This window comes from Dyadobacter sp. HNCC25DJ183 (assembly GCF_056895175.1).
The window spans coordinates 115343-165926 of record NZ_JBXHAP010000011.1; the positions used below are offsets into that span (position 1 = coordinate 115343).

Below are 50584 nucleotides of genomic sequence, written 5' to 3' on the forward strand. Positions count from 1 at the left end.
GGCAACTATACTGCTGATTTTCTGAAGGAAAAACTTTGAACTTCGACAAAAGTCACTTATATTTAAGACATAGGTCACTTTAAAGCCGAAAGTATGTCAGCACCACTTCGCATGTTCCATGAAGATTTTGTTCCCTACGGATCAAAGCATTCTTCTGATTTCAGCCTGATCCGGATTTCCCGCGAGGGCGTGTTGCGGTCGGAGGCTGACGAAGTTTCTGATCTGGTGGGGCTAACAGACAATGAGATTGCATTCGTCCTGGGAATGACGCCTCGTAACCTGCACCGCATTCAGTCGGATAAGAAGCTGGGTACTGACGCCTCGGAAAGGTTGCTGCTGCTGCGGAATGTGCTGGTTCATGCGCTTGATACTTTTGAAGGAAAAGCCGGCACCGTTCGTAACTGGCTGCGCACACCACTTTCGGAGCTTGACGATCAATCCCCATTACAGTTAATGGACACGATAACAGGCTTTGGGCTGGTGGATGATGTACTGGGCCGGCTTGATTATGGTTTACCTGCATAATCCCGGTTATGGCTGTTGTTTACAGGATAATCAGGGAAAAATTCAAGGACAGCGCGCTTTCTGTTGAGGGCAGCAGGCTTTTCGGCGCGCGCTGGAACCCGAAAGGGATTGGCGTTCTGTACGCTACTTCAACACCCGAACTTGGCCTGGTAGAAACCCTCGCGCACGCTCCCGGCGTGCGTTACGAAGATCTCCCGAAATACTGGCTTTCAACAATTCAAATGCCCGACCAGATCAGGTATTATACCAGAAGTGAAATGCCGGATTTCTGGCAGGACCGGAATTACGATCGTACACAATACTGGCTCAAAGACTGGCTGACCAATCCTGACATCCTGGCTGTGGGGCTTCCGTCTGTGATTGTTCCCTTTTCATTCAACATTATCATTCATCCTCAGCACCCTGATTTCGAAGCAGTTTCGCTCATTTCGCAGGAAAGGATTCCTATTGACAGGCGGCTTTGGAAAGCCTGATTATCGAATTCGGGAATGGCCTGTTACCTTTCAACCGGTGTAATTAACAGTATAGAAAAAAGTCAAAAGCCTTATTGAACCAAAAAACAGCTGTAAACGATGAAATTATACAAAACACAAAACGGCATTATTCTCGAAAAGGATGATACATTTTATCGCTTGCACGAAACTGACTGGGACCTGGCTGTTAACCGCGACGATTTGTACGAGTGGCTCGAAATTCAAACCGAACAATTAATTCCGATCATATTTACTGACGATCTGCCCATGCCGGAAGTGCTGGCACCGATTGGTTCACAGGAGGTCTGGGCTTCGGGAGTTACCTATTTCAGAAGCCGCACAGCCCGAATGGAAGAATCGGAAAAGGCAGGCGGAGGTAGTTTTTATGACCGCGTGTATGAAGCCGAAAGGCCGGAGCTTTTCTTTAAATCCACCGCCTGGCGTGTAATTGGAAATCACGGTACGGTAAGGATCCGCAGAGATTCTTCCTGGGATGTTCCTGAGCCTGAGCTCACGCTTTTTGCGTCTTCTTCGGGTACACTTGTTGGTTACACGATCGGGAATGATATGAGTTCAAGAAGTATAGAGGGTGAAAATCCATTGTATCTGCCACAGGCAAAGTCTTACACGGGCAGCGCCGCGCTTGGTCCCTGCCTGTATGTACCCGAGTATCCATTAACAGACGACACAGTGATTGATTTATCGATCATACGCGACGGCGAAGAGGTGTTCAATGGAGAAGTTACCCTGGCACAAATGAAGAGAAAACCGGAAGAGTTACTGAAATACCTTTTCCTGGAAATGTCTTTCCCGCAAGGCGCTTATCTGATGACCGGAACCGGCATTATTCCTCCTTCTGACTTTACGTTGCAAAAAGAGGATGTGGTACACATCAGCATTGAGCCCATTGGAACACTGACCAATGTGGTAGGATAAAAAAGAAAGAGCGGCCTATTTGGCCGCTCTTTTGCATTAATGATAGAAGTATGATTGTCTACGAATTTCCTAATGGAGTGGAACCTACAAATGCATAAACCATGCAGCGAAAAGCTCCGATTATTTTAGTCACAATTGACTCGTCTGCACTATCCTCTTTCTCGTTTTTGAAAAAAGAACTTGGGCCTTCTTCGAGGATCCGCTCGTTTAATGTAGCAGATGCATTGCTGCTAACAATACTGGTGTTAAACAATGCGGCACTCTTTGCCTGAGCAACCGGCTTTGTAGTCCTGGCAATAGATTTATGCTTTTTAACCACTGCCTTTTCAATTACAACTTCTTTCCCCGCCTGCAGCTTTTTGTGCGCGACAAACATATTGTGAACATAACCTGTTGCTCCGGCGCGGAAGCTAAACAGTACCAGGAATATGAGGAGTAATTTGATCGTTCTCATGGCATTTTTGTTTTCAGTCATTCAAAAAATCCGAACAGAATTCATTGTAACTAATTGACCTTACAAATATATATGTTTCAATAGGTATCTTGCAATACATAGTACCTTGTTTTTAACAATTTTTTTGAAAAAACTTTTTTGGTACCTGAAAAATGTGCTGCGATGCTTAACAGATGTAAAGGTAATTTGAAAGGTTGCACCAGTGGAAATAAAAAAGACGAAACGTGGATTTAAGTACCTGAACCGTAATACTTACCGGATAAAACAGAAGCGCCGGCATTGGTGAATGCCGGCGCTTCTTCAATTATAAACCTGATGTATTACTTCTCGCGGAAGAAAATCGTGATCGGCACGCCCGAAAAATCGAAATTTTCACGCATCCTGTTTTCAAGATATCGCAGGTAAGGCTCCTTAACGTGTTTGGGATTGCTGCTGAAAAACACGAATGTGGGCGAAGGTGTCGGCAACTGGATCATATACTTGATATTGATATACTTTCCTCTGTGTGCCGGCGGCGGATATTTCTCGATCTCAGCCTGCATTACTTCATTCAGTTTTGAGGTTGTGATCTTTTTGGTTTTGTTTTTATAAACCTCCATTGCCTTCTCCATCACCTGGTGAATGCGTTGTTTTTCAACAACGGAAGCAAAGATGATCGGCATGTAGTTCATCGGTGCCAGCTTTTCCAGCAACGCTTTCTTATAGGCGTCAGCTGTTTTGGAATCTTTTTCAACCAGGTCCCATTTGTTGACCATGATCACAATTCCCTTTTTGGCTTTGTCGGCTTGTCCGATGATATTCATATCCTGACCTTCCAGGCCCAATGTCGCATCAAGCAACACGATACAAACATCCGATTCTTCCATTGCCTTCACGGAACGCAGCGTCGAATAGAATTCAATGTCTTCTTTCACGCGTGACTTTCTTCGGATACCTGCGGTGTCCGTCAGGATGAATTCCATTCCGAATGCATTGTAATGCGTATGGATCGCGTCGCGGGTTGTACCAGCGATATCGGTAACAATACTCCTGTCAGTTCCTGTCAGTACATTCAAAAACGAAGACTTTCCTACATTAGGACGACCCATGATCGCAATGCGGGGAATCCCTTCTTCCGGGTTTTCTATTCCCTGTGTTTCGAAATGCGTAATTACCTTATCGAGCAATTCACCTGTTCCGAAGCCGGTCTGCGCGGAAATAGCGAAAATCTCGTCTCCCAAACCCAACTCGTAAAATTCAGCAGCAGATTGGTAACGTTCCTGCGTTTCCGCTTTGTTAGCTACCAGGTAAACGGGCTTGTTGAACCGCCTAAGTACGTTTGCAAAGTCTTTGTCAAGATCTGTCAGGCCCGTCATGGTATCAACCATAAACAGTACTACACTTGATTCTTCAATTGCCAGCTCCACCTGGTCGCGGATCGCACCTTCAAATATATCTTCTGAACCAACTACATATCCGCCGGTATCGATTACTGTAAAATACTGATCTGTCCACTCTCCATAACCATAATGCCGGTCGCGTGTTACGCCGCTCTGGTTGTCCATAATTGCCTTGCGGCTCTCTGTAAGGCGGTTGAATAATGTAGACTTACCTACATTCGGTCGCCCTACTATCGAAATAATATTTGCCATTTTACTTGTTTGATCTGGTCCAAACGGCATTGTTCATACCGTTTTTCATTCATTTATTTATTAATCTTCATAACCGAACTGGCGGAGCTTATTTTCCTTGCTTCTCCAATCGGGTTCTACTTTTACGTGTTGTTCAAGAAAGACTTTTTTGCCAAAAAACTCTTCCAGATCCTTCCTGGCCTGAGTACCTACTCTTTTCAGCATTTCACCTTTTTCACCAATTAAAATCCCTTTCTGGCTTTTGCGCTCGACCAGAATTTCGGCACGTATTACGATGATATCGTCTTTTTCCTTGAATTCTGTGATTACTACTTCGGAGCTGTATGGAATTTCCTGGCGATAATTCAGAAATATTTTCTCGCGGATCATTTCGGAAGCAAAGAAACGCTCGGGCTTGTCTGTTAGTTCGTCTTCTTCGAAATAGGGCGGATGAAAGGGCAGGCGTGTAATTACGGCATCGAACAATGTTCCTATGTTAGCATTTTCCAAAGCCGAGATCGGGATGATAGCCGCAGGGTGGATCTCATTTTCCCATTCCGCCATTCTTGCATTCACCTGTTCCTGATCCGACAGGTCAATTTTATTCAAAACGAGGATCACAGGCGAGTCGGTGCGGTTCAGAAGCGGCAGTACCTCGTGTTCGGCCACCTTCTCTCCTACTTCCACCACAAACAAAACCACATCGGCATCTTCCAGAGATCCTTTTACAAAAGTCATCATTGAATCATGCAGCTTATAGGCAGGCTTGATCACGCCCGGCGTATCGGAATACACGAGTTGGAACGGAATATTTTCGTGTGTTCCATTAAGTATCCCTAATATACGGTGTCTGGTTGTTTGCGCTTTGGAGGTAATAATTGACATTTTCTCACCCACCAATACATTCATCAGCGTGGATTTACCAACATTCGGTTTACCGATAATGCTGACAAAGCCCGCACGATGGTTTCGCAGGGGAGCTTCTTTTTCTTCTTCTTCCATAAATTTTTTGGTATTCACTATTTAAAAAGGAATGCAGCCGCCCGAGTTTTCGAAATCGCTGATAATTAGGGTGCTGCCTCCAATTATTATGCAAACCTACGGTTTTCCGGGCAGCAAACCGCGCGTTAGGGCGTAGTATTACGTGGTAAGTCTGTAAAAGTTGTCTTAATTTTTTTTGCAAAAAACTGGCATATTCAAAATAATGCCGTATATTTGCACTCCAATTCAACGCCGCGGGATGGAGCAGTTGGTAGCTCGTTGGGCTCATAACCCAAAGGTCGCTGGTTCGAGTCCAGCTCCCGCTACATCGAAGGCCACTAATCACAAGTTAGTGGCCTTTTTTATTGCCCGGAAAATAGCCCGACTGAGCAGTTTGCGATTCTTCCCAAGAAAAATCTTATGTTTGAACCTCCGGTTTGACATCCATCAGAAATGTTTATCTATGACTAATTCTACGTGGCTTAAAAGCGCTGACAATCGTGTGAAGCTGCTGATTTTCGCGTTTACAATTCTCCTCCTTCCATTCGTAGCATTATCCTTTTTCACTTTCCCCACAACAGACGATTATTGTCATACGCTGACAGTGAATGACATGGGTTACTGGGCTTACCAAAAGCATTACTGGCTTACCTGGTCGGGGCGTTACATCGGAACGCTCATTTCAGCCACACAGCCGCTTACATATGGTTCCTATTTTGGCTACAAACTCGCCCCTGCCATTCTGCTTCTGATCTATGTGCATGCATTTATCACCTTTGCCAAAGCATTATCGGCCAATAAATTGCCAACCTGGCAGACTGCCCTGCTCGCATTTTTAATGCTGTTTGTTTTTATCGCAGAAATGCCTTCCGTTGCGGGTTACATTTACTGGTATACCGGCTACTATTACACGGTTGCCGATATTAGTACGCTTTACCTTTTGGCATACTTCTTCCGGCATTACCCGGCCATTACTGCGCAAAATATCATAGTGCTGTCGCTAGGTCTTATTTTACTGATCGGAATGAATGAATACACACTAGTGTGGTTGGTGATTCTGTGCGGCTCTTTATTCTTTTTCAAGAGTATTATTGATAAAAAATTACATTTCAAATTTCTGGTACTCTCTCTGGTCGCACTGATTTTTGGCGTATTGTCTGTGACAGCACCCGGAAATGCAGCCAGGGCAGAGTCGGGACTTTATCCCACTCCATTGAAGTACAATTTGCTTTTTTCCCTGAAAAGCAGTTTCACCTGGGAATTTCATAATCTGTCGAAAATGGCGCCTGCTTTGTGTGTGCTTACACTTGTCCTGATCCCGATTGCCTGCATACTGTATACTTCGAGAAAGCCCGGGGAATTCAGCTTTTTCTTTGTACATCCCGCATTCTCATTGCTGGTTTTTGCAATAGCGCTTTACCTGAGCTACTTTCCTTCTTACTGGTCTATCGCTGAGCCTCCTAACCTTCGCGGACAATGTGTGATCAACTTTTGGACGCTGATTGGATGGACATTCAATGTATTTGTAATCATATTCTGGTTATTGGAAAAAGAGCGCATCAGGCCTATTTTGAGCCTGGGTGTGTTGAGCTGGGTGGTCGCTTTTTACTTTTTCAGCTTATACCTGAGCAATTTTAATTACCGGTCTGCCTGGTCGGACTTGCTGACTGGCCGTGCCGCCCGTTACAACAAAGAAATGATCGCCCGTACCGAGCTGGTATTGAGCACAAAAGAGCAGCAGGTAACAGTTCCAAAATTGAAGAACATGCCCTACACAATCCTCAATGTAACGCCAGACTGGGATCCAGCCTGGGCATCAGTAGAAGTTAACAATGGCTGTGCAGAATGGTATTTTAAGAAAAAGTTTTTCTATAAATAATTTTTTTTCTACCTTTGCAAGCCAAAATTAGGGATAGACAGACATTTATATCGCAATAATTTGATACTGAGATGAAACGTACCTTTCAACCATCGAATCGCAAGAGGAGAAATAAGCACGGATTCCGTGAAAGAATGTCCACGGCAAACGGGCGTAAAGTGATTGCTGGCCGTCGTAAAAAAGGCCGTTGGAAACTGACTGTTTCTGACGAAAAACGCCACAAGCAATAATCAAGGTTTGATTGGTCTGAGTTTAGGGCGATAATCCAGGATGTAAATCCGGGAAGCAAAGTCTTTCATAGTCTGATAAATTTGACCATCATCAAGTTTATCAGACATTTTTTTATTAGAAGACTTGAAACAAACATTTGGTAAAAATGAGCGTTTATGCAGCCCCCGTATAATCGGCAGGCTTTTCAAAAAGGGTAGTTCGGAGGTCCACACGTTCTACCTTTTTCCTTTTAGGGTGCTGTATATTAATGCCCCCCTGTCCCCCCCGCAAGTACTCTTTTCTGTCTCGAAAAGAAATTTCAAGAAGGCTGTCGACAGAAATCTGATCCGGCGGCGCTGCCGAGAAGCTTATCGGCTTAACAAGCATTCACTGGTTACATTAACCACTGAATCAAGACCTTCCTACATCGCTTTTTTATATCTTGCAAAAGAAATAGTGTCCTACGACGTTATTGAATCGGCTATGAAGCAATCGCTCACCAAACTGGAAAAGTTGCCGGCCTCATCCAAAAGTCCATCCTAATTCCTGAACATAGATGAAAAAGTATTTCCGCTCCATGTTGCTGGCTTTGCCCGTAGTTGGCGGTCTCGCATTTGTATCTTTCCGGCAAGACGACCGCCTGTTCGAAATAGCGCGCAACCTTGACATTTATGCAACTCTTTTCAAGGAACTTAATGCATATTATGTTGACGAAATCAATCCTAATCAGTTGATCAAGACCAGCATAGACAATATGCTCCGCTCGCTGGATCCTTACACCGTGTATTATGCGGAAGATGATATCGAGGATTACATGACAATGACCACCGGCAAATACAATGGTATCGGTGCGATTGTGAATTCGGAGGATGGAAAGCATACTGTGATGATGGTATATGAAGATACCCCCGCGCAAAAAGCCGGACTTCAACTAGGTGACGAAATCACCAAGATCAATGGCATTGATCTGTCAACGAGAGAGGATTTCGATACCGGAAAGTTGCTGAAAGGACAGTCGCAAACTAATGTGACGCTGACCGTAAAACGGTATGGTATCACCAAACCTTTGGAAATCAGCCTGAACCGCGACATTGTAAAAGTTACCAATGTACCTTATTACGGAATGCTGAATGAGAATGTAGGCTACATCGACCTGAAAGATTTTACTGCAACTGCTTCCCGCGAGGTGCGCAATGCATTTCAGGAACTCAAAGGAAAAGGCATGAAGTACGTCGTGCTCGATCTGCGCGACAATCCGGGTGGTTTGCTGAATATGGCGATTGAGATCTCCAATATTTTCATCGCAAAAGGCGAAGAAATCGTTTCGACAAAAGGAAAGGTAAACGATTGGAATAAAACTTACACTGCATACAATCCCGCACTTGACACGGATATTCCGGTCGTAGTTTTAACAAACAACCGAAGTGCCTCCGCTGCTGAAATCGTTTCGGGGGTAATTCAGGATTACGACAGAGGCGTTTTGATCGGACAAAGGACTTATGGAAAAGGGCTGGTACAAACCACGCGCGATCTTTCCTTTAATACCAAAATGAAAATAACGACTGCCAAATATTACATTCCGAGCGGCAGGTGCATTCAGGCTATTGATTATAGTCACCGGAATGACGACGGCAGTGTAGGCAAGATCCCGGATTCGTTGATGACCGAGTTTAAAACCAAAAACGGCAGGGCTGTTTTTGACGGTGGCGGTATTTTGCCTGATATCCTGACAGAGAAGGAAACCTATTCACCACTGGCTACTTCACTGGGTCGCAACCGGTTGTTCTTTGATTACGCAGTAAAATATCATTTTGAGCATCCTACCATTAAGCCGGCCAAAGAATTCCAGCTTTCTGATGCGGATTATGCGGCCTTCGTAAAATGGCTGGGCGACAAAGAATATGATTACACCACTCAAGTGGAACGCGAGCTAAGTGAACTGGAAGCTTCGGCTAAAAAGGAAAAATCGCTTGAAGTGATTGAGGATCAGTTAAAAGCATTGAAGTCGAAGCTTGGACACAGTAAAGACAACGATCTGCAGATATTCAAGCCGGAAATCAAGAGAATTCTGGAAGAAGAGATTATCAAGCATTATTACCTTGAAAAAGGAACTCGGGAAGCTTCTTTCAATAATGATACTGAGGTAAAAGCCGCACTGGCCCTCTTCAAAGAGCCTGCACGGTACAACGAAATTCTTAAAAAGAAATAGTCACTTTCAGCCCGTCACACCGACGGGCTTATCGTTTATGCTTATCCTAGCTATTGATACTTCTACGCGCGGCTGTTCCGTGTCACTTACCAATGAAACCGGAATTGTTTCAGTTTACGAGCTTTTTACTGATAAATCCTCTTCGGGCATGCTCACTACACTCATCGCCAGCTGTGTTGAAAATGCAGGGTATATGTTAAGTGACCTGAATGCAGTGGCAGTTGCAATGGGGCCAGGCTCTTACACTGGTCTTCGCGTGGGCGTTTCAACAGCAAAGGGGCTTTGTTATGCACTGGAAAAACCCTTGCTAGCTATTAACACGCTTGAAGCAATGGCATTGCAGCTTGCTCCATTTTATCCCGGTCATTTACTTTGCCCGATGATCGATGCACGGAGAATGGAAGTTTACGCAGCCGTTTTCGATGCGCAAAATGCAACTGTACTTCCAACACAAGCCACTATCCTGACAGAAAACTCCTTCGAAGATCTTTTGCGAACAAATAAAATGGTCTTCTTCGGCGACGGTTCAGCCAAGTTCAAATCGCTTGTTGCTGACCAGCCAAATGCATTGTTTCCTTCCGCAGATATTTATCCTTCTTCCAAAACCGTAGCATTGCTGGCTGTGGATGCTTACAATGCAGGGAAGTTTGAAGATGTGGCCGCATTCGAGCCTTATTACCTAAAAGACTTCATGTCACCTGCCCCAAGAAAATCCAAAACGCTCGCTTAACCGCTTTTTACAATACGCTTAAACGAACTCAAACTTTTTCGTGTTGGTTTTTTATCAAAATACAAACCGAAATGGAAGCCGAAGAGATCGTAAACCGCGTAGCAACAAGTGGGATTGTTTCACTGGACCTGGAAGAATTACACCAGCCGGGAGAACGTATCCTGTATGATATCAAAGATAATTTGTGGCAGGGAATGATTTTGCGGGAAAAGGATTTCCGTGAGTTCCTGAAAGCACATGACTGGTCTCAGTATGCAGGCAAGCACGTAGCAATTATCTGTTCGGAAGACGCGATTGTACCTACCTGGGCATATATGCTGCTCGCTGTCCATCTTGAACCGCACGCTCAAACCATCGTTTTCGGAGACCTGGCTGCGTTGGAGGCTACGCTTTTCAATAATGCCATTCAAAAGATTGACATTGATTCTTTTACAGGCAAAAGAGTAGTGGTAAAAGGATGCAGCAAAGTAGAAGTGCTGGTAAGTGCCTACGTGGAAATCAGCCGACTTCTAAAACCTGTGGTACAAAGTCTGATGTTTGGCGAACCTTGCAGTACCGTCCCGCTTTATAAAAAACCCAAATCTTCCGTTTCGACTTCCACCGACTGATCCGCGTCTTCTTTCAATAACCGGAATGTCATTCTATGGTAAGCGCAAGGCCCGTGTAAGCCGATCGCCTTTCGGTGGTGAATGGTAGGGTAACCTACGTTATGTTCCCAGCCGTAGAATGGAAATTGTGCAGCCAGATTTTCCATTAATGCATCCCTGTAATTCTTGGCCAGGATTGAAGCCGCTGCAATGGATAGATAATGCGCGTCACCCTTGATAATGCAGGTGTGCGGGATCATCGGATAAGGTGTAAACCTGTTCCCGTCGACCAGCAAATGTTCCGGCTTCATCGTCAGCTTATCAACCGCACGGTGCATTGCCAGGAAGCTAGCTTTCAGGATATTGATCTTATCAATTTCAAGATTGTCTACTTCAGCCACCGCCCAGGCCAGCGCTTCTCTCACTATTTCCTTTTCAAGTTCCAGCCGCTGTATTTTGGTCAACTGCTTTGAATCGTTGAGAAATGAATGTTTGTAGTCCCGCGGCAGGATAACCGCAGCCGCAACCACCGGTCCGGCCAGGCAGCCTCTTCCCACCTCATCCAGGCCGGCTTCGATCGCTTCTATATTGTAAAAAGGCTTAAGCATTAATCTTCGAGGATATTGGCCATGAATGTGCTTTTGGTACCGATAGCTACAAGCAGGAAAAGCACTGCCCAATAAAGATATATTCTGTAAAAATCCTTGACATCCCGCGACAGCATATCACGCGATTTGACTTTTTCGAGCTGGTCTATCTGTTTAAACACCGTTTCCAGTCCCGAATTGTCCGTAGCACGAAAATACTTCCCGTTACCCAAACCTGCAATATTTTGAAGCTGTCCTTCATCTATTAATGCAGTGCTCGCGGTGCTGTCCGAGCGCGGTGCCTTTTTCAGCCGGCCTACTGAAATAGTGTACACTTTTACGCCAAATGCACTGGCAAGCTGGGCAGAAGTGGTCGGATCGAGGTTTCCGGAGGTATTATCGCCGTCACTGATCAGGATCGCTACCTTACTTTCACCTGGCATTTCCCGCATCCTGTTTACTGCCACCGCCAAAGCACTGCCGATCGCGGTTCCGGCTGTGGGGATCATATTGGGACTTATTTCATCCAGAAAACCATAGAGAAGTTCATAGTCGGTCGTGAGCGGACAAAGGGAAACAGCCTCTCCCGCAAATATGATGAGCCCAATCCGGTCCTGTAACCTGCCTTTGATGAAGTTGCGCGCTACCTTCTTGGCTGCTTCCAGACGGTTTGGATTAAGATCTTTTTCCATCATTGAATCGGAAATATCCAGCAGGAGCATGATATCAATTCCTTCTGAATACTGATCTGTACGCTCCGTAACAACCTGCGGGCGCGCGAGGGCTACGAAAATGAAAGCAACTGCGAGCCCCACGCAAAGTGGCTGCACGAAGCGCAGCAATGTGAGCAAATTAGCGGGGCCGCTTACCGGTGTGTAGGTGATCGTAAGCCGCTGCTTGTGATTTCGATGCAATGCATTCCGTAGCCAGAAAAGGATCGGAATGAATGGGATCAGATACAAAAAGTAAGGATACACCCACTCGTACGACTTGAACATGTCGTAAGTAAACCAGCGAAGCGATAACCATGCATCCATTTTTTGATCAGCTGACGGGACTATCCAGTATAAATTTCCTTTTACTACGATAAAGACGCGTCGCACCTGTTTTTAAAACTTCCAGGTATACCTCCATATTTTTGGACTTACCCTGGCCCCCATACACAATTCCGTCCATGTTCCTCAATGCGTCGGCAAGTGCATCATCGGGCATATTATCCATTATTTCGCGGGTTGTATAAGTTGCAAAAGGCTTTTTCTCCAATCTTTCAAGATAGTTTTTCCAAACGATTATCGCTTTCTCCGCATCCTTGATATTGTTTTTTTCCCGAGCATTGCGCATTAGCCTGTTGAATGACCTTACGTATTCCAAATGCCGCCTCTGCAACTTGATCAGCTGCCACTGCTTGTAAATATCCTGTCCAAAAACCCAGTAAATGCTACCCGAGACGCCAATAACCAGCGCGACAGTACCAATCAGAATGGAGAAGTTGAACTGGCTGCTCAATGGGAGCAGGTCGGTTTCCGGCCTTAGAAGCGGCTTTTCAGTCGATTTAACCAAATTGCTGCTGATCAGGAATACGGAATCAGGAGTTGTGAAAACAGAAGTGCAGTCTTTGCTCCCGAACACAAAAACCGGAAGGCGGAGTGTTTGCTTAGGTGTTACGTCGAAAGATATCAGCTGGTAAACCGAGCTGTCGAGGGTTCCTTTTTCGTCTGTGTTGGATACGAAAATCTTCTTCGATATGATTTCAAATGGTGAGAAGTTGTACGATGAATCAGGGAAGAAAATTTCGGTACCTGGCTTGTGACGCACACTTAGCGCAAAATAAACGGGCTTTCCTACTTCAATGCTGTCTGTCAGGAAAACGCCGGAAGGTTTTATTTTCTGCGCCGATGCGTTGGCATATAAAAAGAGGATCAGCAATAAACTGCTGCTCATCTTTTTTAAAAAAAATAAAGAAAACACTCTTCCCATTCGATTACTGCGACGCACTGCTTTTGGTATAACGCCTTACTTTAAACATATGGATAAGCGCAGGTACATAATCTTCCTGTGTGTTAATGGAGATATAGTCGGCGCGGTTCTGGTGACACAGTCTCCTCAACTCCGAACTTCTCTGATCAAAGCGGCTTGACATATCTTCCCGGTATTGTTTCGAAGATGTGTTTACCCAAACTGTACTTTGCGTTTCTGCATCATACAATGGAATAATGCCTAACCCGGGCAGGTTGATTTCACGTGAATCGTATAAATGGATTACGATCAGATCGTGCTTTCGGGCAAGTGCTTTGAGGTTATGGTGGTAATTGCTGTCGATAAAATCGGAAATCAGAAAGATCAGGCTGCGCCTTTTAAGAACATTCAGTGCAACCAGGATCGCTTCACCAATGTTGGTCCTGGTAGATTCAGGCACCAGTTTGTACAGCTCGGAGATCACCGTGTACCCGTGCTTCATTCCATCGGAAGGGCGGATATACCTTTCGTTACGATCAGAAAAACAGAGCAGGCCCACGCGCGTCGCTTCCTGTATCGCCGACAATACCAAAACCCCGCATATCTCCTTTGCAATATCTATTTTAAGCCTCTTTGCCTCTCCCACGTGCTGCGACGCACTTACGTCGAGCATGAAAAAGGCTGTTTGCTCTTTATCTTCCTTAAATATCTTGATAAATGTTCCGTGGCCTTTTGCCGATGTGTTCCAATCGATCGCCCGCACGTCGTCGCCGTACTGGTACAACCGCAGGTCATCGAATTCCAGACCGGAACCTTTAAAAACGGAGTGAAAGTTGCCGTGACGCTCGCTGGTTACAGCTTTGCGCATGCGGATTTCATATTTCCGCAGCTTTCCCAAAAACTGTTCAAACATAAGTTTTGCAAAAAAATTATCACCTTTGTCACCAGTTCTATCTAAACAAAGATAGGAATTTTGATAGTGATGCTGCTTTTAGCCATGAATATACCAATGCGGTTCGCTTCTTTCATATTGTTTGTCCTAATGCTGTGCGGCTGCTCCGAGGAGGAGAAACCACCGCAAAATACATTGTCGGAAGAAAAGATGGCCGCTATCCTCACCGACATTCACGTAGCCGAGTCGCGGGTGAACCGCCTCAACCTCCGCTCGCTGGATTCTTCCCTGATGATCTTTAACCACTTAAAGGCCGATATATGGAAGAGACACAAGGTGGATACGCTGACATATTCCAAGAGTTATACTTACTATATGTCCCACCCGCAGCTCATGACACGCATTTACGAAAAAGTGAACAAGAAAATTGAGATTAGGGAGAAAAATAACAATATTAAGCTCTGAGTCTTTATTCTTCTGTGAATCACCCATTTAACTAAACACAACTCTATCCTGTGAATAATTGTATTGTAGTAATCCCAACCTACAACGAGATTGAAAATGTTGAAGCAATCATCCGGAAAGTATTCAGCTTCGGGCATCCTTTTGACCTGCTGATCATTGACGACGGTTCACCGGACGGTACTGCTGATGTGGTTAAGAAATTAATGAATGAATTTGCGGGCCTGCATATGGTAGAGCGCAAAGGCAAGCTTGGATTGGGAACTGCATACATTCACGGCTTTAAATGGGCACTCGAAAAAGGGTACGAATACATTTTCGAGATGGACGCCGATTTCTCCCACCCGCCGGAAGATCTGATCAAACTATACAAAGCTTGTGCAATGGAGGGTCACGATGTAGCAATCGGATCGCGGTATATTACAGGGGTAAACGTTGTTAACTGGCCCATTAACAGGGTATTAATGTCGTACTTCGCAGGTACCTATGTTAGAATGATCACCGGAATGAAGATCATGGATCCTACTGCAGGCTTTATTTGCTATACCGCGAAAGTACTGCGCGCGATCAATCTCGATAATATCAGGTTCATCGGCTACGCATTCCAGATTGAAATGAAATTCAATTCCTGGAAATATGGATTTGATATCGTGGAGGTACCTATCATTTTTACAGACCGTACTAAAGGCGCTTCCAAAATGTCGAGAGGGATATTTAAAGAGGCTGTCCTTGGTGTGATCAGCCTCAAAATCAATAGCTACTTCAAAAGGTATATCGTCAAGCATTAAGCTCCGAAATCGCGAGCCAGCTCATTAGTCCGGTTGATATTTCCAATGCGCTTTCGTCGATATCGAAAGTCGGAGTGTGCACACCTGAAACAATTCCACGCGCTTCGTTGCGTGTTCCCAGCCGGTAAAAGCACGAATCGACCACCTGTGAGTAGAATGCAAAATCTTCTCCCGCCATCCATAGGTCAAGATCAATCACATTTTCCGCACCCACGTACCCCGTAGCGGCAGTGCGCACGCGGCGGGTAAGCTCGGGATGGTTTTTAAGGAATGGATACCCTTTCACTATCTCAAAATTGCAGCTTCCACCCATTGCTTCGGCGATGTTTTCAGCCATTTTCTTCATTCTCCGCAATCCGTCTTCACGCCATTCTTCATCCATACAGCGCCACGTTCCCTGGATCGTTACTTCGTCAGGTATAACATTCGTTACACCATCTGCGATAAAGCGGCCAAATGACAATACAGCAGGATTGGCCGGATTTCTGTTGCGACTGATGATCTGCTGCAATGCGACGATGATATGCGACGACATTAAAACGGGATCGATCAGCTGGTGAGGCGCAGCAGCGTGCCCGCCTTTTCCTTTTACTGTCAGATACAGCTCATCGGTACTCGCCATATACATTCCTTCCCTGAAACCAATTTTACCCACGGGAATATTAGGAGCTACGTGCTGCCCGACCATACTGGCTGGTTTCGGATTTTCAAGCACTCCCTCTTTGATCATCAGCGAAGCTCCGCCTGGCGCTTTTTCCTCAGCAGGCTGGAAAACAAGCTTTACAGTTCCTTCAAAATCACCTCTGATCTGGTTCAAAATCCGCGCGGTGCCAAGTAGTGAAGATGTATGTACATCGTGGCCGCAGGCGTGCATTACCCCAGGGACTGTTGATTTATAAGGTACTTCATTCGCTTCAAAAATCGGTAACGCGTCCATATCCGCGCGCAGGCCCACTACTTTTTTTTCCGGGTTTCTTCCTTCTATAATTGCCACCACGCCTGTACCAGCTATTCCCTCTTCCGGCTGCAAGCCCAATGCAGTCAGCTCGGCAGCAATGTACTTGGCCGTTTTAAACTCTTCAAAAGACAATTCCGGATTGCTGTGCAGGTGCCGGCGATGAGCAATGATATCTGCTGACTGTTCTTTGGCAAGCGTTTTGATTTTTTCCAGAAGCTGAGACATAGGAACGCGGATCTTACTTTTTAATGACGGTATTTGGTTACAAATCGTCCAAAGTTAAGGATAAATAGATTGCGGTGCTGATCCTGCAAGACAACTCTGTTGCCCTTCCTTTTGGTAAGAAGGCGGTTAACATTGAACGTTGTATGAAGAAAAAGGGTAATTTTGACCAGACATGAATTAATCAGCACAGCACAAAATGAATCAAAAGGAGTTTTTAGAATCGTTGGTTTGTCCGCTTACAGGAACCCCGTTAACCATATCAGAAGATCAGAAAACATTGACCAGCCAGGACGGCACAGTGTACGAAGTAGGCGACACCGGGATTGTCAATATGCTATATCCCAAAGAACTGCTTCCTGAGGATGCACGCGAGCAATACCTTTACGACCAGGCATTTCTTCGCTATGACAAGGGCGTTTCGTGGGTTTTTGAAACTTTAAACCATTCTGACGAGGCTGCTACCAGAAAATTCTTCATTGATTTAATGGAATTGAAGCCGGGCATGAAAGCGCTGGAAGTGGGCGCAGGAACAGGCAAAGATTCTGCATTGATTCTCGACAGGGTCCGTCCGGGCGGAACTGCTGTGTTGTCCGACCTTTCTCCGAATATGTTGAAACTGGCACAGGAGAAACTTAATACAGAGGACGTAAATGCGCATTACTTTCTTGGAAACGGCTCTTACCTTCCTTTTCCTGACAATACCTTCGATGCTGTTTTTCACTTTGGCGGCATTAATACATTCTCTGAGAGAAAAAAGGCTTTCGAGGAACTGACCCGCGTAGTGAGGCCGGGCGGAAAAGTAGTAGTAGGCGACGAAAGCATTGCTCCCTGGCTGAGAAACACACCAACTTATGCGACGCTCCTTAAAGCAAATCCGCTTTTCAGGGCTGAGGTACCGCTGGAAGACCTTCCTGCCAACATTGAGAATTTCAAGCTGCACTATGTTTTTGGCAATGCATTTTATGTAATGGAATTCAAAGTGACCGCAACTGCACCGGAAGTGGATATAGACCTTCCGATTCCCGGCAAAGATTTCGTCGATAACTGGCGGATCAGAGCTGAAAAGGCAGTGGACTAATTTTCACTTCTTTCATTTTAAATATTACACACCAAGAATATTACGCTCTCCATGTGGGTTAAAAAAGGAGTTATTTACAAACCTGACGGAAGCATGCCACATAGTTTGTCGCACGCACAGGTTCCATTTGCATATAAACACAAAGACTTTCTTCGCATTTACTTTTCGACCCGCGATGCGAGTACACAATCGCGGCCGACTTTTATAGATGTGGATTACGACGATCCCAAAAAGATCCTCTACGTTCATGATAAGCCCATTCTGGAACTCGGCGGACCGGGAGAATACGACGAAACCGGCGCAATGCCCGCATGGTTTGTAGACCGCCCGAATGGCGATATCTGGCTTTACTACACGGGCTGGAACCGCACGCATAATTCTTACCGGCTTTCAATGGGACTTGCGGAGAGTCATGATGGTGGGTTGACTTTCAAGAAAAAGTTTGTCGGCCCTATTATGGATCGCAGCATTCAAAACCCGTTGTGGGCTGCCCAGCCTTCGGTCATGATCGACGACGATGGTACCTGGCGGATGTGGTACATTTCCGGGCACAAATGCGAATGGATCCACGGTTACCCTGAACCTTACTACCGCGCCCAATCTGCTACTTCCAAAGATGGTATTCACTGGGAGATCAGCGACATTCCAACACTTGATTTTGACGATTTTCTGCACGCAGTAGGTCGGCCGAGCGTTTTCAAGGAAGATGGTATTTACAAAATGTATTACTCATACCGTCATTCCCGGGATTACCGCACGGATCGTAATCAGAGTTACCGGCTGGGCTATGCAGAATCTGCGGACGGAACAACCTGGGAGCGGAAAGACCATCTGGTAGGAATTGCAAAATCAGACAATCCGGAGGATTTCGATTATCAGATGATCGATTACGCCAATTTTTACCAGCACAACGGCAAACGTTATCTGCTGTATAATGGAAATGGCTTTGGTGCGGCGGGATTTGCTTATGCAGTCTGGGAGGATTAATCTCCTGAAAAAGACTGATCTAAGTCACTTCTGCATTGCCAAAAGAATAATAATTTTGAGTGATCATTATTACTTAAACTTCACACAAGCAATCAGAAAATGAGTACACTTCAAGAACAGTTCAACAGAGACGGTTATGTGCTTTTAAGAGATTACCTCGACAAAGACATTATCAATACAATATATACGGACGCGCGGAAAATCTTTGCGACGCAGATCAAGCATGTTACCGGAAGGTCGGTCGATATAGACGATCGTGATGCATTTGAAAACGCGATGTTTGAATTTTTTGAGAAAGATTTCAATGCATTTGTTAACACAGGCAAAACGGTACAGCATACATTTTCACTGCATCGCCTTGGTGTTGATCCTTTGATCGAAAACCTTTTGAAAGAAGTTGGTTTATCTAATCCAATCATCGGCGCACGTGCTGCAATGCAGTTTAACAGCCGGTTTTTGTCAAAAGATGGAAGCAAGCACTGGAAACTGGATGCGCATCAGGACTGGCGCACAGGTCAGGGATCTCTGGACAGTACTGTAATCTGGTTCCCGATGGTTGACGCCGGTGCGGATATCGGTGCATTGCAGGTGATTCCAGGCAGCCACACAACCGGTCTGAGAGCATCTTCAACTTCCGGTTACCAGGGTGGAATTACTGCCGAGTTGAAAGACGAGGATTTTGTCCAGACTGAGTTCAAAGTAGGTGATATTCTGATTTTCTCTGCGTTTTTGATCCACCAATCAGGAAATAACATTACTAACAACATTCGCTGGTCTGTTCAGCTGCGGTACAACAATCTCGACGAACCTACATTCATCGAGCGCGGCTACCCGATGGCGTACATTTATAAACCGGAAACAGAACTGGTAACACCTGACTTCCCAAGCGTGGAGCAGTTGAAAGGGGTTTTTAGTTAAACCTAAAAATCTGGATGAAATCAACACATGAAAGTATCAGTCTGCGTTCCGACATATAATCACGAGAAGTACATTGCACAGATGCTCGAAGGGGCTTTCATGCAACAAACTGATTTTGACTTTGAAATTGTAATCGGCGACGATGCGTCTACGGACCGTACGCAAGATATTATCAGAGATTATGAAAAGAGAAAGCCCGGCAAAATCCGGGCTTTTCTGCATTCTGAGAACCAGGGCCCAAGCGAGCCGCGGGAATTTGCCGGTCGCAATAATGTGCTGCAACTGGTTAAAGCCTGCAAAGGCGAATATGTGGCCATGTGCGAAGGCGATGATTACTGGGCAGACCCGCTGAAATTGCAGAAGCAGGTCGACTTTCTGGATAAAAACCCCGATTTCAGCGTGTGTCACCATAATATGCGCGTTGTTTACGAAGATGGATCTCCTGAACATTTGTTTAATAAACCCGATCAGAAATTAATTTCGGGTATTGAAGATATCCTGGAAGACAAATGGTTTTTCGCCACAGCAAGCTGGTTGTACCGGAATCCTTTCCAGGATCATGATTTTGCTGAATGGCACGCGAAAGCCGCTGCAGGCGACTGGGCTTTGATGATACAGCTTGCCGCAAGAGGCAAAATCGGTTACCTGCCGGATGTAATGGGGGTATACAGAAAGCATAGTGCGGGGCTGAGCAATGTTCACGCACATACAAATATTCCTTTTTTACAAAATAGAAAGGAAATGTTTGAAAACGTAGACAAGTGGCTGGACTACAAGTATCACGACGTTGTCTCAAAAACGATAGCAGGCTACGAGGCCAAGCTTGCAATACGCTGAAAATTGGCAGTTCGAATTAATAATCTTTAATTTGTACTGTTTTCAACTACTGACTTTTATGAAGCTAAGCGTCGTAATACCAGCATATAATGAGGAAGAGTCCATTACACACACGCTGGTATCTCTTTACAATACATTAAATAAATACAATATCCCTCACGAAATATGCGTGACCAATGATAATTCCAAAGACGGAACGTTGCGGGTATTGGACGAGCTTTCACTTCAAATTCCCACACTGGTTTACTACACCAACCCGGGTCCAAATGGTTTTGGATATGCAGTAAGATATGGATTGGAACGTTTTAAAGGAGATTGTGTAGCCGTTTTCATGGCCGATATGTCCGACGATCCCGAAGATCTTGTTAAATATTATAACAAAATGGTGGAAGGCGATTACGATTGCGTATTCGGCTCCCGCTGGGACAAAGGCGGAAAGGTGATTGACTACCCGGCACTGAAAAAAGTGATCAACCGCGTCGCTAACTTCATTGTTCGCATTGTAATGGGGATCAAGTACAATGATACTACGAATGCATTCAAGCTGTATAAACGGGAAACCATCGAGGGTATCAAACCTTTTTTAGCTCCTCACTTCAATCTCACCATTGAACTTCCGCTGAAAGCAATGGTGCGTGGCTTTAATTATGCGGTTGTACCAAACAGCTGGACAAACCGGAAATATGGCGAGTCAAAGCTCAAAATAAAGGAAATGGGAAGCAGGTATTTCTTTATCCTGATGTACTGCCTCATTGAAAAGTACTTCTCGCAGGGAGATTTCATGAAGAAAACAACTGCGCCAAAGAAAGAAGTGAGCCGCTGAGGAACAGCCGCCGTGGAACAGCCGATGAGGAACAGCCGCTGACCACTGCGGCAATGCTACTTGATCCAATCCTGAATGAATGTGACCTTATGTGCGATGTAGGAAATCCCAAGTCCCCAGATAATCGCACTTAGCGACATCCACATGAATATGGAGTGTTTCGGGACGCGGAATGCTACTGCAAGGATCGGCCCGAAGAGTGGCGTAAACAATGGCGGGGTTAGAAAAGCGATACCGATGATACCAAAACGTTTCCAGATATTGACTGCAATGCGGTTTGTCCGGGTAAACTTTTTAGGCCTCGACTTTCTTCGCTTTTTAATAAATGTCTGAATCCCTCCTCCGATATACGTCAATATCAGAACAGTGAACATCATCCCGATTGCGGAGCAGATTGCTGTTTCTATCCAGGTTAATTTCAGGATTACACCCGTGATCGGACCGCCAAAGAATTTGAGTGTACTGGCAAGTGCAACAGATAAGTATTTGAGAAGGGTGGTTTTCATTTATACTTTCACCTGGATCATATCAGAAGCAAAACGCCTGGTTGCTTCATTGGTTTCAACATAGTCAGAATAGGAAGGGTTACCGATGAAAGCTATTTTGGCAAGGCTTTCGGTAATTACGTCCGAAATATCCAGAAATCCTATCCGGTCGTGCAGGAATGCATCCACAGCTATTTCGTTTGCGGCATTGACGATACAGGCTGCATTTCCGCCTTTTTCCAAAACTTCATAAGCGATCGCGAGATTCCTGAAAGTTTCCAGGTCGGGCTTTTCGAATGTTAGTGAAGGATAATTAGCAAAATTGAATCTTGGAAAATCTGATTTCAGGCGATTAGGATAATCCAATGCATACTGAATGGGGAGCTTCATGTCCGGCAAGCCCATTTGTGCTTTGATACTGCCATCTTCAAACTGCACCAGCGAATGAATGATACTTTGCGGATGCACGATCACGTCAATCTGGGAAGCCTGCAAGTCAAACAGCCACTTTGCTTCAATCACTTCAAGCCCCTTATTCATCAAGGTAGCCGAATCAATGGTAATCTTCGCGCCCATACTCCAGTTGGGGTGTTTCAATGCCTGCGCTTTGGTTACCTCAGCCAAAAACGCACGGTCCTTTCCTCTGAACGGGCCGCCAGATGCAGTCAGGATAATCTTCTCGATCGCATTGTTTTCCTCTCCCGCAAGACATTGAAATATAGCAGAGTGCTCTGAATCAACAGGGTATATACTTACATGATGTTCCCTGGCCAAAGCTGTGATGAGCTCACCGGCTACTACCAGCGTTTCTTTGTTCGCCAATGCGATTGTCTTCCCGGCTTTGATCGCGTGAATAGTAGGCAGCAGCCCCGAGTAGCCGACCATTGCGGTAAGAACGATATCCACATTGTAGCTTTCGACTACGGAAACCAATGCTTCTTCACCCTGATATACCTTTACCGGAAATGGGGCCAGTGCTGTTTTTACCTTGTCAAACTGATCTCCATTACAAATTACCACCTCGGAAGGCAGGAATTTAACTGCTTGTTCTATCAGCAAATCGGCGTTGTTGCCGGCAGTAAGTACGGCTACGGTAAATACCTCAGGATTGGCGCTGATCACATCAAGCGCTTGCGTTCCAATTGATCCGGTTGACCCTAAAATGGCTATTCTCTTCTTCATTCTTTTCTATTTTAAGGTCATCCCCTGTTTCTGAACTTCACCAATTCATCTGCAATCTTTCTGTCGTTGGACAACCGCGGCACTTTATTCTGTCCGCCCAGCTTTCCATTTGCACGCATGAAATCGATAAATGCATTCTTCGGAAGTGGTACCAGTTGCAGCGTTTTCAGGATACTTCCCTCGATCAGGTCCTTATAGTAAATGTTCAGCTCTGTCAGGCGACGGTCTACATCTGCCACAAACTGCTCCATATTGTTAGGCAAAGTAGCAAACTCAACCAACCATTCATGATAAGGGAGCCCGCCTTCCTGCGGGTTTACCATTGGTGCAACCGTGAATTCGACCACCTCTACCTCCGGGTGCCGCTCCATTCCAAATTTAAGCGCCTTTTCAATCTCCTCTCCGATCACGTGCTCGCCAAATGCGGATATAAAATGTTTGATCCTTCCTGTTACCAGGATTTTATATGGGTTTGTAGAAACAAATCGCACAGTATCACCAAGCGAGTAGCCCCAAAGTCCTGCATTGTTATTCACGATCATCGCGTAGTTTTTGCCAACTTCCACTTCACCGATTGAATATCTTGGCGGGTTTTTGTCAAAAAACTGATCAGCAGGAATAAACTCATAGAAAATGCCGGTATCCAGCAAAAGCAGCAATCCCTCTTCATGCTGCACATCCTGGTAGGCAAAAAAGCCTTCCGAGGCTGGATACAGTTCAATGGAATCGATGGACTTGCCAATGGACTCGAACAATTTTGCACGATAAGGTTCAAAATTAACTCCTCCATATATAAAGAGAGAGAAGTCCGGAAAAACGTCCTTGATCTTCTTGCCTGTCCGCTCGATAATCCTGTCGAAATACATTTGTACCCAGGGCGGAATCCCGGATATCAGTGACATGGGCTGGTCGATTGTTTCGTCAATTATCTTTTCCAGCTTGGTCTCCCAGTCCTCAATGCAGTTGGTTTCGTAACTGGGCATTTGGTTTCTCCGCAGATAACCCGGAACGTGGTGGTTGGAGATACCTGACAAACGACCTGTCAGTACCCCGCCTGTTTCTGTCAGTACCGGGCTGCCAGACAGGAAAATGAGCTTTTTGTCTAAAAATTGAGATTTCCCGGTTTCAGCAATGTACGTCAAAATGGCATTTCTTGCCGAGTCGATGTGATTGGAAATGGAGTCTCTGGAGATCGGTATATACTTGGTTCCGGAAGTAGTTCCGGAAGTTTTGGCAAAATACAGCGGCTTGCCTGGCCAGAGGATATTGTCTGCCCCCTCTTTGATCTTGCCGATGTAGCCTTTCAGGTCTTCATAATCTGAAACCGGCACGGCCTGTTTGAAGTCTGAATAAGATTGAATATCCCGGAAATGGTGGTCTTTCCCGAACTCGGTACCGGCCGCTTTGGCGACTAATTCCTGCCTCCATTTTTCCTGAACCGCAATGCTTTCAGAGATCCATTGCTTCTGCTGCTGAACAATATATCGCGCCAGCGGCTGACTCAAAATTGCTTTGATTCCCATAGTAAAAACAAAGGTACGTAGTAATTGTAAATTCTGTCAAAGGGGCTAATTATGACGTATTTTTACCCACTTTGAGGCAACTTCCTAAATTTTTTAAATGCCTTTGTTTGTGGACAATAATCTGTAATTTTGCCAACCTGAAATCAAAGTGAGCGCAAATTTTAACAAATTATATGGGATTGTTTGATTTTTTGACTAGCGATATTGCGATTGATTTAGGTACTGCCAATACTTTGATCATTCATAAAGATACAGTAGTAGTTGACGAGCCTTCTATCATTGCCATGGACAAAACCACGGGCAAAGTTCTGGCGATCGGCCACACGGCCATGCAAATGCATGAGAAGACCAACGAAAATATAAAAACAATCCGCCCACTCAAAGATGGTGTAATTGCAGACTTTACGGCAGCCGAAATGATGATCCGCGGGATGATCAAAATGATCGATACCGGCAGCCGTTTTTTCACGCCTTCACACCGAATGGTAGTTTGTATTCCTTCGGGAATTACGGAAGTTGAAAAACGTGCGGTTAAGGATTCCTGCGAGCATGCAGGTGCCAAGGAAGTTTACATGGTACACGAGCCCATTGCAGCCGCAATCGGTATAGGAATCGACATTACCCAGCCGAACGGTGTAATGATCGTGGACATTGGTGGTGGTACTACTGAAATCGCCGTAATTGCACTTTCAGGTATTGTCTGCGAGCAGTCTGTACGCATTGCGGGGGACGTTTTTACTCGTGATATCGTCGATTATATGCGCCGTGAGCACAACCTGCTGATCGGTGAACGTTCTGCGGAACTGATTAAAATGGCTATCGGCTCAGCTTCGCCTGAGTTGGAAGTGCCTTTGGATGATTACCAGATCCGCGGGCGCGATTTAATGACGGGTATTCCGAAAGAAATTCGCGTGACGTATAGTGAGATCGCGTATTCTCTTGATAAGTCCATTTCCAAAATCGAGGAAGGCGTTATGAAGGCGCTGGAAATCTCTCCACCTGAGCTTTCAGCTGATATCTTCAAAAACGGTATTTACCTGACAGGCGGCGGGGCTCTGATCCACGGATTAGACAGACGTATCGCGCAGAAGACCAAACTGCCGGTTCACATTGCTGACGATCCTTTAAAGGCGGTGGTAAAAGGTACTGGAGAAGTTCTCAAAAACCTCGAACTCTACAAGCCTGTATTGATTTCTTAGGATCGGCTCGCGCATAGTTTATCAATTTGGCCTCAGGCCCGACGTTCGAAAATTTTATATTTTTGTACATCGTGCGCCGCACAACGTATTCGTGCGCCAGGTGATGAACTGCGCGTGAACTTTTTAGCCCATGCTCCAACTTGTTGATTTCGTCATTCGAAATCGTTTTTTTCTGGTTTTCGTGCTGCTGGAAGTACTCAGTGTTTGGCTCATCGTGCGCAGCAATACCTATTGGGGAGCTACTTATTTCAATACCTCCAATTACTACGTTGCTAAAACACTTGCGTTTTCTAACTCAGCCCGGGAATTTACCAAACTCGACGAAATCAATGCGGACCTTGCTGCCGAAAATGCCAGGCTGCACGCACTTGTTACAACCCTGAATCAGCAAAAGCCGGTTGACTCTCCTTCCGGCTACATTCCCGATTCAGCATTCGCTTCGAGGTATACTTACACTGTTGCCAAGGTGGTTGACAATGAAACCAACAAGCAGAACAATGTACTGACTATCGACAAAGGTACTGCACACGGGATCAAGCCTGGTATGGGAGTCATTTCTGCTACCGGTGTTGTGGGCAAAGTCAGGTTCTGCTCTGAGCAGTATTCTGTTATTACTTCGATCCTGCATTCGCAATTCATGGTTTCCAGCAAACTGGTACGCAGCAAGGAGATAGGATATGCCAAATGGCCAGGTAAAGACCCCAACTTCATTGATCTGATTGACGTATCCAAGTACACGAAAATCTTCAAGGGCGACTCGGCTGTTACTTCTGATCAAAACTCGGTCTTTCCTCCGGGCATTATGGTCGGCAAAGTGGAGAATGTGAGCGTGCACCCTAATCAGACCTTTTACAATATCATTTTAAGGCTCTCTACAGACTTCCGGAACCTCTCGTACGTTTATGTGGTACAAAATCAACAACTTGGGGAGCAGGAAAATCTGAAAGAACGTACTATTGAAAAACGATGAGTTTAAGAGAAGCCATACAATATTCGCTGATGATCCTGCTGTATCTGTTCCTACAGATCTTCTTCATGCGCAATATGGTTTTGTTCAATTATGCATTCTGCTTTATCTATATCGCCGGCGTTTTGCTGCTGCCTGCGGACATTGACAGGATGTATTTGCTGCTGATTGCATTCGGGATCGGCTTTACGGTCGATGTTTTTTCAAATACTTTTGGCATGCATGCCTCCGCTACAGTCCTGATCGCCTATATCCGTCCTTTCCTGATCCACTTTCAGATGAAGTCAAAGGGAGCTGAGCGGGCCGAGGTCGGAATCCGCACCCAGGGCTTTGGCGCATTCATTTCCTATGTGTTCCCACTTGTCCTGCTGCATCATTCTGTGCTCTTTTTAATGGAGATCAATCATTTTGGAATGATCCTTTACACCCTGATCCGCATTGGTGCCAGCACGCTCTTAACTACTCTCCTCATTATATTACTGGAACTTTTTTCTAAACGCTGAATATGCCAATTTGGCACAATCCTGATTTTGGCTCGGAATTTGATGTAGCTACATTAATTGTACGATGAGCAAAAAGGCAGTTTTCGAAAATGGTGAGTTCTGTCTTTTTCTAATTTTATCGTGAAGCAGTGGCTGTTAAATAGCTTCAACGAGCCATTTGTCAAAAATAATTTGTACCGTTTGGAGCTGTTATTAATCTTTGTAAATTCAGCATTCCTATGTTAGTTGCCATGTCAGAAACGCTCACGACTAATGGATACACGGATGATCTTCGTTATGAAGTATTTAACCGCGAATTCATGCCTCATATCGACTCCATGTATAACTTCGCCTTTCGCCTTACCATGGATGAAGACGATGCAAATGACCTGGTTCAGGATACATACTTAAAAGCTTTCCGGTTTATTTCTTCGTTTGAACAAGGTACAAATGCCAAAGCCTGGTTATTTAGGATCCTTAAAAATAGCTTCATAAACGACTACCGTAAAAAGAGCAAAGAACCTTCAAAAGTCGATTACCAGGAAGTTGAAACCACATACAATTCAGAAGAAGCTTCTGATACTACGTACACAGTGGATCTTCGCGCAGATGCAGTTCAGGAGCTGATTGGAGACGAAGTGGCCAATGCATTGAACGCACTTCCGGTCGATTTCCGTACGGTAATTATCCTTTGTGATATCGAAGGCTTCACGTACGAGGAAATGGCCAAGATACTTGATATTCCTATTGGCACTGTACGTTCAAGGTTGCACCGCGCGCGTAACCTTTTGAAAGAAAAATTAAAGAGTTATGCAAGTTCAATGGGATATGATTCGTAGGTTGTGAAACTTTTTTTGCAACCTATTCGGTTATAGGGTACAACAGAAACTTATTCCATTATTCTTTTCATTTTAAGTAATGAATGCATCTCCAACGACGCCTTCTGTGACAGAAGCTGCGCAAAACAAAGTCATGAAGCACACGTGTGAGCATCGCGCTCAGTGTATGAAGGTCATTCAGGCAATCCTGGATGATGAGGCGACCGAAGCTGAAAAAGACCATTTTCGCGATAATATGGATACATGCATTCCCTGCATCGAAGCGTATCGTCTGGAAAAATGCATCAAAGATTCGCTCAACCACAAAATAGAGAAGAAGCCCTGCCCCGAAAGTATCCTCAATACGATTTTAACTAAAATCAACAGTTAATCTGTTCGTGTGAAAGGTAAGCTCATCATATTTTCTGCCCCTTCCGGTTCTGGAAAAACCACCATTGTCAGACACTTATTAAGTAAGTACAGTAACCAGCTCGCATTTTCTGTCTCTGCTTGCACACGCGAGAAACGGGACCATGAAGTATCGGGAAAAGATTACTACTTCCTCTCATTATCAGACTTTCGTCAGAAAATTGCTGACCAGGAGTTTGCTGAATGGGAAGAAGTGTACGCGGGCAATTATTACGGTACATTAAAATCAGAAATCCAGCGACTTTGGGCTGAGGGCAAACACGTTATTTTTGATGTAGACGTAAAGGGCGGCTTAAAGCTTAAAGAAGCTTACGGAGATCAGGCTCTTGCGGTGTTCGTAAAAGTTACCTCCGAAGAGGAAATTCAGCGCCGGTTGGCCGGACGAGGCACAGAGTCGGCAGATACGCTAGCAACCAGGCTTGCAAAAGTTCGTTACGAGCAAAGCTTTGAGCATGAATTTGACGAAGTGCTGGTTAATAATGAGCTCAACGTGGCCCTTGAAAATGCAGAAAAACTGGTAGAACGTTTTCTTGCATCTTAACTTCACTGCATGAAAATCGGTCTATTTTTCGGGTCTTTCAATCCCATTCATATAGGGCATTTGATCATTGCCAACTCCATGCAGGCAACCACAGACCTGGAACAAATCTGGTTTGTCGTCAGTCCGCAAAATCCATTTAAAAAGAACAGTAGTTTACTACACGAATTCGACCGCTTTGATCTGGTTGAGCGCGCTATTTCTGACAATCCTGCATTCCGGGCCAGTGATGTCGAGTTCCACATGCCCAAGCCAAGTTATACCATTGATACACTGATCCGTATTCAGGAAAAATTTCCTCAGCACGAATTCAGGCTGATTATGGGGGAAGACAATCTGGCGCAGTTCCCTAATTGGAAAAATTACGAACAGATACTTGAATATACAGGCTTGTACGTATATCCGAGGCCCGGTTCAAAGCCACACGCTTTCGCCAACCACAAGGCGGTAAGGTTTGTTGAAGCGCCTTTGCTGGATATTTCAGCCACATTCATCCGGTCTGCGATAAAGAAGGGGATATCGATCAAATACCTCGTGCCGGAGCCTGTAGAGCAGCTGATTAAGATCAGGAAGTTCTACCAATAATTACAATGGCCGGCTCTGGTAAGTAATCTCTGACAGAAGCCCGACTGCATTAAATTTCAGAATCACTTTCTCTGCGTTCGAAGGCGACTGGATATTTTCGCATTGCGGGCCTTTCTCCAAAAAATAGACATAGAATTTCTGGTTCCGCTCTCCAAGCTGGTGAATATCAGGGCGGCCGAGTATCTTGGTAATATCATCAGCAAATTTCCCTTTCAGTTCTTCCTGCACAGCTTTAAAATCCTTTTTAAGCACTCCGCGAATATCCTCACATCCACCCCGATCAGAACGCCATTTTTTAAGATCCAACACACCCAGTTTGTCCGGCGCAGAGCCGCATGCATTCAATACCACAAATAGTATCAGAATATAAAATTTGTCCGCAAATTTCATTTTAGACAATTGCTTTCGTTAAGTTTAAATTGATCCACGAAGCTACCTTATACTTCTCAATACATGAAATTAACAGCATTGTTTTTGGCTTTGTTTTCGATTGCTGTCGCAACAAATGCACAAGTGGCGCCGGTTGACGGAACGGATTGTGCAAAGCTGTTTTTTAATGCATTACAGGAGAAAGATGCAGCCGCATTGGATCAATTACTTACTGCAGACTTTACGGTGATCAGCTTCAATGGACAGCAAATCAGCAGGGAGCAATTGAAACAGGCAATAAGCGAAGGTTTGCTCGTCATTGAATCCGGCATGCTCTCCGGTATCGGTACCCGTAATTACCGCGATGTAGCCGTAGTTACCGGTTTGTGGAGCGTGCGCGCAAGGTTACAGAACAGCAGCTTCCAGGGTGATCTGAGTTACATGACAGTGTGTGTCAGAGCTGGTGGCAGGTGGCAGGTTTCCGCTGTGCAGCTTACCCCGGTGAACTAGATAGGAATGCAGTTAAACAAAAAAAGGAGCCTTTGAAGGCTCCTTTTTCATATCTGTTTCCTTTGATCTACACATTCATCAAAGACTCACGACGGCGCATTTTACCAGCCGGGATCCCGAACATCATTTTGAAACGACGGCAGAAATAGGCAGTGTCTTTGTAACCTACGTCAGAACCAATTGCACGAATGCTTTTCTTGGATGTACGAAGCAGGTCTACCGCTTTTTCCATTCTTTGGTACTCGATGTAATCCTGTGGGTTAATACCTGTCAGCATCTTGAAATACTGACCTACATAATCCTCAGAGACATTTGCCACATTGGCCAGCACTTTATTGGAAAGATCGCCGCCCAGGTTGTCCTTGATATAGGCAAAAATGTCAATCAGACGCGGATCTTTGAAATAGGTACTGTTTGTAACCAGCTGCTCAACAAACAGCTTGTTTTTAAGAATGTAGCGAATGATTTCAATTACAACTTCTTCTGTCTTTATCTTGATGATACGACCCTTTCCAGGTGTATCGAGCATATCTTCTGTCAGGATCTGGTTGATTGTAGCCGCGATCTGATCGTCTCTTTTGATCAAAAATGGAGGTACATCGAGTGAAGTGAAAAAGTTGACAGTATCGAAAACCTTTGCTTCAAAAGAAATCAAGCCGAAAGAGTTAGGAAGCTTTCCGATCAATGCAGGATCGTGACCAGCGTCGATGTAGTTGTCTCGATTGGTCATGAACTCCTCGTTCGATACAGTCTTGGCTGTCTGAGTATTCCCGTAAGTCACAGTAGCGTGTTTTCCACCAGGAATGAAAAGCATATCACCTTCTTCCACCTTCTGAGACTCTTCAGAGCCGAAAGAAACTTCTCCATCGTACAGAATCGTAAGTGAGTTCTGAACATCGTAGAAATTCTTAATTGTAATAGGCTGCAAAATCCGTATATGACGGGCTTTCACGAATTTTACCCCTAAAGATTCAATAATCTTATTATAATCTTCCATACTTTATATGTTTAAGGGTCCTTTCGACCGTAACTTTCAATTTTTGTACAAATCTAATAAATTGTACAAAACTAATACAAGTATAGATTGACAAAAAACTGAAAAAAAATGATATTTTGATATCATTTAAATCCAACATTTAGAACAAAAAGGAATTCGTTGTTCTAAATCAGCTTATTTCAACAGTTCCCTGGCTATCACCAGTTTTTGTATTTCAGAGGTACCTTCATAAATCTGCGTAATTTTAGCATCGCGCATCAGCCGCTCTACGTGATATTCTCTGACATATCCATAGCCTCCGTGTATCTGAACCGCTTCTGTCGTAACCCACATTGCAACATCCGACGCGTACAGTTTTGCCATTGCCGCCGCCTGCACGTAATCCTTACCCTCGTCTTTCACCAGCGCGGCTTTATAGACCAATAACCGAGCAGCTTCCACTTTCGTGGCCATTTCAGACAGTTTAAACTGAATTGCCTGGTGATCGCTGATCGGCTTCCCGAATGTTTTGCGCTCTTTGGAATATTTCAAGGAGAGATCCAATGCGCCCGCAGCTATTCCCAGCGCCTGGGCAGCGATACCTATCCTGCCTCCATTCAAAACATTCATCGCGAATTTGAATCCAAGTCCGTCTTCCCCTATCCTGTTCTCTTTGGGCACAATTACATCCGAAAACATCAAAGTATGTGTATCCGATGCCCTTATCCCCATCTTATCTTCCTTCTTACCAACTGCAAATCCACTCCAATCCTTCTCTACCAAAAACGCATTGATCCCGTGGTGCCTCTTTTCGGCGTCAGTTTGGGCAATAACAATGCACACATCTGAGGTCTTGCCGCTGGTAATCCAGTTTTTGGTACCATTCAACAGATAATGTGTTCCCTGATCAATGGCGGTTGTGTGCTGAGAAGTAGCGTCAGAACCAGCTTCCGGCTCCGATAAACAGAACGCACCGATTATTTCGCCTGTGGCAAGCCGCGTCAGGTATTTTTGTTTCAACTCTTCGCTGCCATATTTTTCAAGTCCCCAGCAGACCAGAGAATTATTGACGGACATAATAACGCCAGCAGACGCATCAATCCTGGAAATCTCCTCCATTGCCAGCACGTAAGAGAGCGTATCCATTCCGCTGCCGCCATATTCCGGCGCTACCATCATTCCAAGAAATCCAAGCTGGCCCATTTTGTGGAGCAGGGCGGGATCAAATTTCTCATTGATATCACGCTCGATGACGCTGGGCTGCAATTCAGTATTGGCAAAATCCCGTGCAGCCTCGCGCACCGATTCATGCTCTTCGCTCAGATTAAAATCCATTCCGTTTAATAATGTGGTTGTCGACTTATTGAACGTTGATTGAAATAATGATCATTATCAAAAATAATTTTTTGCCGAACAGCAGACAAGCATACTATTCCATTGGATTAAATCTTTGATATTAGCTACTCATTATCAGTAAACTTGTTTTAAGTTTGCGGCTTGATTACGTCAGATTGCAGATGCCGATTCTTACCATTTTTTACATTAAACTCCTCATTAATCTTGGGTTAACGCTCGGAATAATTTGGGCAATTACCAGGTCCGATCTTTTTTCGCGTTGGCAGTCAGGGAATGATAAATTAGTTTTTGGACTGGGATTTCTACTTCTCCGGCTCATTCCGTACATCGGGATATTCCTGATAGTCAACGAAGATCCCCGGGGAGATATTCCTTTTTTCTTTTACAAAGCAGAAGCCGCAAAAGCAGGCGGTTTCGTTTATCGCGATTTCTGGTCCTACCACGCGCCACTTTACGCTTATATCATCAGCTTGCCTGTCTGGATCTGGCACAATGCACGCGCGATCGTACTTTTTATGGTTTTAATGGAGTCCGGAATTCTTTGGCTTACTTATAAAACTTACAAGGAACGATCTTCAAAAGCATTACAGCTCGCTATCATTTACTACCTGTTGCCCGCGGGCTTTATGTACATTTTGGTTGACGGACAGGAGGAAGTGTGGTTCTGGGGCGCAGCGCTGCTGCTGTGGCGCTATACGCTCAAACGTACTGACAATTATGAAGTGGGACTAGGTATACTCTACGCCATTTTCCTGTTGACAATCAAAGTTACATTCATTTTCCTGCTGCCTGCTATTTTGGTTTTGGTTAAAAAGCCTGTGAAAATGCTGCTGGTTATGGCTGCTATCGGTTTGCCGGCAGTAGGCTTCCTTTACTGGCAGATCGGCGACCTGTTCCTGATGCCGATACGACATACAGAACAGTTGATGACGCCCAACCTCTTTTCAATCGGAAGACCGTTTATCGAGCTGATCGTTCCGATTGACGAGAAAAACTCCGGGATGATCAACTGGTTTGGCTTGCTCTTCACCGTTTTTGTACCGGTTTACATGGCCTTCAAATCGCGGCACCGGCACATCAATGAGGTACTTCCGGGTATTTTCGTTGCTTGTTTTGTTTGCATGATGATTTTCCAGGCCAGCGCAATGGGTGCTTATCTGATCGCTTATTTAATGGCTGTTTTATTTGAGATTATTGATATCCGCAAAACTTTCCATGTGGTGGTTTTGCTGTTGCTGAACTGGCTGACAGTCGTGCAACCCTTTGTTTGGGTATATATCAAACAGCCTGCATATACTTCTCTGGGCATGTTCAGCGACTTATCATACCTGTTTGAATACATTCTTGAAATACTGAATGTGCTCTGCTTCCTCTGGATTTTGCGGGAAACATATCGCAAGATTGTTCCTTCCAAAAACACGGTACTGGCATGAGTATAATCCTCGCCAAACTAGGCATCAGCCTACTCTGCGTCCTTTTTGTATGTATCCTGCTGTTTTTCAAAACCAGGATACAGCAGTGGCTCGAATCGAAATCTGCAAGAGCTACTCTTCTGGTCAGCTGGCTTTTACTGCGCTTGATTCCTTTCCTGGTCATTTACATTGCAGCAGGTATGGAGCCCACTTCCGATGTAAACGGATTTTGGGACGAAGCGAGCAAGGCTTCACTGGGCCAGGTTGTATATCGTGACTTCTGGTCGCCGTACTCGCCGCTGTATGCTTACTTTTTAGGTATCTGGTTGAAAATCTGGTTCAATGCGAAGATGATCGTGTTTACAATGGCAGTAATGGATGGAGTTGCATTACTGGCCAGCTACCATTTTTTCAGACCTTTTTTCACAAAGGGAAAATTCCTGTTTCTCGCTATCATTTACCTGCTGCTGCCAGGTTCGCTTGTACTATGTGTAATCGGTGCACAGGAAGATGTCTGGATGTGGTTGTTCGTCATACTTGCCTACCTCGTCCGCGAGCGTACATTACGCGTTGAATGGTATGCAGTTATTCTGGCGATCGGGCTTCTCACTACCAAGGCAATTTTCGTATTAATACTAATACCGCTTTTTCTTCTTGAAAAAGAGAAGATGCGCATGCTAATTCCGATGGCGATTATCGGAGTTATCTCCCTCGGGATCTTATATCCGCTGGTTGGCTGGGAATTTATGCAGCCGCTCGATGAAGCAAAAACGCTTCGCGCACCTAACATTCCTGCCATTATCAACCCCTGGTTTAATAACGAAATCGGTGTCGGGGAGAAATTCTGGAATTGGATCGGGCTTGCTTTGTCTGTCGGACTAGCTACCTTTTCAGCCTGGCGAATGCGTCATTTTGACTTCCGGATCATGCTGTCAAGAGTCTGGATCGTCTTGTATGCGACTATGATGATCGTGCAGCAAAGTGCGTATAGCAACTACATTTTCCTCTTCCTCTTACCGCTCGTTTTTGTTACCATTAATTGGAAAAACAAAACGCAGCTGGCGATCTTCTTTATTTATAACATACTGTGCGTCGTACACCCTTCTTTCTGGTGGCGGCTCGGTATGCCGTGCTATATGACGCCGGGAGATACATTTGCCTCTTCACAATTGCTGATAGACTATTCCATGCAGGTCTGCATTGTATTCATGACGGGCTACTTCATCTGGCTGGCATTTCCAAAAAGCAACGAAGCTCCGCCGAAATCGACGATTTACGGTAGTATATAAAACAAGAAAGGCGCTCGTGAACGAGCGCCTTTCTTGTTTCAAACTAACTAAGTCTATTCGATTGTGTCAAAACCGCAGTAAGGTACAAGCACATCCGGAACCTTCACAGTCCCGTCTGCTTGCTGGTTGTTTTCCAGTAATGCAGCCAAAATACGGGGCAATGCAAGCGCAGATCCATTTAGGGTATGAAGCAGCTGCGTTTTCTTATCAGCGCCTTTGAAACGCAATTTCAGCCTGTTTGCCTGGTAAGTCTCGAAGTTGGACACAGAACTGCATTCCAACCACCGCTCCTGCCCGGCTGACCATACTTCGAAGTCGTAAGTAAGTGCAGATGTGAAGCCCATATCCCCGCCGCAAAGTCGCAGGATCCGGTACGGAAGTCCAAGCTTGCCAAGCAGGCTTTTCACATGAGCAACCATTTCGTCCAGCGCCTTGTATGATTCCTCCGGCTTGTTGATCTGCACGATTTCCACCTTATCAAACTGGTGCAGGCGGTTCAACCCGCGCACGTGCGCTCCCCAGCTGCCTGCTTCGCGACGGAAACAGGGCGTATAGGCAACGTTTTTAACGGGGAGTTCACTTTCAGCAACAATTACGTCACGGTATAAGTTGGTTACAGGCACTTCCGCAGTCGGGATCAGGTACAGATCGTCGGCAGCATCATGGTACATTTGGCCTTCCTTATCCGGCAACTGGCCCGTTGCGAAACCCGAATCTGCATTCACTACGATCGGAGGCTGCACTTCTGTGTAACCTGCTTTTCCAGCTTCATCCAGGAAGAATGCGATCATAGCCCGCTGCAAACGCGCTGCCTTTCCTTTATACACCGGAAAACCGGCACCGGTAATTTTATTGCCAAGTTCAAAATCAATAATCGGAGCCTGGCTCTTGCCCAATTTCTTAATCAGCTCCCAATGCGGCAATGCACCCTGATGCAGCGAAGGTTTGGTGCCTTCCTCCAAAACAGTCACATTGTCCTCAGCAGTTCTTCCCTCGGGCACACTCTCGTGAGGTAGGTTAGGCAGCTTTACGAGCTCTTCAAGCAGCGATTTTTCAACTTGCTTGTGCTCCTCGTCGAGTGCCCTGGATTTCTCTTTTAAAGTCGCTGTAACAGCTTTCGCTTCTTCCGCTTCGGCCGACTTTCCTGCTTTCATCAGCGCACCGATTTCGCGGGCCTGATTGTTGGACGCGGCCAGAGTTTCATCCAGCTCCTGCTGGATTTCCCGCCGTTTTTTGTCAAGATCAAGTATTCTTTCTACCGCCTGCTCTGCATCTTTAAAATGCTTTTTTGTAAGCCCGGCAATAGTAAGTTCCCTGTTTTCGCGTATGAAGTTGGTTTGTAACATTTCAGGTTAAATATCTTTCTTATGGTGCAGTGAAAATATCCTTCATTGCATCCTCGTAATAAAATAATCTTTCATTAAGTACATTCAGCGCTTCGGCCTTGTATTTCGAATGAATCAATAAAGAAAGATTGTGTTCAGACGCTCCGTACGAAATCATTCGTATTGGTATATGTTTCAGAGCATCAAGCACTTTCAATGCAATACCTTCTTTATCGGCACTGAAATTACCTACAATGCAAATGATGTTCTGATCTACATCGTGTTCTTCCAGATCAGCGAACTCCCGAAGTTCAGCAGTGATTTTATCCAGATTCTCCGAGTTATCAATTGTTACCGAAACAGACACTTCCGAGGTAGTGATCATATCCACGGGCGTCTTGTATTTTTCAAATACTTCAAACACCCTGCGAAGGAATCCGTAAGCATTCAGCATACGGGTCGAGTGAATGTAAATTGCCGTGATATTATCTTTCGCGGCAATCGCTTTAATCTCTCTGTCCGAAGTTTGATTGGCGATCAATGTACCAGGGGCTTCCGGCTGCATTGTATTTTTCAGACGAACCGGAACTCCTCTCAGTTTAGCCGGTGTAATGGTACTTGGATGTAAGATTTTAGCTCCGAAGTACGCCAGTTCAGCGGCTTCTTCAAAAGTCAGCTCGCGAATCGGGAATGTGCGTTTTACAATCCTGGGATCATTATTATGCATTCCGTCAATGTCAGTCCAGATCTGGATTTCATCAGCGCGGATCGCACCCCCAATCAGTGAAGCAGTATAATCCGAGCCTCCCCTTTTCAGGTTATCAACTTCCTCCCTCGGGTTTCTGCATATAAATCCTTGTGTGATAATGGTAGCTTTATCAGGGTACTGGTTCAGGATCGTTACCAGCTTATCTTCAATCACCGAAAGCTCAGGTTCTCCATCGGCATCAATGCGCATGAAATCAAGCGCCGAAAGCAGTACCGAGTTATCGCCTTTCTCTTCAAGGTACGCCTGGAACATTTTGGTACTTAGTATCTCCCCTTCCGCAACCAGTTCCTTATCCTGTTTGATCGTGAATGGCTTTATTCCCACAAGCGATTTAATGTAGCCAAACTCCGTATCCACAATCTCCTGTCCCTTTTGCAGCGACTCAGGTGTAGAATAAAGCTCTTTTACAAAAAGTGCATAATGCGTTTTAAGGTCGTCGATCAACACAGCCGCTTTGGCATCATCAAATGATTTTACAGCCTCACCGATCGCGATCAATGCGTTAGTCGAGCCTGATAGCGCAGACAGAACAACGATTTTCCGATTAGAATCACTTTTGAGGAGTTCGCGGATGGAATGCATACGCTCAGGCTTGCCTACCGACGTACCGCCAAATTTCCAGACTTGCATAATGTAATGATTGAATGATTAAATTTTGAATGACTGATATAGGTCACGAATTGTTCAGAGGTGATTCTCAATTCATAACGAGATCTTAATCGTTAGAAGTTGTATCCCTGTGCTACCTGCGCATAAAGTCCCAGCATTTTAATAGCAGTCATCGCAGCTTCGTCCCCTTTATTTCCATGAACGCCACCCGCACGGTCCAAAGCCTGCTCCATGGTATTTGGCGTCAGCACACCGAAGATTACCGGCTTGTCTGTTTTGAGACTCACATTGGTAATTCCCTGAGCTACCGCGTGATTGATGTAATCATTGTGTTTCGTTTCACCCTGAATAACAACTCCCAATGCGATTACTGCGTCTACATTTGGACGCTGGGCAAACCATTGTGAAGCCAATGTAAGCTCGAAGCTCCCGGGTACATTGCCACGTTCAATGTTTTCAGGAGCGGCACCATACTGGATTAATGTCTGATATGCTCCTTCAAACAGTTTCTCTGTCACTTCCGAATTCCATTCTGCTACAACGATCGCGAACCGCTTTGAGCTGATATCAGGTAGGCCCTCGGTATTAAACACACTTAAATTCTTATCTGCGCTGGACATTGCTTTATAGTCTAATCGTGGATTGTTCGATAAAATGAATAAAAAAAGGATAAAACCACGTCGGCTTTATCCTCTTTCAGAACAGAATGGTTAACCATTATTTGCCGACCTGTCCTTCTAATAACCCCATGTATTTCTTGGCATTTACCACTTCCGTCGAAAGCGGGAAATCCTCAACCACACGTTTATAGGAAGCAACTGCATCAGCTGCCTTACCAGCTTTTTCCTGAGCCAAAGCGAGCTTCATCAGGTATACTGGTGTAAAATATTCGTTTTTCTCGTAATCAGCAGCTTTCTGGTAATAAGAGATTGCCTCAGCAGCCTGATTTTTCTCCATATAAGCATCTCCGATCAAAGACTGAGCACGGGCATGAATGAGCAAGTCAGAAGAGCTGAAAGATTTCAGGTGATCGATTGCTTCATCGTATTTGCCTTGTTTAAGCAATGCAACACCGGCGTAGAAATTAGCAAGATTACTTGCGTCGGTACCTTTGTAGCTATCAGCAATGGAAAGCAAACCTTCATTTCCTCCGCTTCCGTTCAACGCTTTTTGCAATGAATCCGCTTCGAAATCGTACACAACACTTGCTAATGCATTTTGAGCTGTTCCCTCCTGGCTGTCAATGTAAAAGCGATAGCCGGCGAATGCAACGATTGCAACCAGTATCGCTCCTCCAATCCCTAAAACAACTTTGCGGTTCTTGATGAAAAAAGCTTCGGCCTTGTTAATCTGACCAGCTAATGCTTCCGGAGTTTCGATAATTTCAATCCCCGGTTCACCCGCGTTTTTCTTGCTCATATCAATTAATTCAATTTTGGAGTGCAAAGTTATGAAAACTTTATTAAGTCAAAACAAGTTGTAGCACAATTCTTTGTATTCCGCTGGCGCTGTTCTTCAATATTATTTATAGCTATAATGAAGTTTGCATTTCACAATCCGTTTGTTGTTCTGAATAAAACAAAAAGCGTGAAGGCTGTTTACCTCCACGCTTTTCCTTATCTGAGTTTCTTAAAATTATCAGACGTATAACGGGAATTGTTTCATCCAATTATTTACTTCGTCTTTAACAGAAGCGATTTTTGAGTCATTATCGTGATTAACAAGCACGGTATCAACGAGATCAACAATCCGCTCCATATCTCCTTCAATCAATCCGCGTGTTGTCATTGCAGCTGTTCCTACACGGATCCCTGAGGTTACCATCGGAGATTTATCATCAAACGGTACCATGTTTTTATTGATAGTGATATCCGCTTTGATCAACGTGTTTTCTGCCAGCTTACCTGTCAACCCCGAATCCACGCCATTCTTTGTACGAAGATCGATCAGCATCAGGTGATTATCTGTACCTCCTGAGATGATGCGGTAGCCTTTTTCTACAAATGCTTTGGCCATTGCCTGCGCATTGCGTGCAACCTGCGTTGCGTAGTTATAGTAACCTTCGCTCAATGCTTCTCCAAATGCAACTGCTTTTGCAGCAATGATATGTTCCAATGGACCGCCTTGTGTACCCGGGAACACACCTGAATCCAGCAGGGACGACATTGTTCTTAATTGTCCTTTTTGTGTTTTAATGCCAAACGGATTCTCAAAATCATTCCGCATCATAATTACTCCACCTCTTGGTCCGCGCAATGTTTTGTGCGTGGTAGTAGTTACAATGTGGCAATGGTCGAAAGGATCTTTCAAAAGTCCCTTTGCGATAAGACCAGCCGGGTGGGAAATGTCTGCCATCAGAATAGCACCTACCTGATCAGCGATTGCTCTCAAACGCTCGTAATCCCAGTCACGGCTGTATGCAGATGCGCCGCAGATCAACAGCTTCGGGCGCTCTTTCAATGCAGTTGCTTCTACCTTATCCCAGTCAATCAGACCAGTTTCAGCTTCAACGCCGTAAAATACAGGCTGGAAGTACTTACCTGAAATATTAACAGGCGAACCATGCGTAAGGTGACCACCGTGAGCCAGGTTGAAACCCATGATTTTATCACCTGGATTCAAACAAGCCAGGAACACTGCAGTATTTGCCTGTGCACCTGAATGCGGCTGTACGTTAGCCCAGGTTGCTCCAAACAGTTCTTTTAACCTGTCTATTGCAATTTGTTCAATTTCATCAACTACTTCGCAGCCGCCATAGTAGCGCTTGCCAGGTAGTCCTTCTGCATATTTGTTAGTCAATACACTACCGGAAGCTTCCATAACCTGACGGGAAGTGAAGTTTTCAGAAGCAATAAGCTCTATACCTGATTCCTGACGGTGCTTTTCCTTGTTGATCAGATCGAAAATGGTAGTGTCACGTTCAACGCTGGTGATGGTAGACATGAATGTATTTTTATGATATGGACTGAAGATGCCGCAAAAATACGAGCATTTCTTTTGTAATAAAATATAACTCCTTACTTTATGTTTCCGGTGATTTAAGAGGTTGCGGTACTAGTCACTATTAAATCTAAATCAGTAATTTTGAGAATGGAAGTTGTTTTTAAATTATTTTAAGAATATCAACTTTGTGTCGTATTTTTGCGGCGAATATTGCTGTGTGGTCGAACACTCGCGCTATATTGCAGGATATTTCTCTCTCGATCTATTCAAACTCTTAATAATAAATCCAAGTAAGTATGAGCCAACAAACGGTAAGTCCGCAGACAATACTGATGCAAGCTTCAAACAACGGAAAAGGTACAAACGGCACCATTGGGCAGCCCATTACCTACGAAAAAATTCCAACCCAGATATTTGCTGATTCTAAAGAAGCTTCCTACGCAGTTGCCAAGGAAATTGCTGATTTGATTCGCCAAAAGCAAAAAGAAGGTAAGCCTTGCGTGCTGGGACTTGCCACCGGATCTTCTCCCAAAACAGTTTATGCGCTTCTTGTAAAAATGCATAAGGAAGAAGGATTGAGCTTTAAAAACGTGATTTCTTTTAACCTCGACGAATACTATCAAATGGAGCCTGATTCCATTTATAGCTATCACAGGTTCATGAAAGAGCAGTTGTTTGACCATGTTGATATCGCAAAAGAAAATTACTTCCTACCGGATGGTACCGTTCCCGCTGCTTTGCTGCGCGACTACTGTACTTCTTACGAAAACAAAATCAATGCAGTAGGCGGACTGGACTTCCAGCTACTTGGTATCGGTGGAAACGGGCACATTGGTTTTAATGAGCCAGGATCTCTTATCAATTCACGTACAAGACTGATTACACTCGATCATTCAACCCGGGTAGCTGCTGGAATGGAATTCGGCGGATTGCATAATGTTCCCCGCAAAGCAATTACGCTGGGTGTAGCTCCTATATTAAATGCAAGAAGAATTGTACTGCTTGCATGGGGTGAGAGAAAAGCTTCGGTAATCCGCGGAGCTGTGGAAGGTCCCGTAACTGAACTGAACCCGGCTTCCTACTTGCAGGCGCACCCGGACGTTTCTTTTGTATTGGATGAAAGTGCCGCTTCCGAGCTGACCAGAATTAAAACACCTTGGGCTGTTGATTCTGTGATCTGGGATAATAAAATGATCAAAAAGGCTGTAACACATTTGTCTAAAGTGCTTTGCAAGCCGATCTTGAAACTTACAGATAAAGATTACAATGACAATGGTATGAGCGATTTGCTTGCCCAGTATGGTGCGGCTTATGAGATCAATATCAATGTATTTAATCAATTGCAGCATACTATTACCGGCTGGCCCGGAGGCAAGCCCAATGCAGACGATACCTACCGTCCGGAAAGGGCGCAGCCTACTAAAAAGCGTGTTCTGATTTTCAGCCCGCACCCTGATGACGACATTATTTCAATGGGTGGTACCTTCCAGCGGCTTGTTGACCAGGGTCACGAAGTACACGTTGCCTACCAGACTTCCGGTAACATCGCGGTTGCAGATGACGAGGCGCTCCGCTTTATTGATTTCGTAGTGGATTTTAATAAAGGTTTTGGAATTGATAGTCCGGATGCAAACAAGCTTTTCCTCGAAGCCAAAGAGTTTTTGAAACATACAAAAGACAGCGAGATTGATACACCTGAGATCCGCAAGGTAAAAGGATTACTTAGAAGGGGCGAAGCCAAAGCAACCTGCCGTTTTGTTGGGATTCCAACAAGCCAGGCTCACTTCCTGGATATGCCATTTTACGAAACAGGTACCGTTCAGAAGAAACCGATCGGTGAAGAAGATATCAAGATCATTGAAAACCTGATCGAAGAAATCAAGCCGCACCAGATATATGCTGCCGGCGACTTTGCCGATCCGCACGGAACGCATAAGGTTTGCTGGGATGCGATCGAAGCTGCATTACAGCGCTCGAAGCATAAGAATTTCATGAAAGACTGCTGGGTTTGGCTATATCGTGGCGCTTGGGCAGAGTGGGATATTTATGAGATCGAAATGGCAGTTCCGATGAGTCCTGACCAGGTTTTGAAAAAACGCCAGGGTATTTTCAAACACCAGTCTCAAAAAGATGGTGTTGTATTTCAGGGAGAAGATTCGCGCGAGTTCTGGCAGAGAGCCGAAGAAAGAAACCGGGGAACAGCGCACTTGTACGATTCACTCGGTCTCGCTGAATATGAAGCAATGGAAGCCTTCGTCAGGTGGAAATTCTAAGATAGATTGCAACAAAACAAGCCCGGAATATCCGGGCTTGTTTTGTTTTATAGCAAAATGTAAAAATATCTGTCTACTAACTTATTCTACAACTCCATGTCCATCCACATTCTTTGCGCCATCTTTTCAACCATGTTCATGATTCCTTGAAAAGCGCCAAAAATGATGCACAATGGCAAAATGACCGGAAGGAATATCAGCCATTGCAGAGCCATAGTGAAATTGAATCTTTTAAAAATTGGCGTTTTCATAGTTGGATCGGGTTAATACTCACGAGTTTAGTTTCCCAAGTTATACAAATTAATTCTAGGACACAACGATTTTGGAGCAAAATCAAGAAAATTTCTGAATCTTTTCAATAAATAATGTGATTATTCTTCATTAACATTTCCTCTCAACACTTTCGTTCAAATGCACTCCTCTTTACATTCAAAGAACCGGTTGCGAAAATTTTTGTTTATTTGTTATAGTAAAAATAGTCATCCCCCATTCACTATGCCGTCTCCCGACATTATACAACTACTGCCTGATTCTATTGCAAATCAAATTGCGGCGGGGGAGGTTGTGCAACGTCCCGCGTCGGTTGTAAAGGAGCTCCTCGAGAATGCAATTGATGCGCATGCTACCCAGATACAGGTTGTTCTGAGAGAGGCTGGCCGTACTTTGATCCAGATTATAGATAATGGTTCCGGTATGTCCGAGACGGACGCCAGGATGTCATTTGAAAGGCACGCTACGTCTAAAATCAGGAAATCGGAAGATCTGTTTAGTATCCGCACAATGGGTTTCAGAGGCGAGGCACTGGCATCCATTGCGGCAGTTGCACAGGTGGAGCTGCGTACCCGCCAGGAAGGCGACGAACTAGGTAAATTGATCCGTATTGACGGTTCCGAGATCAAAGCGCAGGAAAGCATTGCCGCTGTAAAAGGCACAAACCTGTCGGTCAAAAATCTTTTCTTCAATGTTCCGGCGAGACGAAATTTCCTGAAATCCAATTCTGTCGAAATGCGGCACGTTCTCGACGAGTTTCAGCGCGTTGCATTGTCGCACCCAGAGGTAAGTTTTACATTACATCATAACGATACAGAGGTTTTTAACCTACAACCGGCCAAGCTTGTTCGCCGCATTGTAGATATATACGGAAAGAGTTACCGGGAGCAGCTGGCATTCTGCCAGGAAGATACTTCTTACGTAAGTGTCAGAGGCTACATTGGGAAGCCGGAATTCGCACGCAAAACGCGCGGTGAACAGTTTTTCTTTGTCAATGACAGGTATATCAAGCATAGTTACCTGCACCACGCCGTGATCAGCGCATTTGACGGTACTATCCCGGATGGTAGCCACCCATTTTATGTCCTGTTTCTTGAAATAGATCCTTCGCATATCGATATCAATATTCATCCGACAAAAACGGAGATCAAATTTGATGATGAGAAATCGGTTTATGCCATTGTAATGGCTGCTGTTAAAAAGGCAGTCGGGGTTTACAATTTTTCACAATCCATCGATTTTGACGATAATGTAAATTTCTTCAATCAAGGCGCCGGCACAGACCCTGGACTTAGTTTCGTCCCTCGCACCGTAATGCCTGACTGGGCAGCGCAATCCAAAAAAAGTGACAATGGACCTACAAAGTCTAACCTGACTAATTGGAGCAAGCTGTTTGAAGGACTTCAAAATACAGAAGACCGTGGTCGCGAATTGGCTGCGTTTGAAGTAAGTCCGGTTACTGTTTCACGACCAGCCTATCACGAAGAATCAAAGACAGTAGCCAGCAAGATCAATAGAATGGCGTCTGAGGTAATCTCTGCGCCTGAAAGTGATGCAGTGTTATTCCAGCTGCATAACAGATACATTCTGTCCCAGGTTAAAGACGGAATAATGCTGATCGATCAGAAAGCCGCGTACGAACGAATTTTATACGAAAGATATCGTAAGATGCTGATTAACAGAAGCGGTGCATGTCAGCAACTGCTTTTCCCAAAAAGGATCAGGCTGACGCATTCGGATATGCAGCTTGTTAAAGAGACTAAGAAGGAAATCCATAGTCTGGGCTTTGAATTTGACGAGTTTGGGGCCAATGAGCTGATTATTCGTGGAATTCCGGCAGATCTTCCGGAGGAAAGCGAGCAGGATCTTTTCGAGGAGTTGATTGAGCAGTTGAAGCAGAGCTATTCAGATCTTAAATTGAATAAACCTGAAAGTCTCTCCCGCTCGCTCGCACGGCGGTTTTCGGTGCGGTATGCAGTTAAGCTCTCATTTGTAGAAATCCATACATTGATTGATCAGCTGTTTGCTTCCACTGATCCAAACAGAACCCCTGGTGGCGAGGCCATAATTGTCTTGCTGACCATGGATAAGCTGACGAGCATATTTAAAAGCTAGGAACCAAAAAACAGGCACGTCCCTTTCAAGAATAAACGCTGAATTTAGATTAACATGTTAGCCATAACCCCAACGGTAAGAAATTTACTGATTCTGAATATCCTCTTTTATCTGGTTGATACTAGCTTTCTTAATTTAAGTAACAACTTCTCTCTCAGGTCAGTACTTTCGCCTGATTTCATGCCCTACCAATTTGTGACTTACATGTTTTTGCATGGTAGTCTCGGGCATTTGTTCAGCAACATGTTTGGTTTATTCATGTTTGGCCCGCTGCTCGAAAGAATGTGGGGACCGAAGCGGTTCTTATTTTTCTACTTTTTCACGGGAATAGGAGCCGGACTACTTTTCTCCGGAATTGATTATTTTGAGAACACACAGGTACGTCAAGCTGTTGAAATATATACTCAAAATCCTACACCCGACGGACTGGCTGATTTCATGAGTAAATACGCGAAGGGGATTTATGAATCGACACTGAGTTTTTTAAATAAATTTGAGGAGAATCCGACGAATACCAGTTATATTCAGGATAGTATCAATTTTGTCAATGTCTATTACGAACGCCTGATAAATACACCGATGGTGGGTGCATCAGGAGCAATTTTCGGTATCCTGATGGCGTTTGGTTTATTATTTCCAAATACTGAGCTTTTCCTGCTGTTTGTACCATTTCCTATTAAGGCTAAATATTTCGTCGCCTTCTACGGATTGTACGAATTGTATGCAGGTATTCAAAATGCTCAGTCGGACAATGTAGCGCATTTCGCCCATATCGGAGGAATGCTATTTGCATATATTTTACTGCGTTACTGGGGCACGCAAAAATCAAATTTCTATTGAAGATGAGCAATATTGTTGATGACGTAAAACGTGAATTCGCCAAATCCGAGAATGCACTTGTAAAGATTATATTGATAAACACGGCGGTATTTCTTGTTTTACTGCTATCCAAAATCATTCTGACGCTTTCTCAGGCGTCCGGTATATACCTGCTAGTGATAAACTCACTGCAACTGCCGGCTGCTACCAACGAGTTAATATATAAGCCCTGGACGCTCATTACCTATTTCTTTACACACGACGATATATTTCACATTCTGTTCAACATGCTATTCCTGTACTGGTTTGGCAAGCTGGTGGATGAATATTTAGGTGCAAAAAGGGTAATAGCGCTTTATATGCTGGGTGGAATCGCGGGTGGTCTGGTTTACATTGTGCTCTATAATGTTTTGCCTTATTTTCAGGCTCATATAGAAGGTTCTAGAATGCTTGGCGCATCTGCTGCTGCCTTTTCAGTAGCTGTGGGAGCATCGACATTGCTGCCCAATTATACCTTTAATCTGATATTCCTGGGTCCGATTCGAATCAAATTTATTGCATTGTTCTATATCATTTTGTCACTGGCGCAAACGGTAGGTCCTAATGCAGGTGGAAACCTAGCTCATTTAGGAGGTGCATTCGTTGGTTATATATTCATCAAATTACTGCAAAGCGGTACGGATCTTGGAAAGCCTATCTATGCGATTATGTCGGGTTGGTCAAGAATGTTCAGAAAGCGGCCGGCAATGCAGGTGACGTACAGAGAACGTCAGGTGTATCGCAGCACCAGCGTATATTCTTCTTCATCATCGGGTACGATTGAAATGCCTGACCAAATGGAGATTGATAATATCCTTGACAAGATTTCGAAGTCTGGCTATGAAAGCCTGACTAAGGAAGAGAAACAGAAGTTGTTCAAGGCTAGTCAGCAAAAATAATCACACTTAGCAGCTATTTGCTTAATTTCGCATCAGGTTTGCAGACATTTTAGTGCTCAAAATCTGATTTCAATTCCCCACTGTATGCTTATAACTCCTGGCAAATTGTTAGCTAAAATTGATAGTCCGGAAGACTTACGAAAACTGGATATATCACAACTTCCCACAGTCTGCAATGAACTAAGGCAGTTTATAATTGATAATGTTTCGGTTTACGGCGGACATTTTGGTGCTAGTTTGGGAGTAGTTGAGCTAAGTGTTGCTTTGCATTATGTGTTTAATACACCCGATGATCAGATTGTCTGGGATGTTGGTCATCAGGCTTACGGCCATAAAATTCTGACAGGAAGACGAGATACCTTTCATTCAAACAGAACTTATGGTGGTTTATCAGGCTTTCCCAAACGGAAGGAGAGCATTTATGATGCCTTTGGTGTAGGACATTCATCTACGTCCATTTCTTCGGCATTGGGAATGGCTGTCGCTTCTGCTTTGGAAAAGAACTTCGAAAGACAGCATATCGCAGTTATTGGCGATGGCGCTATGACAGCCGGATTGGCATTTGAAGGCATGAACCACGCAGGTGCCACTGACTCCAACCTGCTGATTATCCTGAATGATAATTGCATGGCCATTGACCCAAATGTGGGGGCTTTGAAGGAGTACCTTACAGATATTACCACATCTCAAACCTATAATAAATTTCGCGACGAAGTCTGGAACCTGCTTGGAAAAATGAGCCACTTTGGAAAAAGTGCGCAGGAAATTGTATCCAAGGTAGAGACGGTAATGAAGACAGCGATCTTGCGGCAGAGTAACCTGTTTGAATCATTAGGTCTGAGATATTTCGGTCCCATTGACGGAAATGATATTAGCCACTTAACTGAGGTTCTACACGATTTGAAAAGTATTCCCGGGCCAAAGCTTTTGCATTGTTTAACTGTAAAAGGCAAAGGTTACGGACCTGCAGAAAAAGACCAGACGAAATGGCACGCTCCTGGCATCTTTGATAAGATTACCGGTGAGATACAAAAGAAAACCTATGATACACCACAAGCCCCGAAATACCAGGACGTTTTTGGACATACATTAGTGGAGCTTGCGAAAGAGAACTCAAAGATTGTTGGTGTTACTCCTGCAATGCCTTCCGGATCTTCCTTGAATATTATGATGGAAGCTATGCCGGATCGCGCTTTTGACGTGGGTATAGCTGAGCAACATGCAGTGACCTTTTCTGCTGGAATGGCAACAAGGGGCGACATTGTCTTTTGCAACATTTATTCGACATTCATGCAACGCTCGTATGATCAGGTAGTGCATGATGTTTGCATTCAGGAATTGCCCGTCATTTTTTGCCTTGATCGTGCTGGCCTTGTGGGCGCAGACGGACCTACGCACCACGGCGTTTATGACATTGCGTACATGCGCTGCATACCTAATATGGTCGTGGCATCGCCGATGAATGAGCAAGAACTAAGAAATATGATGTACACTGCTCAGTTAGCATCATTTCAGGCTGGTAAAAATGCTTTGACCATCAGATATCCTCGCGGAGCAGGTGTAATGCCGCAATGGAAAACTCCATTCGAGGAAATAGAGATTGGACGGGGTAGAAAAATAAAAGGCGGATCTGACGCAGCAATTTTGTCATTTGGCCCACTTGGAAACTTTGCAGCAACAGCTTGCTATTTACTCGAAGATCAAGGAATTTCCGCGGCCTTATACGATATGCGTTTTGCCAAACCCCTCGATAAAAAATTGCTTCTTGAAATTTTCTCTTCTTTCGACCGCATTGTAACCCTTGAAGACGGATGCCTGCAAGGTGGATTTGGAAGCGCTGTACTTGAATTTATGAATGATAGTGGTTATTCCTGTCGGGTAAAGCGTTTAGGAATTCCGGATACCATTATAGAGCACGGCGAACCTCACGAATTGTATCACGAATGTGGCCTTGACACCGCAGGAATAATTAGCTCTGTTAAAGAGTTAATCGGCACGCAAGATGAACTGCGAACATCGGTATACTAAGCAAAAGAAGAGGGTGTCTCAGTTTTAACGAGGCACCCTCTTTCATTTGCTTTTTAAATTGTCTAAAATGAAGATCTATATAGCCATTCAAAAGCAAATATGCTGTTTTTGTACGTGAAAACGATCGAAGACCTTCGATGCCGCTTGAAAAACAACGGCTTACGATAAGTCCCATGTTAGCAGCGATATCCAGTGTCACTTCTCTTACCTTTCCACGAAGGCGCTTAGGGATTTTCCTCAAAACCTCAATGACCGAGTTAGCTTGCGTGCCTTTGATCAAGCCACCAATGAGCCCTTGCGACCTTTCGCTTCCTTATTAGTCACAACTGTATATAGCTCACCATTGGGTAATGAGGTTTAATCAATGCTTAGACATGAACCTGTGTTTTCTGGGAACAAGAGCCACTCAGGGGCATGCTCTCGTTGATCCCAATCCTTAGGGTCCTTGTATTGCTGTTGAAGCTGTTTGCCGTCTAAGTGGAAGTATTTGCCTAGTTGGAGCAACTTACGGTGCTCTTATTAATACATTGTTTTTAAAAAATCAGCGAACTCTTTTGTCATTCGAGTCCCCCATTGCACTACATTCCAGTCCTTGCTGATAATCTAGCCAGTGCCTTTGACATCTCAGCTCCAATGCTTTATACAGGGCGTAACTTCCGGATTTTTAAATGGGAAATCCTAAATATATATCTCAGCAAGAAAGCCCTTAAACTTTAATTTTTGATCTGTGTATTCAGAAGGAGGAAGAATTTTCTCCTCCAGATAGATATGCAAACTAGTTAGGCTTCAACGATTTTGGAAAGCTCGAAATAATCGAAGATACCCTCAGGTAACAGCGAAGCGGACTAGGGCTAAATAGGACTCTTGCAATGCATTCAATATTGATTCATCACAAAACAAATATTTCTTTATCGCTCCCCAAGTTTTGGGCTGATCCTTCGTCAGTGGCTCTGGCCGGGGTTGGCGTACAACCTAGAACGATGTGAACACCAAGCCATAAGCAACAAAAAAAGACCATCTTTAAGGGATGGTCTTTTGAGATGGTATTGTGGCGACCAGGCTACGCGCCCCGCTTACTTTACCAGGTTTGATCCAAGTATCATCGGCGGTTCTGGGCTGGGCGCCCCCGGCTTAGGCAGCCCCAGCTTAACTTCTCTGTTCCGGGACGCGTAGTCGGGATGGGAAGAGGTAAGCACAAAAAAAGCCCCACATTTCTGCGGGGCTTTTAATTGCTATGGTATTGTGGCGACTACCTACTTTACCAGGTTTG

52 protein-coding genes and 1 tRNA gene (1 of these 53 only partly in view) are annotated in these 50584 nt (G+C 44.7%); 33 read left to right on the forward strand and 20 right to left on the reverse strand.

The features are described from left to right. The 4 genes from uvrA to AC1XTG_RS24985 all read left to right on the forward strand — a co-directional run. Window positions 1–39, forward strand: the final stretch of a protein-coding gene (gene uvrA / locus AC1XTG_RS24970) for an excinuclease ABC subunit UvrA (RefSeq protein ID WP_157474640.1). It extends 2823 nt beyond the left edge of the window; 39 of the gene's 2862 nt are visible here — the last part of the coding sequence; its start codon lies beyond the left edge, outside the window; its stop codon occupies window positions 37–39. A gap of 54 nt (window positions 40–93) precedes the next feature. Continuing rightward, on the forward strand, window positions 94–525 hold the full coding sequence (locus tag AC1XTG_RS24975; RefSeq protein ID WP_229238517.1) for an antitoxin Xre/MbcA/ParS toxin-binding domain-containing protein: 432 nt from the start codon (window positions 94–96) through the stop codon (window positions 523–525). Window positions 526–533: 8 nt separating this feature from the next. Further along, window positions 534–998 (forward strand): RES family NAD+ phosphorylase, encoded by a 465-nt coding sequence (locus AC1XTG_RS24980; protein WP_484843830.1) that lies wholly within the window; start codon window positions 534–536, stop codon window positions 996–998. Window positions 999–1097: 99 nt separating this feature from the next. After that, window positions 1098–1934, forward strand: coding sequence for a fumarylacetoacetate hydrolase family protein (locus tag AC1XTG_RS24985; RefSeq protein WP_056279139.1), 837 nt, complete (start codon window positions 1098–1100; stop codon window positions 1932–1934). 58 nt (window positions 1935–1992) lie between these two features. On the opposite strand, the gene AC1XTG_RS24990 is transcribed toward AC1XTG_RS24985, so the two are convergent. The 3 genes from AC1XTG_RS24990 to era form a co-directional block, all read right to left on the reverse strand. Further along, window positions 1993–2388, reverse strand: coding sequence for a hypothetical protein (locus AC1XTG_RS24990; protein ID WP_082489131.1), 396 nt, complete (start codon window positions 2386–2388; stop codon window positions 1993–1995). Window positions 2389–2708: 320 nt separating this feature from the next. Then, on the reverse strand, window positions 2709–4019 hold the full coding sequence (der, locus tag AC1XTG_RS24995; RefSeq protein WP_484843831.1) for a ribosome biogenesis GTPase Der: 1311 nt from the start codon (window positions 4017–4019) through the stop codon (window positions 2709–2711). A 60-nt stretch (window positions 4020–4079) separates the two neighbouring features. Then, window positions 4080–5000 carry a GTPase Era gene (gene era / locus AC1XTG_RS25000; protein WP_056283043.1) on the reverse strand — a complete coding sequence of 307 codons (921 nt, stop codon included), beginning with the start codon at window positions 4998–5000 and terminating at the stop codon, window positions 4080–4082. A 232-nt stretch (window positions 5001–5232) separates the two neighbouring features. Between era and AC1XTG_RS25005 the strand changes: the two genes are divergently transcribed. The 7 genes from AC1XTG_RS25005 to AC1XTG_RS25035 all read left to right on the forward strand — a co-directional run bounded on the left by AC1XTG_RS25005 (window position 5233) and on the right by AC1XTG_RS25035 (window position 10615). Beyond that, window positions 5233–5305: transfer RNA gene (locus AC1XTG_RS25005), tRNA-Met, on the forward strand. A 137-nt stretch (window positions 5306–5442) separates the two neighbouring features. After that, complete coding sequence (locus AC1XTG_RS25010) at window positions 5443–6858, forward strand: hypothetical protein (RefSeq protein WP_484843832.1); 1416 nt, start codon at window positions 5443–5445, stop codon at window positions 6856–6858. 71 nt (window positions 6859–6929) lie between these two features. Beyond that, the gene (gene rpmH, locus AC1XTG_RS25015; protein WP_035333740.1) at window positions 6930–7088 is read left to right on the forward strand and encodes a 50S ribosomal protein L34; all 159 of its coding nucleotides are present in this window, start codon (window positions 6930–6932) and stop codon (window positions 7086–7088) included. Window positions 7089–7212: 124 nt separating this feature from the next. Then, a complete protein-coding gene (locus AC1XTG_RS25020) occupies window positions 7213–7611 on the forward strand; it encodes a ribonuclease P protein component (protein ID WP_082489046.1) in 399 nt (132 codons plus the stop codon). A gap of 13 nt (window positions 7612–7624) precedes the next feature. Beyond that, window positions 7625–9277, forward strand: a complete 1653-nt coding sequence (locus AC1XTG_RS25025) for a S41 family peptidase (RefSeq protein WP_056279130.1) — start codon at window positions 7625–7627, stop codon at window positions 9275–9277. Between the two features lie 37 nt (window positions 9278–9314). Beyond that, a complete protein-coding gene (gene tsaB, locus AC1XTG_RS25030) occupies window positions 9315–10007 on the forward strand; it encodes a tRNA (adenosine(37)-N6)-threonylcarbamoyltransferase complex dimerization subunit type 1 TsaB (RefSeq protein ID WP_056279128.1) in 693 nt (230 codons plus the stop codon). Between the two features lie 71 nt (window positions 10008–10078). Then, window positions 10079–10615: a DUF2480 family protein gene (locus AC1XTG_RS25035; protein ID WP_484843833.1), complete on the forward strand. Its 537-nt coding sequence runs from the start codon at window positions 10079–10081 to the stop codon at window positions 10613–10615. On the opposite strand, the gene AC1XTG_RS25040 is transcribed toward AC1XTG_RS25035, so the two are convergent. Genes AC1XTG_RS25040 through AC1XTG_RS25055 form a run of 4 tightly spaced genes read right to left on the reverse strand, consistent with a single transcriptional unit; the run spans window position 10573 to window position 14050 of the window. Further along, window positions 10573–11202 carry a ribonuclease HII gene (locus AC1XTG_RS25040; RefSeq protein ID WP_056279122.1) on the reverse strand — a complete coding sequence of 210 codons (630 nt, stop codon included), beginning with the start codon at window positions 11200–11202 and terminating at the stop codon, window positions 10573–10575. The genes AC1XTG_RS25035 and AC1XTG_RS25040 overlap by 43 nt on opposite strands. Next, window positions 11202–12218, reverse strand: a complete 1017-nt coding sequence (locus tag AC1XTG_RS25045) for a VWA domain-containing protein (protein WP_484843834.1) — start codon at window positions 12216–12218, stop codon at window positions 11202–11204. Before AC1XTG_RS25045 ends, AC1XTG_RS25040 begins: the two co-directional genes overlap by 1 nt. Window positions 12219–12225: 7 nt before the next feature. Continuing rightward, the gene (locus AC1XTG_RS25050; RefSeq protein ID WP_082489045.1) at window positions 12226–13122 is read right to left on the reverse strand and encodes a hypothetical protein; all 897 of its coding nucleotides are present in this window, start codon (window positions 13120–13122) and stop codon (window positions 12226–12228) included. A 40-nt stretch (window positions 13123–13162) separates the two neighbouring features. Then, a complete protein-coding gene (locus tag AC1XTG_RS25055) occupies window positions 13163–14050 on the reverse strand; it encodes a DUF58 domain-containing protein (protein WP_484843835.1) in 888 nt (295 codons plus the stop codon). An 84-nt stretch (window positions 14051–14134) separates the two neighbouring features. Between AC1XTG_RS25055 and AC1XTG_RS25060 the strand changes: the two genes are divergently transcribed. After that, window positions 14135–14494, forward strand: coding sequence for a DUF4296 domain-containing protein (locus AC1XTG_RS25060; RefSeq protein ID WP_229238516.1), 360 nt, complete (start codon window positions 14135–14137; stop codon window positions 14492–14494). A gap of 50 nt (window positions 14495–14544) precedes the next feature. Beyond that, window positions 14545–15279: a polyprenol monophosphomannose synthase gene (locus AC1XTG_RS25065; protein ID WP_484843836.1), complete on the forward strand. Its 735-nt coding sequence runs from the start codon at window positions 14545–14547 to the stop codon at window positions 15277–15279. Here the strand turns inward: AC1XTG_RS25065 and AC1XTG_RS25070 are convergent. Then, a complete protein-coding gene (locus tag AC1XTG_RS25070) occupies window positions 15269–16462 on the reverse strand; it encodes a M20 metallopeptidase family protein (RefSeq protein ID WP_484843837.1) in 1194 nt (397 codons plus the stop codon). The genes AC1XTG_RS25065 and AC1XTG_RS25070 overlap by 11 nt on opposite strands. Before the next feature lie 196 nt (window positions 16463–16658). On the opposite strand from AC1XTG_RS25070, the gene AC1XTG_RS25075 reads away from it, so the two are divergent. The 5 genes from AC1XTG_RS25075 to AC1XTG_RS25095 all read left to right on the forward strand — a co-directional run bounded on the left by AC1XTG_RS25075 (window position 16659) and on the right by AC1XTG_RS25095 (window position 21105). Next, the gene (locus AC1XTG_RS25075) at window positions 16659–17540 is read left to right on the forward strand and encodes a class I SAM-dependent methyltransferase (RefSeq protein ID WP_056279109.1); all 882 of its coding nucleotides are present in this window, start codon (window positions 16659–16661) and stop codon (window positions 17538–17540) included. Window positions 17541–17591: 51 nt separating this feature from the next. Beyond that, entirely contained in the window at window positions 17592–18527 is a 936-nt protein-coding gene (locus AC1XTG_RS25080) for a glycoside hydrolase family protein (RefSeq protein WP_484843838.1), read from the forward strand. A gap of 99 nt (window positions 18528–18626) precedes the next feature. Continuing rightward, window positions 18627–19445, forward strand: a complete 819-nt coding sequence (locus AC1XTG_RS25085) for a phytanoyl-CoA dioxygenase family protein (RefSeq protein WP_484843839.1) — start codon at window positions 18627–18629, stop codon at window positions 19443–19445. A gap of 27 nt (window positions 19446–19472) precedes the next feature. Next, on the forward strand, window positions 19473–20282 hold the full coding sequence (locus AC1XTG_RS25090; RefSeq protein WP_484843840.1) for a glycosyltransferase family 2 protein: 810 nt from the start codon (window positions 19473–19475) through the stop codon (window positions 20280–20282). A 58-nt stretch (window positions 20283–20340) separates the two neighbouring features. Then, complete coding sequence (locus AC1XTG_RS25095) at window positions 20341–21105, forward strand: glycosyltransferase family 2 protein (protein ID WP_056279096.1); 765 nt, start codon at window positions 20341–20343, stop codon at window positions 21103–21105. A gap of 56 nt (window positions 21106–21161) precedes the next feature. Here AC1XTG_RS25095 and AC1XTG_RS25100 read toward each other — a convergent pair whose 3' ends face one another. From AC1XTG_RS25100 to AC1XTG_RS25110, 3 genes are read right to left on the reverse strand one after another with little or no spacing between them, the layout of a single operon-like run. Next, entirely contained in the window at window positions 21162–21611 is a 450-nt protein-coding gene (locus AC1XTG_RS25100) for a hypothetical protein (protein ID WP_484843841.1), read from the reverse strand. Continuing rightward, window positions 21612–22772, reverse strand: a complete 1161-nt coding sequence (locus AC1XTG_RS25105) for a 1-deoxy-D-xylulose-5-phosphate reductoisomerase (RefSeq protein WP_484843842.1) — start codon at window positions 22770–22772, stop codon at window positions 21612–21614. A gap of 17 nt (window positions 22773–22789) precedes the next feature. Beyond that, window positions 22790–24295, reverse strand: a complete 1506-nt coding sequence (locus tag AC1XTG_RS25110; RefSeq protein ID WP_484843843.1) for a GH3 auxin-responsive promoter family protein — start codon at window positions 24293–24295, stop codon at window positions 22790–22792. A gap of 173 nt (window positions 24296–24468) precedes the next feature. On the opposite strand from AC1XTG_RS25110, the gene AC1XTG_RS25115 reads away from it, so the two are divergent. The 7 genes from AC1XTG_RS25115 (at window position 24469) to nadD (ending at window position 29313) form a co-directional block, all read left to right on the forward strand. Continuing rightward, entirely contained in the window at window positions 24469–25494 is a 1026-nt protein-coding gene (locus AC1XTG_RS25115; protein ID WP_015813280.1) for a rod shape-determining protein, read from the forward strand. A 130-nt stretch (window positions 25495–25624) separates the two neighbouring features. Next, window positions 25625–26464 carry a rod shape-determining protein MreC gene (gene mreC, locus AC1XTG_RS25120; protein WP_484843844.1) on the forward strand — a complete coding sequence of 280 codons (840 nt, stop codon included), beginning with the start codon at window positions 25625–25627 and terminating at the stop codon, window positions 26462–26464. Continuing rightward, window positions 26461–26964 carry a hypothetical protein gene (locus AC1XTG_RS25125; protein ID WP_484843845.1) on the forward strand — a complete coding sequence of 168 codons (504 nt, stop codon included), beginning with the start codon at window positions 26461–26463 and terminating at the stop codon, window positions 26962–26964. Before mreC ends, AC1XTG_RS25125 begins: the two co-directional genes overlap by 4 nt. 218 nt (window positions 26965–27182) lie before the next feature. After that, on the forward strand, window positions 27183–27782 hold the full coding sequence (locus tag AC1XTG_RS25130) for a sigma-70 family RNA polymerase sigma factor (protein WP_031529693.1): 600 nt from the start codon (window positions 27183–27185) through the stop codon (window positions 27780–27782). 79 nt (window positions 27783–27861) lie between these two features. After that, window positions 27862–28152 (forward strand): phosphohydrolase, encoded by a 291-nt coding sequence (locus AC1XTG_RS25135; protein WP_484843846.1) that lies wholly within the window; start codon window positions 27862–27864, stop codon window positions 28150–28152. A gap of 9 nt (window positions 28153–28161) precedes the next feature. Further along, window positions 28162–28731 carry a guanylate kinase gene (gmk, locus tag AC1XTG_RS25140; protein ID WP_484843847.1) on the forward strand — a complete coding sequence of 190 codons (570 nt, stop codon included), beginning with the start codon at window positions 28162–28164 and terminating at the stop codon, window positions 28729–28731. A 9-nt stretch (window positions 28732–28740) separates the two neighbouring features. Further along, window positions 28741–29313, forward strand: a complete 573-nt coding sequence (gene nadD / locus AC1XTG_RS25145) for a nicotinate (nicotinamide) nucleotide adenylyltransferase (protein WP_056279086.1) — start codon at window positions 28741–28743, stop codon at window positions 29311–29313. Here the strand turns inward: nadD and AC1XTG_RS25150 are convergent, their stop codons facing one another. Beyond that, the gene (locus AC1XTG_RS25150; protein ID WP_056279085.1) at window positions 29314–29703 is read right to left on the reverse strand and encodes a hypothetical protein; all 390 of its coding nucleotides are present in this window, start codon (window positions 29701–29703) and stop codon (window positions 29314–29316) included. 63 nt (window positions 29704–29766) lie between these two features. On the opposite strand from AC1XTG_RS25150, the gene AC1XTG_RS25155 reads away from it, so the two are divergent. Beyond that, entirely contained in the window at window positions 29767–30192 is a 426-nt protein-coding gene (locus tag AC1XTG_RS25155) for a nuclear transport factor 2 family protein (RefSeq protein ID WP_484843848.1), read from the forward strand. Window positions 30193–30259: 67 nt separating this feature from the next. Here the strand turns inward: AC1XTG_RS25155 and AC1XTG_RS25160 are convergent, their stop codons facing one another. Next, a complete protein-coding gene (locus AC1XTG_RS25160; RefSeq protein ID WP_031529699.1) occupies window positions 30260–31189 on the reverse strand; it encodes a helix-turn-helix domain-containing protein in 930 nt (309 codons plus the stop codon). A gap of 174 nt (window positions 31190–31363) precedes the next feature. Continuing rightward, window positions 31364–32503 (reverse strand): acyl-CoA dehydrogenase, encoded by a 1140-nt coding sequence (locus tag AC1XTG_RS25165; RefSeq protein WP_056279081.1) that lies wholly within the window; start codon window positions 32501–32503, stop codon window positions 31364–31366. Window positions 32504–32658: 155 nt separating this feature from the next. Between AC1XTG_RS25165 and AC1XTG_RS25170 the strand changes: the two genes are divergently transcribed. Together AC1XTG_RS25170 and AC1XTG_RS25175 are read left to right on the forward strand one after the other, a co-directional pair. Next, complete coding sequence (locus AC1XTG_RS25170; protein ID WP_484843849.1) at window positions 32659–33957, forward strand: hypothetical protein; 1299 nt, start codon at window positions 32659–32661, stop codon at window positions 33955–33957. Next, window positions 33954–35225 (forward strand): hypothetical protein, encoded by a 1272-nt coding sequence (locus AC1XTG_RS25175; RefSeq protein ID WP_484843850.1) that lies wholly within the window; start codon window positions 33954–33956, stop codon window positions 35223–35225. Before AC1XTG_RS25170 ends, AC1XTG_RS25175 begins: the two co-directional genes overlap by 4 nt. Window positions 35226–35278: 53 nt before the next feature. Here AC1XTG_RS25175 and serS read toward each other — a convergent pair whose 3' ends face one another. The 5 genes from serS to AC1XTG_RS25200 all read right to left on the reverse strand — a co-directional run bounded on the left by serS (window position 35279) and on the right by AC1XTG_RS25200 (window position 40871). Beyond that, window positions 35279–36571: a serine--tRNA ligase gene (gene serS / locus AC1XTG_RS25180; RefSeq protein ID WP_484843851.1), complete on the reverse strand. Its 1293-nt coding sequence runs from the start codon at window positions 36569–36571 to the stop codon at window positions 35279–35281. A gap of 19 nt (window positions 36572–36590) precedes the next feature. After that, window positions 36591–37949, reverse strand: coding sequence for an aspartate kinase (locus tag AC1XTG_RS25185; protein WP_484843852.1), 1359 nt, complete (start codon window positions 37947–37949; stop codon window positions 36591–36593). Window positions 37950–38041: 92 nt separating this feature from the next. Continuing rightward, window positions 38042–38548 carry a 6,7-dimethyl-8-ribityllumazine synthase gene (gene ribH / locus AC1XTG_RS25190; RefSeq protein WP_484843853.1) on the reverse strand — a complete coding sequence of 169 codons (507 nt, stop codon included), beginning with the start codon at window positions 38546–38548 and terminating at the stop codon, window positions 38042–38044. A 97-nt stretch (window positions 38549–38645) separates the two neighbouring features. Continuing rightward, window positions 38646–39347, reverse strand: coding sequence for a tetratricopeptide repeat protein (locus AC1XTG_RS25195; RefSeq protein WP_056279069.1), 702 nt, complete (start codon window positions 39345–39347; stop codon window positions 38646–38648). Window positions 39348–39566: 219 nt separating this feature from the next. Next, a complete protein-coding gene (locus tag AC1XTG_RS25200) occupies window positions 39567–40871 on the reverse strand; it encodes a serine hydroxymethyltransferase (protein ID WP_056279067.1) in 1305 nt (434 codons plus the stop codon). Window positions 40872–41203: 332 nt separating this feature from the next. Here AC1XTG_RS25200 and nagB point away from each other — a divergent pair, with 332 nt between their 5' ends. Then, entirely contained in the window at window positions 41204–43144 is a 1941-nt protein-coding gene (gene nagB, locus AC1XTG_RS25205) for a glucosamine-6-phosphate deaminase (RefSeq protein ID WP_056283038.1), read from the forward strand. Window positions 43145–43230: 86 nt separating this feature from the next. On the opposite strand, the gene AC1XTG_RS25210 is transcribed toward nagB, so the two are convergent. Then, entirely contained in the window at window positions 43231–43395 is a 165-nt protein-coding gene (locus tag AC1XTG_RS25210) for a hypothetical protein (RefSeq protein WP_169739274.1), read from the reverse strand. A 244-nt stretch (window positions 43396–43639) separates the two neighbouring features. Between AC1XTG_RS25210 and mutL the strand changes: the two genes are divergently transcribed. The 4 genes from mutL (at window position 43640) to dxs (ending at window position 49314) form a co-directional block, all read left to right on the forward strand. Further along, a complete protein-coding gene (mutL, locus tag AC1XTG_RS25215; protein ID WP_484843854.1) occupies window positions 43640–45529 on the forward strand; it encodes a DNA mismatch repair endonuclease MutL in 1890 nt (629 codons plus the stop codon). Window positions 45530–45583: 54 nt separating this feature from the next. After that, window positions 45584–46369, forward strand: a complete 786-nt coding sequence (locus AC1XTG_RS25220) for a rhomboid family intramembrane serine protease (RefSeq protein ID WP_056279063.1) — start codon at window positions 45584–45586, stop codon at window positions 46367–46369. 2 nt (window positions 46370–46371) lie between these two features. After that, the gene (locus tag AC1XTG_RS25225) at window positions 46372–47286 is read left to right on the forward strand and encodes a rhomboid family intramembrane serine protease (protein WP_056279061.1); all 915 of its coding nucleotides are present in this window, start codon (window positions 46372–46374) and stop codon (window positions 47284–47286) included. Window positions 47287–47370: 84 nt separating this feature from the next. Next, window positions 47371–49314, forward strand: coding sequence for a 1-deoxy-D-xylulose-5-phosphate synthase (dxs, locus tag AC1XTG_RS25230; protein ID WP_056279059.1), 1944 nt, complete (start codon window positions 47371–47373; stop codon window positions 49312–49314). Window positions 49315–50584: the final 1270 nt, after the last annotated feature.

Bases quoted from the DNA above. Each gene is read 5' to 3' on its own strand.
- AC1XTG_RS25130 (WP_031529693.1), top strand. From the start codon at position 27,183: ATGTTAGTTGCCATGTCAGAAACGCTCACGACTAATGGATACACGGAT.
- AC1XTG_RS25175 (WP_484843850.1), top strand. From the start codon at position 33,954: ATGAGTATAATCCTCGCCAAACTAGGCATCAGCCTACTCTGCGTCCTT.
- AC1XTG_RS25025 (WP_056279130.1), top strand. From the start codon at position 7,625: ATGAAAAAGTATTTCCGCTCCATGTTGCTGGCTTTGCCCGTAGTTGGC.
- AC1XTG_RS25040 (WP_056279122.1), bottom strand. From the start codon at position 11,202: ATGCTTAAGCCTTTTTACAATATAGAAGCGATCGAAGCCGGCCTGGAT.
- AC1XTG_RS25150 (WP_056279085.1), bottom strand. From the start codon at position 29,703: ATGAAATTTGCGGACAAATTTTATATTCTGATACTATTTGTGGTATTG.
- AC1XTG_RS25090 (WP_484843840.1), top strand. From the start codon at position 19,473: ATGAAAGTATCAGTCTGCGTTCCGACATATAATCACGAGAAGTACATT.
- serS (WP_484843851.1), bottom strand. From the start codon at position 36,571: ATGTTACAAACCAACTTCATACGCGAAAACAGGGAACTTACTATTGCC.
- nadD (WP_056279086.1), top strand. From the start codon at position 28,741: ATGAAAATCGGTCTATTTTTCGGGTCTTTCAATCCCATTCATATAGGG.
- AC1XTG_RS25195 (WP_056279069.1), bottom strand. From the start codon at position 39,347: ATGAGCAAGAAAAACGCGGGTGAACCGGGGATTGAAATTATCGAAACT.
- AC1XTG_RS24990 (WP_082489131.1), bottom strand. From the start codon at position 2,388: ATGAGAACGATCAAATTACTCCTCATATTCCTGGTACTGTTTAGCTTC.
- AC1XTG_RS25050 (WP_082489045.1), bottom strand. From the start codon at position 13,122: ATGAGCAGCAGTTTATTGCTGATCCTCTTTTTATATGCCAACGCATCG.
- AC1XTG_RS25185 (WP_484843852.1), bottom strand. From the start codon at position 37,949: ATGCAAGTCTGGAAATTTGGCGGTACGTCGGTAGGCAAGCCTGAGCGT.
- der (WP_484843831.1), bottom strand. From the start codon at position 4,019: ATGGCAAATATTATTTCGATAGTAGGGCGACCGAATGTAGGTAAGTCT.
- ribH (WP_484843853.1), bottom strand. From the start codon at position 38,548: ATGTCCAGCGCAGATAAGAATTTAAGTGTGTTTAATACCGAGGGCCTA.
- AC1XTG_RS25160 (WP_031529699.1), bottom strand. From the start codon at position 31,189: ATGGAAGATTATAATAAGATTATTGAATCTTTAGGGGTAAAATTCGTG.
- AC1XTG_RS25095 (WP_056279096.1), top strand. From the start codon at position 20,341: ATGAAGCTAAGCGTCGTAATACCAGCATATAATGAGGAAGAGTCCATT.
- nagB (WP_056283038.1), top strand. From the start codon at position 41,204: ATGCAAGCTTCAAACAACGGAAAAGGTACAAACGGCACCATTGGGCAG.
- AC1XTG_RS24975 (WP_229238517.1), top strand. From the start codon at position 94: ATGTCAGCACCACTTCGCATGTTCCATGAAGATTTTGTTCCCTACGGA.
- AC1XTG_RS25085 (WP_484843839.1), top strand. From the start codon at position 18,627: ATGAGTACACTTCAAGAACAGTTCAACAGAGACGGTTATGTGCTTTTA.
- AC1XTG_RS25155 (WP_484843848.1), top strand. From the start codon at position 29,767: ATGAAATTAACAGCATTGTTTTTGGCTTTGTTTTCGATTGCTGTCGCA.
- AC1XTG_RS25045 (WP_484843834.1), bottom strand. From the start codon at position 12,218: ATGGATGCATGGTTATCGCTTCGCTGGTTTACTTACGACATGTTCAAG.
- AC1XTG_RS25070 (WP_484843837.1), bottom strand. From the start codon at position 16,462: ATGTCTCAGCTTCTGGAAAAAATCAAAACGCTTGCCAAAGAACAGTCA.
- AC1XTG_RS25060 (WP_229238516.1), top strand. From the start codon at position 14,135: ATGAATATACCAATGCGGTTCGCTTCTTTCATATTGTTTGTCCTAATG.
- AC1XTG_RS25080 (WP_484843838.1), top strand. From the start codon at position 17,592: ATGTGGGTTAAAAAAGGAGTTATTTACAAACCTGACGGAAGCATGCCA.
- AC1XTG_RS25220 (WP_056279063.1), top strand. From the start codon at position 45,584: ATGTTAGCCATAACCCCAACGGTAAGAAATTTACTGATTCTGAATATC.
- tsaB (WP_056279128.1), top strand. From the start codon at position 9,315: ATGCTTATCCTAGCTATTGATACTTCTACGCGCGGCTGTTCCGTGTCA.
- AC1XTG_RS25075 (WP_056279109.1), top strand. From the start codon at position 16,659: ATGAATCAAAAGGAGTTTTTAGAATCGTTGGTTTGTCCGCTTACAGGA.
- AC1XTG_RS25110 (WP_484843843.1), bottom strand. From the start codon at position 24,295: ATGGGAATCAAAGCAATTTTGAGTCAGCCGCTGGCGCGATATATTGTT.
- AC1XTG_RS25225 (WP_056279061.1), top strand. From the start codon at position 46,372: ATGAGCAATATTGTTGATGACGTAAAACGTGAATTCGCCAAATCCGAG.
- AC1XTG_RS25100 (WP_484843841.1), bottom strand. From the start codon at position 21,611: ATGAAAACCACCCTTCTCAAATACTTATCTGTTGCACTTGCCAGTACA.
- AC1XTG_RS25125 (WP_484843845.1), top strand. From the start codon at position 26,461: ATGAGTTTAAGAGAAGCCATACAATATTCGCTGATGATCCTGCTGTAT.
- mreC (WP_484843844.1), top strand. From the start codon at position 25,625: ATGCTCCAACTTGTTGATTTCGTCATTCGAAATCGTTTTTTTCTGGTT.
- AC1XTG_RS24985 (WP_056279139.1), top strand. From the start codon at position 1,098: ATGAAATTATACAAAACACAAAACGGCATTATTCTCGAAAAGGATGAT.
- mutL (WP_484843854.1), top strand. From the start codon at position 43,640: ATGCCGTCTCCCGACATTATACAACTACTGCCTGATTCTATTGCAAAT.
- AC1XTG_RS25165 (WP_056279081.1), bottom strand. From the start codon at position 32,503: ATGGATTTTAATCTGAGCGAAGAGCATGAATCGGTGCGCGAGGCTGCA.
- AC1XTG_RS25010 (WP_484843832.1), top strand. From the start codon at position 5,443: ATGACTAATTCTACGTGGCTTAAAAGCGCTGACAATCGTGTGAAGCTG.
- era (WP_056283043.1), bottom strand. From the start codon at position 5,000: ATGGAAGAAGAAGAAAAAGAAGCTCCCCTGCGAAACCATCGTGCGGGC.
- AC1XTG_RS25115 (WP_015813280.1), top strand. From the start codon at position 24,469: ATGGGATTGTTTGATTTTTTGACTAGCGATATTGCGATTGATTTAGGT.
- AC1XTG_RS25135 (WP_484843846.1), top strand. From the start codon at position 27,862: ATGAATGCATCTCCAACGACGCCTTCTGTGACAGAAGCTGCGCAAAAC.
- AC1XTG_RS25035 (WP_484843833.1), top strand. From the start codon at position 10,079: ATGGAAGCCGAAGAGATCGTAAACCGCGTAGCAACAAGTGGGATTGTT.
- AC1XTG_RS25210 (WP_169739274.1), bottom strand. From the start codon at position 43,395: ATGAAAACGCCAATTTTTAAAAGATTCAATTTCACTATGGCTCTGCAA.
- AC1XTG_RS25105 (WP_484843842.1), bottom strand. From the start codon at position 22,772: ATGAAGAAGAGAATAGCCATTTTAGGGTCAACCGGATCAATTGGAACG.
- AC1XTG_RS25055 (WP_484843835.1), bottom strand. From the start codon at position 14,050: ATGTTTGAACAGTTTTTGGGAAAGCTGCGGAAATATGAAATCCGCATG.
- rpmH (WP_035333740.1), top strand. From the start codon at position 6,930: ATGAAACGTACCTTTCAACCATCGAATCGCAAGAGGAGAAATAAGCAC.
- AC1XTG_RS25200 (WP_056279067.1), bottom strand. From the start codon at position 40,871: ATGTCTACCATCACCAGCGTTGAACGTGACACTACCATTTTCGATCTG.
- dxs (WP_056279059.1), top strand. From the start codon at position 47,371: ATGCTTATAACTCCTGGCAAATTGTTAGCTAAAATTGATAGTCCGGAA.
- AC1XTG_RS24980 (WP_484843830.1), top strand. From the start codon at position 534: ATGGCTGTTGTTTACAGGATAATCAGGGAAAAATTCAAGGACAGCGCG.